The 57,407-nt window shown below is 65.5% G+C and carries 53 protein-coding genes (2 of these 53 only partly in view); 32 read left to right on the top strand and 21 right to left on the bottom strand.

Annotated elements, in window-relative coordinates:
• The 4 genes from ACNQR1_RS09390 to ACNQR1_RS09375 all read left to right on the top strand — a co-directional run.
• A protein-coding gene (locus tag ACNQR1_RS09390) for a hypothetical protein (protein WP_418045520.1) crosses the window boundary here: on the top strand, positions 1-174 show its 3' portion. It extends 108 nt beyond the left edge of the window; only the last 174 of its 282 coding nucleotides appear in the window; the start codon falls outside the window, past its left edge; it ends in the stop codon at positions 172-174.
• Complete coding sequence (locus ACNQR1_RS09385; RefSeq protein WP_418045519.1) at positions 174-356, top strand: hypothetical protein; 183 nt, start codon at positions 174-176, stop codon at positions 354-356. Before ACNQR1_RS09390 ends, ACNQR1_RS09385 begins: the two co-directional genes overlap by 1 nt.
• Complete coding sequence (locus ACNQR1_RS09380) at positions 357-743, top strand: hypothetical protein (protein ID WP_418045518.1); 387 nt, start codon at positions 357-359, stop codon at positions 741-743.
• Between the two features lie 140 nt (positions 744-883).
• On the top strand, positions 884-1,147 hold the full coding sequence (locus ACNQR1_RS09375) for a hypothetical protein (RefSeq protein WP_418045517.1): 264 nt from the start codon (positions 884-886) through the stop codon (positions 1,145-1,147).
• Between the two features lie 120 nt (positions 1,148-1,267).
• Here ACNQR1_RS09375 and ACNQR1_RS09370 read toward each other — a convergent pair whose 3' ends face one another.
• Positions 1,268-1,669: a hypothetical protein gene (locus ACNQR1_RS09370; RefSeq protein WP_418045516.1), complete on the bottom strand. Its 402-nt coding sequence runs from the start codon at positions 1,667-1,669 to the stop codon at positions 1,268-1,270.
• 128 nt (positions 1,670-1,797) lie between these two features.
• Between ACNQR1_RS09370 and ACNQR1_RS09365 the strand changes: the two genes are divergently transcribed.
• A complete protein-coding gene (locus ACNQR1_RS09365) occupies positions 1,798-1,980 on the top strand; it encodes a helix-turn-helix transcriptional regulator (protein ID WP_418045515.1) in 183 nt (60 codons plus the stop codon).
• On the opposite strand, the gene ACNQR1_RS09360 is transcribed toward ACNQR1_RS09365, so the two are convergent.
• The gene (locus ACNQR1_RS09360; RefSeq protein WP_418045514.1) at positions 1,977-2,771 is read right to left on the bottom strand and encodes a tyrosine-type recombinase/integrase; all 795 of its coding nucleotides are present in this window, start codon (positions 2,769-2,771) and stop codon (positions 1,977-1,979) included. The genes ACNQR1_RS09365 and ACNQR1_RS09360 overlap by 4 nt on opposite strands.
• A 234-nt stretch (positions 2,772-3,005) precedes the next feature.
• On the opposite strand from ACNQR1_RS09360, the gene ACNQR1_RS09355 reads away from it, so the two are divergent.
• The 11 genes from ACNQR1_RS09355 to ACNQR1_RS09305 all read left to right on the top strand — a co-directional run bounded on the left by ACNQR1_RS09355 (position 3,006) and on the right by ACNQR1_RS09305 (position 16,964).
• A complete protein-coding gene (locus ACNQR1_RS09355; RefSeq protein WP_418045513.1) occupies positions 3,006-4,703 on the top strand; it encodes an acyclic terpene utilization AtuA family protein in 1,698 nt (565 codons plus the stop codon).
• Positions 4,700-5,848, top strand: coding sequence for an acyl-CoA dehydrogenase family protein (locus ACNQR1_RS09350; RefSeq protein WP_418045512.1), 1,149 nt, complete (start codon positions 4,700-4,702; stop codon positions 5,846-5,848). The genes ACNQR1_RS09355 and ACNQR1_RS09350 overlap by 4 nt, the downstream gene beginning before the upstream one ends.
• Entirely contained in the window at positions 5,845-7,440 is a 1,596-nt protein-coding gene (locus ACNQR1_RS09345; protein WP_418045511.1) for an acyl-CoA carboxylase subunit beta, read from the top strand. Before ACNQR1_RS09350 ends, ACNQR1_RS09345 begins: the two co-directional genes overlap by 4 nt.
• Before the next feature lie 97 nt (positions 7,441-7,537).
• On the top strand, positions 7,538-9,472 hold the full coding sequence (locus ACNQR1_RS09340; protein ID WP_418045510.1) for a biotin carboxylase N-terminal domain-containing protein: 1,935 nt from the start codon (positions 7,538-7,540) through the stop codon (positions 9,470-9,472).
• The gene (locus tag ACNQR1_RS09335; protein ID WP_418045509.1) at positions 9,469-10,626 is read left to right on the top strand and encodes an acyl-CoA dehydrogenase family protein; all 1,158 of its coding nucleotides are present in this window, start codon (positions 9,469-9,471) and stop codon (positions 10,624-10,626) included. The genes ACNQR1_RS09340 and ACNQR1_RS09335 overlap by 4 nt, the downstream gene beginning before the upstream one ends.
• Complete coding sequence (locus ACNQR1_RS09330) at positions 10,626-11,393, top strand: enoyl-CoA hydratase family protein (protein ID WP_418045508.1); 768 nt, start codon at positions 10,626-10,628, stop codon at positions 11,391-11,393. The genes ACNQR1_RS09335 and ACNQR1_RS09330 overlap by 1 nt, the downstream gene beginning before the upstream one ends.
• Before the next feature lie 53 nt (positions 11,394-11,446).
• Positions 11,447-12,163 (top strand): sensor domain-containing protein, encoded by a 717-nt coding sequence (locus ACNQR1_RS09325; RefSeq protein ID WP_418045507.1) that lies wholly within the window; start codon positions 11,447-11,449, stop codon positions 12,161-12,163.
• Positions 12,164-12,361: 198 nt separating this feature from the next.
• On the top strand, positions 12,362-12,817 hold the full coding sequence (locus ACNQR1_RS09320; RefSeq protein ID WP_418045506.1) for an ester cyclase: 456 nt from the start codon (positions 12,362-12,364) through the stop codon (positions 12,815-12,817).
• A 626-nt stretch (positions 12,818-13,443) separates the two neighbouring features.
• Positions 13,444-15,483, top strand: a complete 2,040-nt coding sequence (locus ACNQR1_RS09315) for a PE-PPE domain-containing protein (protein WP_418045505.1) — start codon at positions 13,444-13,446, stop codon at positions 15,481-15,483.
• A gap of 40 nt (positions 15,484-15,523) precedes the next feature.
• On the top strand, positions 15,524-16,285 hold the full coding sequence (locus tag ACNQR1_RS09310; RefSeq protein WP_418045504.1) for an SDR family oxidoreductase: 762 nt from the start codon (positions 15,524-15,526) through the stop codon (positions 16,283-16,285).
• A 97-nt stretch (positions 16,286-16,382) separates the two neighbouring features.
• Positions 16,383-16,964: a DUF1707 SHOCT-like domain-containing protein gene (locus ACNQR1_RS09305; RefSeq protein ID WP_418045503.1), complete on the top strand. Its 582-nt coding sequence runs from the start codon at positions 16,383-16,385 to the stop codon at positions 16,962-16,964.
• Positions 16,965-17,011: 47 nt separating this feature from the next.
• On the opposite strand, the gene ACNQR1_RS09300 is transcribed toward ACNQR1_RS09305, so the two are convergent.
• From ACNQR1_RS09300 to ACNQR1_RS09270, 7 genes are all read right to left on the bottom strand, one after another.
• Positions 17,012-17,650 carry a hypothetical protein gene (locus tag ACNQR1_RS09300; protein ID WP_418045502.1) on the bottom strand — a complete coding sequence of 213 codons (639 nt, stop codon included), beginning with the start codon at positions 17,648-17,650 and terminating at the stop codon, positions 17,012-17,014.
• A 265-nt stretch (positions 17,651-17,915) separates the two neighbouring features.
• Positions 17,916-19,574: a hypothetical protein gene (locus ACNQR1_RS09295; protein WP_418045501.1), complete on the bottom strand. Its 1,659-nt coding sequence runs from the start codon at positions 19,572-19,574 to the stop codon at positions 17,916-17,918.
• A 785-nt stretch (positions 19,575-20,359) separates the two neighbouring features.
• The gene (locus tag ACNQR1_RS09290) at positions 20,360-21,883 is read right to left on the bottom strand and encodes a hypothetical protein (protein WP_418045500.1); all 1,524 of its coding nucleotides are present in this window, start codon (positions 21,881-21,883) and stop codon (positions 20,360-20,362) included.
• 714 nt (positions 21,884-22,597) lie between these two features.
• Positions 22,598-23,839: a PE-PPE domain-containing protein gene (locus ACNQR1_RS09285; RefSeq protein ID WP_418045499.1), complete on the bottom strand. Its 1,242-nt coding sequence runs from the start codon at positions 23,837-23,839 to the stop codon at positions 22,598-22,600.
• Positions 23,840-23,913: 74 nt separating this feature from the next.
• On the bottom strand, positions 23,914-24,582 hold the full coding sequence (locus ACNQR1_RS09280) for a hypothetical protein (RefSeq protein ID WP_418045498.1): 669 nt from the start codon (positions 24,580-24,582) through the stop codon (positions 23,914-23,916).
• Positions 24,583-24,639: 57 nt separating this feature from the next.
• Positions 24,640-26,628 (bottom strand): vWA domain-containing protein, encoded by a 1,989-nt coding sequence (locus tag ACNQR1_RS09275; RefSeq protein WP_418045497.1) that lies wholly within the window; start codon positions 26,626-26,628, stop codon positions 24,640-24,642.
• Positions 26,621-28,012 carry a sigma 54-interacting transcriptional regulator gene (locus tag ACNQR1_RS09270; protein ID WP_418045496.1) on the bottom strand — a complete coding sequence of 464 codons (1,392 nt, stop codon included), beginning with the start codon at positions 28,010-28,012 and terminating at the stop codon, positions 26,621-26,623. Before ACNQR1_RS09270 ends, ACNQR1_RS09275 begins: the two co-directional genes overlap by 8 nt.
• 159 nt (positions 28,013-28,171) lie before the next feature.
• Between ACNQR1_RS09270 and ACNQR1_RS09265 the strand changes: the two genes are divergently transcribed.
• From ACNQR1_RS09265 to ACNQR1_RS09255, 3 genes are all read left to right on the top strand, one after another.
• Positions 28,172-30,043, top strand: a complete 1,872-nt coding sequence (locus tag ACNQR1_RS09265; RefSeq protein ID WP_418045495.1) for an LpqN/LpqT family lipoprotein — start codon at positions 28,172-28,174, stop codon at positions 30,041-30,043.
• 58 nt (positions 30,044-30,101) lie between these two features.
• Positions 30,102-31,115, top strand: coding sequence for an alpha/beta hydrolase (locus tag ACNQR1_RS09260; protein WP_418045494.1), 1,014 nt, complete (start codon positions 30,102-30,104; stop codon positions 31,113-31,115).
• A gap of 310 nt (positions 31,116-31,425) precedes the next feature.
• Positions 31,426-32,292 carry a hypothetical protein gene (locus ACNQR1_RS09255; RefSeq protein WP_418045493.1) on the top strand — a complete coding sequence of 289 codons (867 nt, stop codon included), beginning with the start codon at positions 31,426-31,428 and terminating at the stop codon, positions 32,290-32,292.
• Between the two features lie 168 nt (positions 32,293-32,460).
• Here ACNQR1_RS09255 and purH read toward each other — a convergent pair whose 3' ends face one another.
• The 5 genes from purH to sfnG form a co-directional block, all read right to left on the bottom strand.
• Entirely contained in the window at positions 32,461-34,023 is a 1,563-nt protein-coding gene (purH, locus tag ACNQR1_RS09250) for a bifunctional phosphoribosylaminoimidazolecarboxamide formyltransferase/IMP cyclohydrolase (protein WP_418045492.1), read from the bottom strand.
• Positions 34,020-34,649 carry a phosphoribosylglycinamide formyltransferase gene (purN, locus tag ACNQR1_RS09245; protein WP_418045491.1) on the bottom strand — a complete coding sequence of 210 codons (630 nt, stop codon included), beginning with the start codon at positions 34,647-34,649 and terminating at the stop codon, positions 34,020-34,022. The genes purH and purN overlap by 4 nt, the downstream gene beginning before the upstream one ends.
• Positions 34,650-34,659: 10 nt before the next feature.
• Positions 34,660-36,195, bottom strand: coding sequence for a DUF6350 family protein (locus ACNQR1_RS09240; RefSeq protein ID WP_418045490.1), 1,536 nt, complete (start codon positions 36,193-36,195; stop codon positions 34,660-34,662).
• A gap of 60 nt (positions 36,196-36,255) precedes the next feature.
• Positions 36,256-37,098: a DUF5336 domain-containing protein gene (locus tag ACNQR1_RS09235; RefSeq protein WP_418045489.1), complete on the bottom strand. Its 843-nt coding sequence runs from the start codon at positions 37,096-37,098 to the stop codon at positions 36,256-36,258.
• Between the two features lie 134 nt (positions 37,099-37,232).
• Positions 37,233-38,363, bottom strand: a complete 1,131-nt coding sequence (gene sfnG / locus ACNQR1_RS09230; RefSeq protein WP_418045488.1) for a dimethylsulfone monooxygenase SfnG — start codon at positions 38,361-38,363, stop codon at positions 37,233-37,235.
• A gap of 130 nt (positions 38,364-38,493) precedes the next feature.
• Here sfnG and ACNQR1_RS09225 point away from each other — a divergent pair, with 130 nt between their 5' ends.
• Positions 38,494-39,342 carry an LLM class F420-dependent oxidoreductase gene (locus ACNQR1_RS09225; protein ID WP_418045487.1) on the top strand — a complete coding sequence of 283 codons (849 nt, stop codon included), beginning with the start codon at positions 38,494-38,496 and terminating at the stop codon, positions 39,340-39,342.
• A 62-nt stretch (positions 39,343-39,404) separates the two neighbouring features.
• Positions 39,405-39,830: a hypothetical protein gene (locus ACNQR1_RS09220; protein ID WP_418045486.1), complete on the top strand. Its 426-nt coding sequence runs from the start codon at positions 39,405-39,407 to the stop codon at positions 39,828-39,830.
• Between the two features lie 19 nt (positions 39,831-39,849).
• On the opposite strand, the gene ACNQR1_RS09215 is transcribed toward ACNQR1_RS09220, so the two are convergent.
• Together ACNQR1_RS09215 and ACNQR1_RS09210 are read right to left on the bottom strand one after the other, a co-directional pair.
• On the bottom strand, positions 39,850-41,376 hold the full coding sequence (locus ACNQR1_RS09215; RefSeq protein ID WP_418045485.1) for an acetyl-CoA acetyltransferase: 1,527 nt from the start codon (positions 41,374-41,376) through the stop codon (positions 39,850-39,852).
• Positions 41,377-41,475: 99 nt separating this feature from the next.
• Entirely contained in the window at positions 41,476-42,429 is a 954-nt protein-coding gene (locus ACNQR1_RS09210; RefSeq protein ID WP_418045484.1) for an oxygenase MpaB family protein, read from the bottom strand.
• 140 nt (positions 42,430-42,569) lie between these two features.
• Between ACNQR1_RS09210 and ACNQR1_RS09205 the strand changes: the two genes are divergently transcribed.
• The 3 genes from ACNQR1_RS09205 (at position 42,570) to ACNQR1_RS09195 (ending at position 45,836) form a co-directional block, all read left to right on the top strand.
• Positions 42,570-43,136: a TetR/AcrR family transcriptional regulator gene (locus ACNQR1_RS09205; protein WP_418045483.1), complete on the top strand. Its 567-nt coding sequence runs from the start codon at positions 42,570-42,572 to the stop codon at positions 43,134-43,136.
• Between the two features lie 174 nt (positions 43,137-43,310).
• Positions 43,311-43,925 carry a TetR/AcrR family transcriptional regulator gene (locus tag ACNQR1_RS09200; protein ID WP_418050324.1) on the top strand — a complete coding sequence of 205 codons (615 nt, stop codon included), beginning with the start codon at positions 43,311-43,313 and terminating at the stop codon, positions 43,923-43,925.
• Positions 43,926-43,967: 42 nt separating this feature from the next.
• The gene (locus tag ACNQR1_RS09195; protein WP_418045482.1) at positions 43,968-45,836 is read left to right on the top strand and encodes an alpha/beta fold hydrolase; all 1,869 of its coding nucleotides are present in this window, start codon (positions 43,968-43,970) and stop codon (positions 45,834-45,836) included.
• 54 nt (positions 45,837-45,890) lie between these two features.
• On the opposite strand, the gene sucD is transcribed toward ACNQR1_RS09195, so the two are convergent.
• A complete protein-coding gene (gene sucD, locus ACNQR1_RS09190) occupies positions 45,891-46,793 on the bottom strand; it encodes a succinate--CoA ligase subunit alpha (RefSeq protein WP_044520139.1) in 903 nt (300 codons plus the stop codon).
• Between the two features lie 12 nt (positions 46,794-46,805).
• A complete protein-coding gene (gene sucC / locus ACNQR1_RS09185; RefSeq protein WP_418045481.1) occupies positions 46,806-47,969 on the bottom strand; it encodes an ADP-forming succinate--CoA ligase subunit beta in 1,164 nt (387 codons plus the stop codon).
• Between the two features lie 308 nt (positions 47,970-48,277).
• Between sucC and ACNQR1_RS09180 the strand changes: the two genes are divergently transcribed.
• Positions 48,278-49,273 (top strand): hypothetical protein, encoded by a 996-nt coding sequence (locus ACNQR1_RS09180; RefSeq protein WP_418045480.1) that lies wholly within the window; start codon positions 48,278-48,280, stop codon positions 49,271-49,273.
• A 41-nt stretch (positions 49,274-49,314) separates the two neighbouring features.
• Here ACNQR1_RS09180 and ACNQR1_RS09175 read toward each other — a convergent pair whose 3' ends face one another.
• The gene (locus ACNQR1_RS09175; RefSeq protein WP_418045479.1) at positions 49,315-49,461 is read right to left on the bottom strand and encodes a hypothetical protein; all 147 of its coding nucleotides are present in this window, start codon (positions 49,459-49,461) and stop codon (positions 49,315-49,317) included.
• 123 nt (positions 49,462-49,584) lie between these two features.
• Positions 49,585-49,878, bottom strand: coding sequence for a hypothetical protein (locus ACNQR1_RS09170; protein WP_418045478.1), 294 nt, complete (start codon positions 49,876-49,878; stop codon positions 49,585-49,587).
• Between the two features lie 431 nt (positions 49,879-50,309).
• Here ACNQR1_RS09170 and ACNQR1_RS09165 point away from each other — a divergent pair, with 431 nt between their 5' ends.
• Positions 50,310-51,032, top strand: a complete 723-nt coding sequence (locus tag ACNQR1_RS09165) for a hypothetical protein (protein WP_418045477.1) — start codon at positions 50,310-50,312, stop codon at positions 51,030-51,032.
• On the opposite strand, the gene ACNQR1_RS09160 is transcribed toward ACNQR1_RS09165, so the two are convergent.
• Complete coding sequence (locus tag ACNQR1_RS09160; RefSeq protein WP_418045476.1) at positions 51,022-52,230, bottom strand: cytochrome P450; 1,209 nt, start codon at positions 52,228-52,230, stop codon at positions 51,022-51,024. The genes ACNQR1_RS09165 and ACNQR1_RS09160 overlap by 11 nt on opposite strands.
• A gap of 178 nt (positions 52,231-52,408) precedes the next feature.
• On the opposite strand from ACNQR1_RS09160, the gene ACNQR1_RS09155 reads away from it, so the two are divergent.
• From ACNQR1_RS09155 to ACNQR1_RS09130, 6 genes are all read left to right on the top strand, one after another.
• Positions 52,409-53,368: an ABC transporter substrate-binding protein gene (locus ACNQR1_RS09155; protein WP_418045475.1), complete on the top strand. Its 960-nt coding sequence runs from the start codon at positions 52,409-52,411 to the stop codon at positions 53,366-53,368.
• Between the two features lie 26 nt (positions 53,369-53,394).
• Positions 53,395-54,243: an ABC transporter permease gene (locus ACNQR1_RS09150; protein ID WP_418050323.1), complete on the top strand. Its 849-nt coding sequence runs from the start codon at positions 53,395-53,397 to the stop codon at positions 54,241-54,243.
• Complete coding sequence (locus ACNQR1_RS09145) at positions 54,240-54,977, top strand: ABC transporter ATP-binding protein (RefSeq protein ID WP_418045474.1); 738 nt, start codon at positions 54,240-54,242, stop codon at positions 54,975-54,977. Before ACNQR1_RS09150 ends, ACNQR1_RS09145 begins: the two co-directional genes overlap by 4 nt.
• Positions 54,961-56,553: an FAD-dependent oxidoreductase gene (locus ACNQR1_RS09140; RefSeq protein WP_418045473.1), complete on the top strand. Its 1,593-nt coding sequence runs from the start codon at positions 54,961-54,963 to the stop codon at positions 56,551-56,553. The genes ACNQR1_RS09145 and ACNQR1_RS09140 overlap by 17 nt, the downstream gene beginning before the upstream one ends.
• Positions 56,550-56,987, top strand: a complete 438-nt coding sequence (locus ACNQR1_RS09135) for a 4Fe-4S dicluster domain-containing protein (RefSeq protein WP_418045472.1) — start codon at positions 56,550-56,552, stop codon at positions 56,985-56,987. Before ACNQR1_RS09140 ends, ACNQR1_RS09135 begins: the two co-directional genes overlap by 4 nt.
• A gap of 75 nt (positions 56,988-57,062) precedes the next feature.
• Positions 57,063-57,407: the 5' portion of a hypothetical protein gene (locus ACNQR1_RS09130; protein WP_418045471.1), read on the top strand. The gene runs 141 nt beyond the window's last position; the window shows 345 of its 486 coding nt (coding positions 1-345); the start codon lies at positions 57,063-57,065; its stop codon lies beyond the right edge, outside the window.

The raw sequence follows: 57,407 nt of genomic DNA, 5'->3' as shown, positions 1-57,407 counted from the left end.
CTGGGCCCTACCCACCGCGCCGTCGTGGCCCGCATGGACGACCGCGCCGCCAACGACGCGAGGACCATCGCGTTCCTACTCCGCGAGAAAGACCCCAGCCCCGCAGAGGAACTCATTCCCATCGTGACCTCGTTGCGTGACGCGGCCACCATCGCGGCAGCGGGTGACGGCTGATGTGGCACTGGAAGCGGCAGATCGCCGATGCCGATCGCAAAGTCGCCGAGTCCGAGGCCCGCAGCCAAGCTGCCGAAGAGATCGTCGCGCGATCCCGCCAGGCCCGGCAGGTGCTTCATCGGAAGGTCGGCGAAAACGGCTGGACCGAACTGTTCCTCGCGTCGATGCAAAGGGGTCACTGAATGCGCTGGGTGTACCTGGCCGGACTCCTCACCATCGTCGGCATCTTCGTCTCCGACATGTGGTTCACCATCGACTACCGACTCGGCGCCAACATCTCCCTGATCTGCGCCGCAGCTTTCGTCACCGCGTTCACCGTGCTGTACGGGATGCGGTCGCTGTGGCGGTCGAACCGGATCGGGAAGATCTTCTTCACCAAGAGCGTGGTGCTGGCCGCGGTGCTGTGGCAGATCGTGCTCGCCTCGTGGTGGGATACCGACTATCCGTGGCGCCAGCAGATCCGGTACGTCATCTACACGCTGGGCGCGATCGTGTACATCCCAATGCTGTGGTCGCTGTGGTGTGAGCAGAAGCGTGACCGGCGGCGCCGTGACCGACCCTCAGCTTGAGTGCCGCCGCGCGATCTGGCTCGCGGTCATCTGCTGCATGTGCGTCGCGCTGCTGGTCTACGTCGTCACCATGTAGCGATATACTGATCGGGTGCCTGGATGGGGCGCGGAACATCCCCTCATCAACGAAAGGCGCTCTCATGCAGAACATCACCATCGGCCGCTACAAGCCCACGCCCGGCGGTCCTTTCTCTGACCTTCCTGTCCCCGTAAAAGACGACGAGGGCACGGTTGTCTCCACTACCGACGTCTCGGCGCACTTCGACGGCTGGATCGAAGGCGTCCGGGATGACGGGTCCACGTGGATCATGTGGCTCGACGCGTCCGGCAATCCAACCGTGTTCTATCCGAATCGCGACGCCGACGGCGGTGTGATCGGCGATCCGGTCGACCTCAGCACATAGACTGGACCTCGGCTGGCGGTAGGGACGAGCAGGCCCGGCCCGCTGCTCCGGGAATCCGCCAGCCATCGACTACCCCGCCCCCGACTTCGGTCGGGGGCGGCTTTGTCGTTGCTGGCCCCGCTATTCGATGTGTCCCGGTTCTCCATCGGGGATCGCGTCGGCATAGACGATGTAGCGTTCCCTCTGCGAAACCACAGCCGGGTCCGAGTATGGGGCGGACAGCTCGCAACCATCGGCGTGGTAGCGGCCGTAGTCATCGAATCGGCCCTGGCAGTCGGTCCTATTTCCGCCGATGTGCGTGAAGGTGCGGTACCTGACCCATCCGGCAACGCCGTCGACCACCTCTATCGGACTGTCACACAACAGCCGGACAGTGGGGTTGAGGCCCAGTATGGGGTCGCGCTGACAGTGGAACTCGTCCGATAGCCCCATATCGGACGGATCGCCAGGCCCCGCATGGGCGGGCGCGGCACCGAACAGCACGGTCACAGCGAGCGCGGATGCCATGGCGATTCGCATCATGCGCGGATCGTACTGCCACTACGCGCTGGCGGGAACGGGAAGTCGCCGAACTCGGCGCATACCTTCGTGGACGCCCGTCCGGGTGTGCACCGAAGTGCATGCCCGAAAGTGTTCTTACGGTCAGGTGAGTGGTCAGGTACCTGAGCGTTTCCGACGTTGCCGAGCGCACCGGACTGTCGTTGAACACCATCAAGGCCTACAGCCAGGTACCAGGCAAGTTGCCACAGCCTGACGCGCTGATCGGCAACCGGGTGAAGGGGTGGCTACCGAGCACCATCGACGTGTGGAATGAGCGCCGCACGAAGGATTAGGCCGCAGCGCCGAGCATCGCCGCGCGGACCTCGTCGTCGTCGACCGCGAGATACCGCTGCGTGGTGGCAACCGATGCGTGACCGAGCAGCATCTGCACGGCCCGCAGGTTCCGCGTGGCCCGGTACGCCCGGGTCGCGAACCGGTGACGCAGGGTATGCATCGTCCAGCCCTCGGGCAGCACGTCGGTGATCAGCAGACCGACGGTGATCGGGGCGAGGTGCCCACCGGTGCCGTTGGGGAACAGGTAGCCGCTGGTGTCACGCTCATCCGGGGTGTGCCCGCGGGGGCCACGTTCGATCTGTTCGGCCAGCTCGTCACTGACCGGGATGATCCGGTCGCGTGCGCCCTTGCCATGCACGAGTAGCCGCGGCCCGACGGCATCGAGGTCCAGGTCGCGATCGTGCACCTGGGCCACCTCGGCGCGACGGAGGCCCGCCTCGGCGGCCAGTCGCAGCATGAGTTGCACCCGTGGGCGAGCGTGTTCAAGCGCCCATTCCCAGGCCGCGTCAGGCGCCGGCCGGGGTAGCGGGGACTCTTGGGAGATGGTGGGCAGGTTTGCTGACGGGTCGTGTTCGATGTGGCCGCACTCGTGGAGGTGGGCGAAGAACCCGCGAACGGCGCTGCGATAGCTACGCCGGGTTTCGCGTGCCCATTTCTGTTGCCCGAACCAAGTGGTGATGTGCTCTTTTGTGACGGCGTCGGGAGGATGCTGCAATGATTTGGCCATGTGCCAGAGCTGGTTTCGGCGAAGCGTGATGGTGGTTTCGGGGCGGCCGATGGATGTCAGCATGAGCAGATATGACTCGATGTGAGTGGTCCAAAGGTGCGGTACAGGTATTGGAGATAGCAACATGTTTCGGGATGCTAGGGACGTGATCTTGACGCTGTTGCTGATTTCGCTGTGACTGGTCATCTCAGGCCGGAATCTTGCTCGTATCGAGTCCGCGCAGATGCATAGGCGTGACCTTCGGTCTGATGTAACCTACCGGTTGGTTGGTCCCTTTCAGCATTGACGGGAGTACGTGTGCCACCAGTAGTACGGATCGGCAACTGTTCGGGGTTTTACGGCGACCGGCTGTCCGCGATGCACGACATGCTCGCCGGCGATGAGCTGGACTATCTGACCGGCGATTACCTGGCCGAGCTCACCATGCTGATCCTGGCCCGTGACCGGGCCAAGAATCCGGATCGCGGCTACGCCAAGACCTTCCTGACCCAGCTTGAGCAGTCACTAGGGCAGGCGCTGGAGCAGGGCGTGAAGATCGTGGCCAACGCCGGTGGCCTGAACCCGGCGGGGCTTGCCGCCGCGGTGCGCGCCCTGGCCGAGCGCCTGGGGCTCGACGTCAACGTCGCCCATGTCGAGGGCGACGACCTGGTGGGGCGCGCGTCCGAACTCGGCCTGGGCACGCCCCTTGCCGCCAATGCCTATCTGGGCGCGTGGGGCATCGTCGACTGCCTGAAGTCCGGCGCCGACGTCGTGGTCACCGGCCGGGTGACCGACGCCTCGGTGATCGTCGGGCCCGCGGCTGCACACTTCGACTGGTCGCCCACCGATTACGACGCCCTGGCCGGGGCGGTGGCTGCCGGCCACGTGATCGAGTGCGGCACCCAGGCCACCGGCGGCAACTACTCCTTCTTCGCTGAGATACCGGATCTGGCCCGGCCCGGGTTCCCCATCGCCGAGATTGCCGCCGACGGCTCCTCGGTGATCACCAAACATGCGAACACCGGCGGGCAGGTCAGCGTCGGTACGGTCACCGCACAGTTGCTCTACGAGATCACCGGCGCTCGCTATGCCAATCCCGATGTGACGCTGCGAGTGGACTCTCTGCAGCTGGCCCAGGACGGCGAAGACCGCGTGCGGATTTCCGGGGTGACGGGCGAGGCCCCGCCGCCGACGCTCAAGGTGTCGTGCAACAGCATCGGCGGGTTCCGCAACGCCGCCACGTTCGTGCTGACCGGTCTGGACATCGAGGCCAAGGCCGCGCTCATCCGCAGCCAGTTGGAGGCCGGCATCAAAGTCCGACCGGCCGAGCTGGATTGGACGCTGGCGCGCACCGATCATCCCGACGCCGATACCGAGGAAGCCGCCAGCGCCCTGCTGCACTGCGTGGTCCGTGACCCGGACCCCAACATCGTCGGGCGCCAATTCTCCTCGGCGGGTGTGGAACTCGCACTGGCGAGCTATCCGGGCTTCACCACCACCGCGCCCCCCGGCGACGGTCAGGTCTACGGCGTGTTCGTACCCGGCTATGTCGACGCCACCGAGGTACCGCACATCGCCGTGCATGCCGATGGCACCAGGATCGGCATCGCACCGGCGAGCGAAACCGTGGATCTGGCAGTCGTGCCCGATCCGGCCCTGCCCGAGCCGCTCCCGTCCGGTCCCACGCGACGGGCGGCCCTCGGCACCATCGCCGGCGCCCGCAGCGGAGACAAGGGCGGGTCGGCCAATGTCGGGGTGTGGGTGCGTACCGACGAGGCATGGCGCTGGCTGGCCCACACGCTGACAGTCGACAAGCTGCGTGAATTGCTGCCCGAGACAGCCGATCTGCCGGTCACCCGGCATCTGCTGCCGAATCTTCGGGCCGTGAACTTTGTGATCGAAGGCATTCTCGGCCAGGGCGTCGCGTACCAAGCCCGATTCGATCCACAGGCCAAGGGGCTGGGCGAATGGTTGCGCAGCCGTCATCTCGACATCCCGGAGGAACTCGTCAAGTGAGCATCTGGACTTCGCCCGAGCGTGAGGCACTACGCAAAACGGTGCGCAGTTTCGCCGAGCGTGAGGTGCTGCCCCACGCCGCCGAATGGGAGCGCACCGGCGAGTTGCCGCGCGAACTGCACCGCAAGGCCGGCGACGCCGGACTGCTCGGGGCCAACTTCCCCGAGTCCGTCGGCGGTGGTGGCGGCGACGGGGCCGACGCCGTGATCATCTGCGAGGAAATGCACTACGCGGGCTCGCCCGGCGGCGTCTTCGCCTCGCTGTTCACCTGCGGCATCGCGGTGCCGCACATGATCGCCTCGGGCGATGAGCGGCTGATCGAGACGTACGTGAAACCGACGTTGCGTGGGGATCTCATCGGATCGTTGGCCATCACCGAACCGGGCGGCGGCTCCGACGTCGGGCACCTCACCACCCGCGCCGTTCGAGATGGCGATGACTACATCCTCAACGGCGCCAAGACCTACATCACCTCCGGCGTGCGCGCCGACTACGTCGTCACCGCGTCGCGCACCGGAGGTCCCGGCGCTGCGGGCGTCTCGCTGATCGTGGTCGACAAGCCCACCCCGGGCTTCGAGGTCAGCCGCAAGCTCGACAAGATGGGTTGGCGCTCAAGCGATACCGCCGAGCTGTCGTACACCGACGTGCGGGTGCCGGTGGCCAATCTGATCGGCGCGGAGAACTCCGGCTTCTTCCAGATCGCCGCTGCCTTCGTGTCCGAGCGGGTGGGCCTGGCGGTGCAGGCCTACGCCAGTGCGCAGCGCTGCCTGGACCTGACCGTCGAGTGGTGCCGCAACCGCGAAACCTTCGGCAAGCCGCTGATTGCCCGGCAGTCGGTGCAGAACACGCTGGCCGAGATGGCCCGCCGCATCGACGTGGCCCGCGTGTACACGCGCCATGTGGTGGAGCGGCAGCTCGCGGGTGAAGAGAATCTGATCACCGAGGTGTGTTTCGCCAAGAACACCGCCGTGGAGACCGGCGAATGGGTGGCCAACCAGGCCGTCCAGTTGTTCGGCGGCATGGGTTACATGGCCGAATCCGAGGTCGAGCGTCAGTACCGCGACATGCGCATCCTGGGTATCGGCGGTGGCACCACCGAGATCCTGACCTCGTTGGCCGCAAAGACATTGGGGTTCCAGTCATGACCACTCTGAAGTCCACCATCGACCCCGCCTCACCGGGGTTCACCGAAGCCGCCGAGGTGATGGCCACCAAGCTGGCCGAACTCGACGCCGAGCACGCCAAGGCCCTGGGCGGTGGCGGGCCCAAATACGTGGACCGCCATCACGGCCGCGGCAAGCTCACCGCCCGCGAGCGGATCGAGCTGCTGCTGGATCCGGATGCCCCGTTCCTGGAGCTGAGCCCGTTGGCGGCCTGGGGCAGTGATTTCACCGTGGGCGCCAGCGTCGTGTGCGGTATCGGCGCCGTCGAAGGTGTCGAGTGCCTGATCGTGGCGAACGATCCGACGGTCAAGGGCGGAACCAGCAACCCGTGGACGCTGAAGAAGATCCTGCGCGCCAACCAGATCGCGATGGAGAACCGGCTTCCGGTGGTCTCCCTCGTGGAGTCCGGTGGCGCTGACCTGCCGACGCAGAAGGAGATCTTCATCCCGGGCGGGCAGATGTTCCGCGATCTGACCCGGCTGTCGGCGGCAGGCATCCCGACCGTCGCGCTGGTGTTCGGCAACTCGACGGCCGGCGGCGCATACGTTCCGGGCATGTCCGATCACGTCGTGATGATCAAGGAACGTTCCAAGGTGTTCCTGGCCGGGCCGCCGCTGGTCAAGATGGCCACCGGCGAGGAGTCCGACGACGAGTCACTGGGCGGTGCCGAGATGCACGCCCGCACTTCAGGTCTGGGTGACTACCTGGCCAACGACGAACTCGACGCGATCCGGATCGGCCGGCGCATCGTGGCCCGGCTGAACTGGCGCAAGAAGGGCCCCGTTCCCGCGCCGGTGATCGAGCCCAAGTTCGACCCCGAGGAGCTCATCGGCATCGTGCCCGCCGATCTGCGGATCCCGTTCGACCCGCGCGACGTGATCGCGCGCATCGTCGACGGCTCGGACTTCGACGAGTTCAAGCCGCTGTACGGATCATCACTGGTGACGGGATGGGCCACGCTGTACGGCTACCCGGTCGGCATCCTGGCCAACGCCCGCGGTGTGCTGTTCAGTGAGGAATCGCAGAAGGCCACCCAGTTCATCCAGCTGGCGAACCGGTCCGACACGCCACTTCTGTTCCTGCACAACACCACCGGCTACATGGTGGGTAAGCAGTACGAAGAGGGCGGCATGATCAAGCACGGCTCGATGATGATCAACGCGGTGTCGAATTCCACCGTTCCGCACATCTCGCTGCTGCTCGGCGCTTCCTACGGCGCAGGTCATTACGGCATGTGCGGACGCGCCTACGACCCGCGGTTCCTGTTCGCCTGGCCCTCATCCAAGTCCGCCGTGATGGGTGGTACCCAGTTGGCCGGGGTGCTCTCGATCGTCAGCCGCGCCGCCGCCGAGGCCCGCGGTCAGGCGGTCGACGAAGCTGCCGACGCCGCACTGCGGGCTGCGGTCGAGGCCCAGATCGAGGCCGAATCGCTGCCGATGTTCCTGTCCGGCCGGTTGTACGACGACGGGGTGATCGATCCCCGGGATACCCGAACCGTGCTGGGAATGTGCTTGTCCGCCATCGCGAGTGGCCCGATCGAGGGGACGTCGAACTTCGGCGTCTTCAGGATGTGAGGCCTGTCATGACCACCTTGCGCGCCGAGACTACGCATTCTGACGAAAATCGGCCGAAATCCATCACAAACCGTAGTGCCGGCGAAAAGAGCTCAAAATGAAGACAGTCCTCGTCGCGAACCGCGGCGAGATAGCCCGCCGGGTGTTCGAGACCTGCCGTCGCCTCGGCATCGGCACGGTCGCCGTGTACACCGATCCCGACGCAGGGTCCCCGCACGTCGCCGAGGCTGACGCCCGGGTGCGCCTGGAAGGCAACAACGGCTACCTCGACTCCGCGCAGATCATCGCCGCGGCCAAGGCCTCCGGCGCCGACGCCGTCCACCCCGGTTACGGGTTCCTCTCCGAGAACCCCGATTTCGCCGCTGCGGTGATCGATGCCGGACTGACCTGGATAGGTCCGCCCGTGAACGCCGTACAGGCCATGGGCTCCAAGATCGAGGCCAAGAAGATGATGGCCGCAGCCGGCGTTCCGGTGCTGAGCGAGCTCGACCCGTCGACCGTGACGGCTGATCAGCTGCCGGTGCTGGTCAAAGCGTCGGCTGGTGGCGGCGGTCGCGGTATGCGCGTCGTGCGCGAACTGTCCGATCTGCCAAGCGAAGTGGCCGCGGCACAGCGCGAGGCGCAGTCGGCATTCGGCGATCCGACGGTGTTCTGCGAGCGCTACCTGGCGGCCGGCCATCACGTCGAGGTGCAGGTGCTGGCCGATCAGCACGGCACGGTGTGGGCAGTCGGCGAGCGCGAGTGCTCGATCCAGCGTCGCCATCAGAAGGTGATCGAGGAAGCCCCCTCGCCCCTGGTGGAACGCACTCCCGGGATGCGGGAGAAGCTGTTCGACGCGGCCAGGCTCGCCGCCGAGGCGATCGGCTACGCCGGCGCGGGCACGGTCGAGTTCATGGCGGACGAGGCAGGTGCTTTCTTCTTCCTGGAGATGAACACCCGCCTGCAGGTGGAGCATCCGGTCACCGAGGCCACCACCGGGCTCGACCTGGTGGAGCTGCAGATCGCGGTGGCCGATGGCGGCAGGCTCGATGCCCAGCCACCGGCCTCCCGCGGTTCGTCGATCGAGGCCCGCCTGTACGCCGAGGATCCGGCCAAGGGCTGGCAGCCGCAGGCCGGCGCGGTGCACCGGTTCGAGGTGCCCGGTCAGGTCCGTGTCGACACGGGCATCGAGGACGGCTCGGTGGTGTCGATCTTCTACGACCCCATGCTCGCCAAGGTCATCTCCTATGCGCCGACGCGCCGTCAGGCCGCGACGGTGCTGGCCGATGCGTTGGCCCGCACCCGGATTCACGGACTGCGCACCAACCGCGATCTGCTGGTGAACGTGCTGCGGCATCCGGCCTTCGTCGACGGAGCCACCGACACGGCGTTCTTCGACACCCACGGTCTCGACTCCCTGGCCGCTCCGCTGGCCGACGCCGGCGTGGTGACGCTCTCGGCGATCGCCGCGACTCTGGCCGACGCCGCGTACAACCGCAGCAGCGCACGGGTTTTCGGTGCCGCACCCAGCGGCTGGCGCAATCTGGCCTCGGGTTACCAATCCCGGGCCTACCGCGACACCGCGGGCGACGACGTGCCGGTGCGCTACCGGTTCACCCGCACCGGGGTCGAGTTGCCCGACGACGACGGAGTTTCCCTGGTGTCGGCGACACCGGAACGGGTGGTGCTCACGGTCAACGGTGTGGACCGCGCCTTCGACGTGGCGCGCTACGGCGATCAGGTGTTCGTCGACTCGCCACTCGGCCCCGTGCAGCTCACCGCCCTGCCCCGCTTCCCTGATCCGGACGATGCGGTGGCGCACGGCTCGCTGCTGGCCCCGATGCCCGGTTCGGTGGTCCGCGTCGGCGCTGCCGTCGGCGATGCCGTCACCGCCGGACAACCGCTGATCTGGCTGGAAGCCATGAAGATGGAACACACCATCGCCGCCCCCGAAGACGGGGTGCTGGCCGAACTCAATGTCGCCGCAGGCCAGCAGGTCGAGGTCGGCGCCGTACTTGCCCGCGTGGAAACCCCCGAAGGAGAACAGTCATGAGCTTCATCGAAACCGAGGAACAGAAGGCCCTGCGCCAGGCGGTGGCCGCGATGGCCGCCAACTACGGCCAGGACTACTACCTGGAGAAGGCGCGCTCCGGCCAGCACACCACCGAATTGTGGAACGAGGCAGGCAAACTCGGCTTCATCGGCGTGAACCTGCCCGAGGAGTACGGTGGCGGCGGCGCCGGCATGTACGAGCTGTCCATGGTGATGGAAGAGATGTCGGCAGCCGGGTCCGCGCTGCTGATGATGGTGGTCTCCCCCGCGATCAACGGCACCATCATCTCCAAGTTCGGCACCGACGAACAGAAGAAGCGCTGGATCCCCGGCATCGCCGACGGGTCGATCACCATGGCCTTCGCGATCACCGAGCCCGACGCCGGCTCCAACAGCCACCGCATCACCACCACCGCACGCCGCGACGGCAGCGACTGGATCCTCAAGGGCCAGAAGACGTTCATCTCCGGTATCGACCAGGCTCAGGCCGTGCTGGTCGTCGGCCGCACCGAGGACCACAAGACCGGGAACCTCAAGCCCGCGCTGTTCGTCATCCCCACCGACACCCCGGGGCTGAACTGGACCAAGATCGAGATGGAGATCGTCAGCCCGGAAAGCCAGTTCCAGGTGTTCCTCGACGACGTCCGGCTGCCCGCCGATGCGTTGGTCGGTTCGGAGGATGCCGCGATCGCCCAGCTGTTCGCGGGTCTGAACCCCGAACGCATCATGGGTGCCGCCAGCGCGGTGGGTGTGGGCCGGTTCGCCATCAACAAGGCCGTCGATTACGTGAAGACCCGCCAGGTCTGGAAAGTGCCGATCGGCTCGCACCAGGGTCTGTCACATCCGCTGGCGCAGAACCATATCGAGGTGGAGCTGGCCAAGCTGATGATGCGGAAGGCCGCGACGCTGTACGACGCCGGAGACGACTTCGGCGCGGCCGAGGCGGCCAACATGGCCAAGTACGCGGCAGGTGAAGCGTCGGTGCGAGCGGTCGATCAGGCCGTGCAGTCACTGGGCGGCAACGGCCTCACCAAGGAGTACGGCATCGCCGCGGCGGTGACGGCGTCGAAGCTGGCCCGGATCGCGCCGGTGAGCCGGGAGATGATCCTGAACTTCGTCGCACAGACCTCACTGGGTCTGCCCCGGTCCTACTGATGAGCGCGCTCGTCCACTACCGGGTCGACGGCGCCGTTGCGCGCCTGACGCTGGACTCCCCGCACAACCGCAACGCGCTGTCCACGGCCCTGGTGGAGCAGTTGCACCAGGGTCTGGCCGACGCTGCCGAGGAACCCGGCGTCCGGGTGGTGGTGCTCGATCACACGGGTGGAACCTTCTGCGCGGGAGCCGATCTGAGCGAGGCCGCCGGTCAGGATCCCGGTGACATCGCGGTGGACCGGGCCCGCGAGATGACCAGGACGCTGCGGGCGATCCTGGAGCTTCCGGTTCCGGTGATCGGCGCGATCGACGGGCATGTGCGGGCCGGCGGCATGGGTCTGATCGGTGCGTGCGATCTGGTCGTGGCCGGTCCGCAGAGCACGTTCGCGTTGACCGAAGCGCGCATCGGCGTTGCGCCGTCGATCATTTCGCTGACCCTGTTGCCGAAGATGTCCCCCCGGGCAGCGGGCCGCTACTTCGTCACCGGTGAGAAGTTCGGCGCCGCCGAGGCGGCAGAGATCGGGCTGATCACCATGGCCGCCGACGATGTCGCCGGCGCGGTCGACGCGCTGGCGGGTGAGATCGCGAAGGGCTCACCGCAAGGCCTGGCGACGTCGAAGGCGCTGACGACTGCGTCGATCCTGCGTGGGTTCGACGAGCTCGCCGAGGACCTGACCCGGCAGTCCGCGCGGCTCTTCGTCTCGGACGAAGCCCGCGAGGGCATGATGGCGTTCCTGCAGAAGCGCCCGCCGAACTGGGTGGGCTAGGCACCTCCCGTCAACCGCTCCAGAACGGGCAACCCCGCACTATTGTCAGTTCAATGACGCGGGCCCTGCTGGTCACGGTGGTGGCACTGTTCGCCCTGCAGCTGACGGGGTGTTCGACCGCCATCGCGGGCAAGGCGATGAAGGCCCAGACCAGCCCGATTGAGCGGGCGATGCCCACCCTCCCCGAGCTGGGGCAGGCCGTGGGTGGGTCTATGCAGGTGACCTCGCCGATCGAGGTCGGTGGCGTCCAGGTGCTCAGGGGCGACCCGGAGAACATCTCACCCGCCGAATGTGCTGCACTCACCCACGCCGGAATCCGCTATGTGTATCAGCATGTTCCGGCAGACGCCGTCGCCACCGGAATCTGGGAATCGCCAAAGAATGCCCGCGGTCATCGGTCCGTCTCGGTGTCGATCGCCGTCATCGACGCGGACACACCGGACGATGCAAGTGCCTGGTATCGCGACACCGCTCCACGGTGGCAATCGTGTCAGGGCAGGACGGTGACCCAGCCGATGGACGCTATGACCTTCAGCGACAAAGTCATCCAGGCAGAAAGCGCGGACGGGTTCTTGACGGCCAACCTGGTGGTGTCGACGACAGACGGCATCATCACGCCGGTGCCCTTACAGCGCGCCGTCACCACTGCGTCCCATTACGTCGTGGATGTAGATGTCCTCGGCAACGTCGCAGCCAACACCGCATCGACTGCTGACACTGCAGTCGCTGTCGCTCGCCTCGTGGCCAGAAAGCTCACGTCAGCTGGGTAGCGGCGATCCGGCAGCCCAATCACTGGGCAAAATCCGCGGCCTCGTTCCACACCCTCACTACAGACGCAGCAGCTCAGACATTGTGCGCGAACTTGACGGTAGTTGCCTGTGACAGCAAACGCTGTTACATCTCTGTCGCATCGTTGATCGCAGTTCTACCGTTTTTTGTGCGGACGTCCTCTGCCGTGCGGTTTCCCCATGAAAGGCCGGATCATGGCCAGTGACAACAAGGCGATTTCCCGACGCGTATGGGAGGTATTTGCCTCCGGTGATCTCAACGAGCTGGACGACCTCGTCGCTCCCAGCGCCGCCTTCCACGACACCCAGGATCCGTTCGGCGACCAGCGCGGCCCCGAACACATGAGAAGCCTCATGGGGATGTACCGGAAGTCGTTTTCCAACATGCGTTTTGACATCAAGAATCAGATCGCCGAGGGCGACTACGTGTGCACGATGATCGAGGCGCAGGGCGACAACACCGGCGAGATCATGGGTCAGCCGGCCACCGGCAAGCACAGCCGGATCAATCTGACCGATGTCGACCGGATCGAAGACGGCAAGATCGCCGAGAGTTGGGTTACCTGGGACACCCTCGGAATGCTTCAGCAACTCGGCCTGATCCCCGCAGGGTCGGAACACAAGGCGCCCGCCTGAGCTAGTTCCCCGCAGGGTCCAGGGTCGGCCGCGGCCCTGGACCCGCACCCCTGCCCACTCATCGACGCATCGCTCGATGAGTGGGCAGCCCTAGCCTGCTCGCACTCGCTGATGTACGACTCCGAGTGGCGGCAGCCATTGACGATCTTGACGATCTTGGGCGCACGCGCCGCACAGGCCTCGTGGTCCGCCAGTAGTTGCTGACCGACCAACGCCATACCTTCCACACTTGAGCATTGGCCCAATACGTGCCGAGCCGAGCAGTCTGAGCTCCCACATCTGGGACGTACGAGGCGGTTGCACCCAGCCGTGGCCAAAGCGTCCAAAGATACTAGTTAGCCACGCAGATGCAGCGACCGCAACCAGGCGGGCCAACCGGCGACGGATCGCACAGCCGCGGCACCCCATGCACGACCACGGCGAATCACCCTGCCGCATAGACCATGCCCCTTGATCGACGACGGATTCCGCGGCGGGAAGCTTGGCTGAATACACCCAAGATCGCTATCTCGGCAAATTTGCCCCAGAGGAAATAACTGTTGTTACATTGTGCAAGCACTTGTAGGCCACATCACACTCCAAAGGCGGCGCGCTTGATGTCACAGCCCACTCCTCCCCGTCTGTCCATGGCCAAGACCGCTGCCACCACGGCAGCGGTCATTGCTACTACGGCAGCGTTGACCGCAGGCGTCGCATCCTCCGCGCCCGAGGCGCTGGCGGCCCACAACCGCGCCGTGCAGGCGGATGTCGAGCTCGTCGTCGATGCCGGACAGATTCCCGACATCGTCGGGATCTACGGGGTTGGGCCGGTCTTCTGGACCGCGCAGGCTCTCGGGATCACACCCGAGAACGTGATCAAGGCCGCCGGCGGACTGACCGGCAATACCGCACTGGCCGAAACCGTCATCGGGCTGCTGAACCTGCTCGACGCCATCTCACCGATTGAGGCCGGCGTGAAGGGCCCGCTGCCCGGCGATGTGTATGACGCGGTCAATGGGCTGGACTACACCACTACTGGTTTGGCCCAGATGCTCGGCCTCGGTAATGACCGGATTACCAAGGCATTTCTCGATTGGATCGTGAATCAGGCACCCATCCTGAATCAGCGCCGGTCCGTCATTCTGTCCGAGAGCCTGGGCGGTCTCACCACGTCGCTCGCCTACCGCGACATGATCAATGCGGTGCAGTCCGATGATCCGGACTGGGGTGTGGGAGTCACCGGGCAGTGGCTGATCTTCGTCAACAACGTCAGCCGGCCCGGTGGTGGATTGTTCGCGCTGGCCACGCCTTTCACCAACCTGTTCGGGGTCAACCTCACCACGCCGGAGGCGGGCAGCTACACCAACGCCGGTCAAACCAAGGTCCTCAACACCTCGATCCTCGACATCACCTGGGCCTACAACCCGTTGTCGGACGTGCCCACCACGCTGAATCCGCTGGCGTGGGCCAACTCGCTCGCCGCCGGGGTGTTCCTGACTTACCTGCTGCCCGACGAGGACAACAACATCGGCAGCCACGTGCTGCCGAAGTTGATCGCCGGAATCGCCGACGGTGTGAAGGTAATGGTCGATCCGACCGGCGGCCAGGGCCTGGAAATGCTTCCCGGGTGGAATGGATTCGTCAAGAGCGTCGATTGGATCCCAGGCGTCGGCAGTTGGCTCGACGACATCGCAGACTCCACAAAGTTCCCCGGGAACGCCACGTACATCACCTACGACTCCGGCAATCTCCCGCTGCTCGAGCCTTTCCGGATGGTTCCCCATCTGCTCAATCTCGCTCCGGGCGTTGATATCCCGACTCCATTGACCGACAGCGTCGAGGACGCGCTGCGGATGATGGTGAACATGGGCTACCAGGACGTCGACCCGACCACCCTGGAACGCACGTTCGCCGAGGCCGGTGATCAGGCCTACTTGTGGCACTCCCCGCTCACGCCGACACAGCAGCTGGCAGCGGTTCAGACGGTATTCAACGCGCTGGTCGACGGCATTCAGGAGAATGCCCTGAATCCTGAAGCCTGGACCCCTGAGCTTCCGGGAGCAGACTTCAAGCCGATCGTGCAGAACGCCGTGGCCTTGGCGGTCTCCAAGGCCGTCAATGACGCCTTGGACTCCATCCAGAAGAACGCCACCGACCCGATGTTCGACGCCGTCGAGAAGGGCCTGGCTCCGGTCACCCACGCTCTCGACGACTTCAACGCTCAGGTCGAGGCCGCCATCGACGGCGTGATGAAGGTCAACGGATCCACGGCCACCAAGCAGTCCGGCAAGCAGGCCATCACCTCGGTTCCCTCGGGCGACAATGTGCTCAAGACGCTGAGCGTCGAATCCCCCGCCGTCGATACCGAAGGGACCGACACCGAAGACACCGATGCCAAGCCCGCAGTCGGCAAGGACGTTCTCAAAGCGCTTGGTGTGGACAAGGACTCGCTGCAGACCAAGGCGAAGGTCAAGACCAAGAGCCGCCACGCCGCCGACGCGAGCGATCCCATCAAGAAGTCGGTCAAGGAGACCGTCGCCAAGGTGCGCGGTGCGGTCGACGACGCCGCAAAGGACGTCAAAGACGCCACTGACGGCATGAAGAAGGACTTGAAGAAGGCGAAGCAGTCCGAGACCAAGAAGGCCAAGACGGAGAAGAAAGAGAAGTCGTCCGACAAGGCCGCCTAATCGCTGACAGCCCCGGGGACGCGTCGGTAGCGTGGCCACCATGCCACGCACTGTGCTCGTCACCGGGGCGACCGGCACTCTGGGCCACCACGTGGTGCCTGAGGCGACTGAGGCCGGCCACCATGTCCGCGCGCTGAGCCGTCGGGACCGAGTCGGCTACACAGGAGTTCATTGGCACCAGGCCGACTTGCTCAAGCCCGACGGTTTGGATGCCGCACTCGACGGCGTGGACGTCATCGTCCATTGCGCCACTCAAGCCACCGGCAGTAAGGACATCCGGGCGGCCAGGAACCTGATCGAGGCTGCGCGGCGCAAGGGCATCGGGCACCTCATCTATATCTCCATCGTCGGGATCGAGGACATCCCGCTTCCTTATTACAAGACGAAGTTGCGGGTCGAGCAGGCGCTCGAATCGTCCGGTGTCGGGCACACGATCCTGCGCGCCACACAGTTCCACGAGCTAATCGAAAAGACGTTCTCGGCGCAGCGATTCTCACCCTTCTTGTGGACCCTGCGCGACGTCCGATTCCAGCCGATCGACACCCGCGATGTGGCCACCAGATTGGTCGCATTGATCGATTCCGAACCGGCCGGGAGGGTGTCTGACATCGGCGGTCCCAGCATCCACAGTCACCCAGAATTGGGACAAATGTATCTCTCAGCACACAACAGCGTGCGTCGCGTGGCCAGATTCACCATCCCCGGTCGCATCGTCGCCGGTTACAGGTCGGGAGCCAATCTGACCCCGGAAAACGCGATCGACGGCGTATCGTTCCAGGACTATTTGGGCACGGACGGATAGATCGGCTACGCCGAGCGCGCGTCACCGTCGCAACCATGGCGACACAGTTTCGCCATCGCTCTTGCATGTGACAGCGATCGTCGTAGGCTCGACACCGATGAGCACTTCAGCGCCGCAGGGCCGGTCGATGCGGGCTGCCGACACCGACCGCATTCAGGTGGCGCAGCTGCTCACTGATGCTGCCGCCGCGGGCCGGCTGCCGATGACCGAGTACGAGGACCGGCTAGCAAAGGCCTACGCGGCTGAGACCTATGACGATCTGGCCCGGCTGAGCCGCGACCTTCCCGGCGCGGTGAACTGTTCGGCCGGCCACTGTCGCCCTGCCCCCTCGACGCTGCTGTTGGCGATCATGAGTGGGTTCGAACGCCGGGGCCGGTGGAACGTGCCGAAGAAGCTGACGACGTTCGCGCTCTTCGGTGGCGGAGTGGTCGACCTTCGCTATGCCGATTTCACCGCACCCGACGTCGAGGTCCGCACCTATTCGATCTTCGGTGGGCAGACCATCTTGGTGCCGCCCGAGGTGAATGTGGATCTCGATGGCATGGGCGTGATGGGGAACTTCGATCACAGCGTCGACGGGGACGGCACGGCCGGGGCGCCGCGGGTCCACATCCGTGGTTTCTCCCTGTGGGGCAGTGTCAGCGTGAAGCGCAAGAAGCGCCGCAACCAGACCGATTGAAAGAAAAACGGGCGGGCCCAGGGGCCCGCCCGTTTGATTTCGACTCGTCAGTGCTTGCAGGCGGTGGCGGCGACGCAAGTCGCCGCTTTGTTCGAGTTGGAGGGCTTGGCGGTCGACACCTTGGCGGTGGGTCCGTCCCCTGCGATTGCCTTCGGCAGGGTGCCCGGCAGGTCCTTCTCGTCTGGCAGCAGCTTGTTACCCAGGTACTGATCTGCGTACTTCTGCGTCTGGTCGTAGTAGTACTTTCCGGCGTTCACGTTCAACTCGCCCTTGACCACACCGTTGGTGCCCTTGGTCGGGTCGTCGTAGTTTCCCGTACCGAAGTTCAGGTGGTACGCCTCACCCAGCGGGCTGTCGTCAAGGGTCTTGTTGATACCCGGATTCTGGTTGAACACCTTGTCGCCGATGGCCTGGGCTGCGCGGACGCCGGGGGCGGGGTTGCCCAGGTCAGGACGGCCCACTGCATCGGCTGACTTGTTGCCGGTGGTGGGCTTGGTCGGTCCTTCCGCGGCAGTCTTGTTGCCGGTGGTGGGCTTCGTCGACCCTTCCGAGGCTGACTTGTTGCCGGTGGTGGACTTCGTCGGCCCTTCCGCGTGAGCCAACCCGGTCGGCAGGGTCACCGCCAACGCACCGCCCGCGATCAGGCCCCCAACCAACGTGCGTACCCGCACGGACCGCTCAGACATCTTCCGATGTTTTGACATGCCTGCTACCTCTCGTGATTGGCGTTGCGCCAGAGCCAGATTCGGGCCAGGCGGCTGACATTGCCGCTGGCCCGCCAGCGAACTTAAGGCACTCCGAACAGCGGCGATAGGTAGTGGCGACGTTGTTCATTTGCTGTTCGGCGCAACATCACGAGAATTCATAGCTCGTACACAGAGATCTCCAAGATTGCGCGAAAACGCAACGGCCCCCTCCGATTTGGAGGGGGCCGTTGCGTCGGATCAGGTGTTACTTGTCCTTGTTGTCCTTGGTGCCCTTGTTGTCTTTGGTGTCGGAATGGGCGTTGCCGGCCTTGGCTCCGGAGGTGCTGTCGGTGTCACCCTTGGCGCCCTCACCCTTGGCGGTCTCTTGCTTGTCCGCACCGGCCTTGGTGGTGGGCTTGAACGCCTTCTCGAGATTCTTCGTGGCGTTCTCGACGAACTTCTCGCCGGCCGACTTCTTGCGCTCGGTGGTGCGCGATTTCGGGGCGAACTTGTTCGGGGTCTTGCTGGTGGCACCGGAATCAGCCGACTCGGCAGGCTTCTCCGCGCCCGACGTCTCCTCAGCCGACTTCTCTTCGGCTGCAGGCTCTTTGACGTCCTTGACGGCTTCCTTGGCCTCTTTCTCCTCAACCTTGGGAGTCAGGTCCAGGTTCAGCTTCGGCAACTTCGGCAGCTCGAACTTCGGAGCCGCGGGCGTCGAGACCTCGACGGCCGGGGTGACCGTGCCGGAGCCAGCCTCTTCGGCGGGCTCTTCGGTCGTGGCTTCCTCGGCCTTGACCTCGAGGGCGCTGACGAGCTTGGCGCTGTCCGCGGTTGCCGCATCTTCGCCCTTGAGATCAAGGCTGATGAGCTTCTTCAGCGCCGGCAACGCTTTGTCAGCCGACGCGAGTACCGCGGTCGAGCTCTTGGCACTCGCGACATCCGACTCAGTCTCAGTCTCAGGGGGTTCGGTCTCAGAACCGGGCGCAGGCGCGCCCAGCACCCGATCAACAACGTAGTTGATGATGCCGTCGATCCCCTGGTTGTACTCTTTGCCGCCGTCTTCGACTGGACCGCCAAAGAAGAAGATGTTTGTTGCGGCAGCCAAATCGGGGCCGGCCAACGGGACACCACTGGCGACCAGAGTGAGCACCGCCCCGGTGTAGGTCAGCCAGTTGTGCGACAGATCCTCCGCGACCGCCAGGGCCTGACCGACCGGGCCACTGATCCCTCCGGTCAGCTCAGAGGCCACCGCCCGGAAGGTCTCCTCGATACCCGCCTCGAAGAAGTACGGGTTGACGTTGTTGTACAAGAACGACGCGGCGTCCGAGATGAACGGCACTCCCGACTGCACGACCTCGTCCAGGACCTGGTCGCTCAGGTAGTAGGCAAGGCCGACCAGCCCGTCGCGGTAGATATCACCCGAGATGGGATCTGCAGGTTCAAATACGGGGTCTTCGACAACCACGTAGGTGGGGTTACCGTTTTCGTCTTTATCTGCGATGTAGACAGGAGTGTCGCCAACAACGGGGTTCCCGTCGGCATCTACTGCCGGTATGGCAAGGGGCTTTCCGTCTTTGTCCACTGCTTGGGCATATACCGGATTACCGGCCGCATCGACTCCTGTTTGGACCTTGAGGGGTCCCCCCTGGAACGAACCGCCGTAGTACGGGTCATACGAGCTGCCAACAATGCCGCCCCAGCCGTCGACACGGAAGAAGATGTCGGAAATCGTCTGGAGGTCGATGTCGCTCAGCGCAAGCAGATTCAGCTGATTGACGGTGACCGACTTCTTCGGCGCAACCGCCGCCGCGTCGCTGGCGGCGATCGCGATGTTCGGCGGAGTCATCAACCCCGGCGTCGCTGCGACAATGGCAGCCGCACTCGCGAGCACAACGCCAGTGGTGACGAGCGGACGAACTGCCATATGGGTGTGGCCCCTTAATCTCGAGCGTGGGCGGGATTCCTGAGAATCCGTGCAGGTACCTGCGTAGAACCTTAAAAGTCCTTGAGAAGGGTAATTCCCGGTACCCCTGCCCGCAACCTCTATCCAGGCACAACAGCACCCTCCGCCGCGCCGCTGCAGCGCTGCTTTTGCGGGCTGAGTCCCGCCAATTTTTCGATGCAGAACGAGACGTTCCCGATCGGTACAGGGCCAGCTAATAACGAATACCGTCGCCGCGGAACCCGCCGAACACAAAGGTGCGGGTTGGCGCCGGCGGAAACCGTTGCGTGACGACCCGACGCGCGGCTTCGGCACACTCGGCCGGGCATCTGGGGCATTCGGTGCAACCCGCTCGTATCCCTAGGTCAGGCGGCAGGATGCCGGCACCGGAGGGCACCGATCCGCGGGCACTCGGCGCAACCCCGCTCCGAAGTTCGGGCCCTGTGTCGGGCCGCTGCGGATCCGGCCGGTCGGGCCCACCGGCACCAATCCAACCCCGCCGGCAAGAAGGGGCCGCGGCCGCCATTTATTCAATTCGGCATTTCCCGGAAAAGAACGGCACCGAGTTCCGCGAGACACTCCCCCTTACGGCGAGGTAAATAAGCCCAGGTCACCGGCCTGCAGCGAACATCGGGGATGCCTCAGCGCCTGAGAAAAGCCTGAGATTGAGGTCAGTCGCCACCCACGAGATGTCCAGTCTGGGCACATCGCCGAAAACGCGATGGCCCCTGCCGAACGGGCAGGGGCCATGACGTGGACGGGGTTGACTACTTGTCTCCGCCTTCTCCTGAGTCCTTTTCGCCGCCGGTGGCCTTGTCGACCGCGTCCTTGAGCTTGTTCAGGAACTTCTTGCCGTTGTAGTCGCCCTTCGGCCTGCCGTTGTCGAAGAGGATGGGGGGCGTGACCTTGTTGCCGGTCTTGGTCTCGGTGCCCGTCTTCGCCTCGTCTTCCGCGGCAGCCTCTTTGTCCTTGATCGTGATCTTGGATGTGACGTCGGGCTTCACCTCCGGCGCCTTCGGCTCGGGCGCCTTGAACTCAGGGACCTTCACCTCGGGCACCTTGAACTCAGGCGCCTTGAACTCGGGCAGTTTCAATACCGGCGGCTTGAACTCAGGCGCCTTGGGCGCTTCGAAGGTCGGGGCCTCCGGCTTTGGAAGCTCGACGTCCAGCGGGGTGGTGGTGCCACCCTCGACCGGGGTCCCGGTCTCCTCGACGTCCTTGAGCTCGACGGGCTTCTGCAAGGTCTCCGTGAGCTTCTTCCACGGCGACTCGGTGTCCAGCTTCGGTGTCGGCAGGCTGAACAGCTTGCCGAAGTTCGGAAGGCCGGTCGAGGTCGGCGTGGTCTCCGTCTCGGCCGTCGTCTTCGCGAGCAGCATGGTGTCCTCGGAGCTCGAGTCGAAAGTCTGAACCGGATTTCCGTCGAGCGGATTGAGAAAGTTCGGGTCGGGCGTCGGCGTGCCTTGAGCGAGGGCATCCACCACGTAGGTGATCGCAGCGGTGATGCCGGTGTTGACGCCGTAACCGAAGAAGAACGAGTTGGTCAGTCCGTAGGCGTAGCCATCCTGCGGCAGGTTGTCGAGCAGCAGATTGCCGACGAGTTGCGTTGCGCCACCGTCGAAGAAGTCGTTGACGCGCTTGGCCAGATCCAGCCGACCGGTCGGATCAACGTCATCGATTGCGGTAGCGACGACCAGGATCGCCTGACGCGCGAGCTCGGTGAAGCCGCCCTCGAAGAAGATGTTGTCGATCGGCCCGAGCGGCAGGATGTTGTCACTGAGGTAGTACGCGAGCCCCGTGAAGCCGTCCTTGCAGACCGCCCCGGTGGCCGTGCAGTCGCCCGGTGCATCCTCCAACACCGGTTCACCTTCAGCGTCGACAAACGGGGGATGACTGCCGTCGGCGCCGATATTGGCGGCAGTCGCCGGAACCGGATTTCCCGTTGGGTCGAAGACGTAGAGCTGGTTCCCTTCCGAGTCGACAAGCGGCGTAGTGGGATTGGTGCCCGGGGGAACGGGGATCGGGCCATCTGGACCATTGATGTAGGGCGAGGTGGGGACCTGCCCCGGGATGTACAGACCGCCATAGCCCTGGGTGAACGACTGCCACGCGCCCTGCACCGACAGCGCGAGCAGATGGATCTGCTCTTGGGTCAACGTCTTGTGTGCTTCGACCGCAGCCGGCGAAGCAACAGTGACCGCGCTGTGCGGGACGAACAGCGCAGGGGTCCCGGCAACGATCGCGCCAGCGCTGACGAGTGCGACACCGGTGGTGACGAGCGGACGGACTGCCATACGCGTGGCCCCTTTTTCTGAGCGTGAGCCGGGCTCTAACGACCCGTGCTGGTACCGGAGTACAACTTAGAAACTCCTGAGAATGCTAAAACCCGGCATCTACTCCCGCAACCTCTATAGAGGCAGGACAGTAACCACTTAGCCACCGCCATGCACTCACTTGAGCACGGCGGCGTCGACCAATTTTCCAATGCAAATTCAATCGCCACATTTCACCGGTATCCAGCTATGTCCGACACGTCGCTGACCGCCGGTTTCGCGAGGACAAATATGCGGCCCACCGGCCGTGCAGCTCGCGGAGGAATCACCACATTGGTTGCCGCAGCACACCTGACACCAGCGCGCCGGCACGCGCTCCCGGCCTCAGGCCAATCGCACAGTGCCCACACATAATCCGAGTTCACCTCGGCGTGGCGCCCGCCTCGTATTTCGCCAACCGGACGAGACTCCGCCCGGGAGGCCACGACGGCACGGCGCACGGCGCAAGTTTGTCCCGGGTTGCCAGCACTGCGCGACGACGGCCCTTTATTGACCCACCCGTTGTTTGCACGGAACGGAACAAAAGCAATTAATTGCGTACGCAACAACAACCCCGTCTCGACCACCATCGGGCGAGCCCATTGTGTTAACTGACGATGAACAACTCGTGTCGAATGACTCCGGCGTGGATTCCCGCCAGCAAAGCATTCAACCTGAGATACCGCTGAGATCGGCTCAGTTGTCGGCCGGCGAACCTTCGTCGGCGGCCGGCGGATCTGACGCCGGCGAGGTCGCCGCGCCGGTGCCGCGCAGCTTCTTGGCCCAAGCCCGCACCCCGTCGATCACGGGTCCGCCCGCCCGGCGTGGATTCGGGGCGTGGTCGCGGCCCAGTGCTTTCGGGGAGAAGTCCAGGCTCTTGCGCAACAACGGGCGGGTGGCCGGCTCCTCCGCACGCGACGACGGCGACGTGGAACCACCGCGCAGGATGTTCGCACCTTCCTCGACTCCAGCGGTGAAGTCACGGACGAAGCGCTGGGTCTCCTCGCGTCGCGGGATCAGCCGGGCCGGCGTGTACTTCTGGGGGTTGGCGAGCGGGTCGTTGTCCGGGTAGCCGTAATCGACCACGGCCCTCAACGCCGGCGTGGCCGCATCGGCCAACAGATTGCCCGGCTCCCCTAATGTGCGCAGCGGCGAGACCAGCGGCAGGTTCGTGGACTCGTAACCCACGTAGGTGGTGTCGTCGACCCTGCTGATCCGTACCGTTCCGTCGCTCGTCTGGCGCACCACGGTCCCGCCGCCGTCCAACGTTTCCTGGCACTCCGAATCGCAGTCGCGGACCTTGCCCTCGGCGTCGATCGGGAAATCCAGGCTGTCCTGCTGGAGTCGACGGTCGAGGTAGGCCATCAACGAATTGGCCATCGCGGGGGCGTTCCACAGATACGCCGGGATGTTGGAGTTGATGTCGTACTCGTAGACGACGTTGACCACCGGAACCCCCGGGTCCGTCGGCGTCGGGATCGGGTTCACGCCGATCACGGCGAAGACCGGCAGCCTCGTGCCGAATCCCCCGTTGGGGCTCGCCACGTTGTTGTCGAGGACGTACAACTTCGGTTGGGTGACGACGGGATCGTGCGTCAGCTTCCCGTAGCTCAGCAACAGGCTCACATTGGCCGCGCCCCAACCCGAGGACAGCACCACATTGTCTGCGGCGGTGTTGTCCTGGATCGCACGGTAGACCCCGAACGGTCCGGTGAAGAAGTTCGCGACGACCGGCTCGTCGTAGCCCTGCCGGTACAGCCCGCCGTAGAAATCCGCGACGCCGTCACCGGACGGGTTGGTCGAACTCGCTCCGATGATGAGCGCCGACAGCTGCACCGCGGTCATCGGCTGGGCGGCCCCCAGCGCAGCCACCGTCGCCAACGCCGCCCCGCCCAGAACAGATGCCGGCAGTACGCGCCCGCCCAAGCGTTGTGCCATGCCGCCGCCTCCCCGCCCCGGTTCGAATGAGCAGAAGCTACCCGACGGCAAACCGCAACGTCAGCAAATGTGGGCTAGCGCGGCATCGCGATCCGCAGCCCGGCCAGCATCACCTGGGCGTCGGCCATGTAGGTCTCGTTGTTGGGCGCGGTGCTCTGCGTCATCGCCACCAGGTTCCACACCTTCGACCCGAGTGGCACCATCACCGTCACCGCGGTCACGTAGATGGTCTTGGGGGCGTCGCCGGGCGGGATCGTGTAGTTGGCCATCAGCGCCGCGAACCCGCAGATCTCGGTCGGCACCTGGGTGATGTTCTGTCCGCCACCGGCTTCGAAGCCCTTGATGCTGTCGTTCAGCAGGTCCCTGGGCGGCCGGTCACCGTCGGTCGCGTCTGCGGTGGCCACCGACAGGGCCGGGTTGGTCACGCCATCGCTGAGCGACACATTGCGCATCACCAACTTGACTGCGCCCGTGGCCAACTCCGGAACCGGTTCCCAGCCCGGCGGCTGCGCGATGCGCACCCTGGGCTCGTCCGCGGCCGTGCCGGACAGTTCGATCCACCGGTCCGAATGCAATTGCTCGCACTGCTGGGCCTTGTAGGGAGGCGACGACGCACCAGAAGAACTCTGCGAACCCGGTTCGAACCCGGCCGTCGCGGTGCCGTCCGTCAACTGCGTACAGCCGGTGAGGGTCAGCCCAGCGGTCAACACGACCACGCCGGCGACTAGCTTCAGGACCCCCATCGCTGACAGAGACTACGCGAGCCCCGATCCCGCGCCACCGCGGCTCACAGCGAACGGCTAGCGTCGCCGCGAGTGCAGGTAATCGCCCACCACGGCGGCGCCCAGGCCGTCGAGATCGGGCACCACCACGCGTCCCTGCACCCGGCGGGCCACCTGATCGATGAACCGGGCCAGACCGGGGTCGGAGCCCAACCGGAAGATCGTCACCTGCGCGCCGAGGCGGGCCACCTCGTCGAAGCCACGCACGGTGTGGGCGATGGTCCGTGGGTGTGGCGGGTAGTCGAAGAAGACGGACGACCCTTCACCGTCGCCGAAATCCTCGAGGTGCGCGGTCGGTTCGCCGTCGGTCACCACGAGCACGACCGGCTGGGCATTGGGGTGACGACGCAGATGCCGGGTCGCCAGTGCCAGCGCATGGTGCAGATTGGTGCCCTGCTCGTACACGCCCTCCAGGCCGGTCAGCTCACCCGCGGTCACGGTGCGGGCGTAGCGGCCAAAAGCGATGATCTGCAACTCATCTGACCGGAACCGGGTGCTCACCAGGTGGTTGAGGGCCAGCGCGGTGCGCTTCATCGGCAGCCAGCGGTTCTCCATCACCATCGAAAACGAGGTGTCGACCAGCAGCGCCACGCACGCCTGGGTGCGGGTCTCGGTCTCGGAGATCTCGACGTCCTCGACGGCGAACCGGATGGGCCGTTCCACGGTGCCGGTCCCGGCCTGGCGCAGTACGGCATTGGTCACCGTGCGGGTGACGTTCCACGGCTCGGTGTCGCCGAACTCCCAGGGCCGGGTGGCCCCCGTCAGCTCCCCGGCCGCTCCGGCCCGGCGCGTGTCGCGTTCACCGTGCCGGCCCGACAGTCGTTGCGCCACATCACGCAACGCGGTCTGCCCGAGCTGGCGCATGGCCTTGGGCGACAGTCGCCACTGCCCGTCCGAGCCGCGGTCGATGAAACCCTGGTTCACCAGGGCCTTCTCCAGTTCAGACAGGGTGCGGGCGTCGATCGCGGCGTCCTCGCCGAGCTGACGGGCGAGCGCGTCGAGATCGACGTCGTCCATCGAAGCCCCGGCGTAGCTCTGCGACAACGCGTCGGCCAGCTGCTCGAGCTCGGCGATATCGGACAGCGCCTGGGCACCCTCCCCCATGCCCAGCGGATCGCCCCCGGAGAACCGCTCCGACCCGGTCCAATCCTCACCGGGCCGGGCCGCCTGCAGGTGTGCGTCGAGCCGGTCCAGTGCGTTCATCAATGACGGCGAACCAAAAGCCTGCTGCGCCAAGGCATCCAGCTCCGCGCGTTGTTCGGCCGACAGGCTGTTGCGGAACCGCTGCGCGGCGGCGGCCCGCTTGGCCAGCGAGTCCAGCAGCTCGTCGATGTTCTGCGGGCCCTCCGGGAAGAACTCGCCGTGCTTGTCCATGAAGTCTTGAAAATCCTGCGGGGTGTCCTCGCCGCGCGAGTGCTTGTCCAGCAGATCGTTCAGATCGTCGAGCATGTCGTTGACGCGCTGCCGGTCCTCGTCGGTGGCGTTCTCCAACGCATCCTTCATGCCCGCGAACCGCTGATCCAGCATCTCGCGGCCCAGTAGATCCTTGATCTGCTCGTACTTCTGCCGGGCTTCGGGGCTACGCCAGTCGTAATCCGCGAGCTCCTGAACGGCCTTGGCCGGTGACGGCGAGAGTGCCTCCATCTGCAGTTCGCCGAACCGCGCGTCGTCGTCGAGTGCGCGGGCCAGCTCCTTGCGCTCGGCCAGCACGGCCTCGTCGAGCAGCTTCTTGATCTCCTGCAGCGTGCCGTCAAGGTTGTGCCGCTGCAACAGCTCCCGGCGCTTCCGGTTGGCCTCGGCGGCCAGCCGGTCGGTGCCACGCATGCCCTCGGTACCGCGACGCATCAGCTCGGAGAGCGCACGGCGCGGTGAGCTGCCCTCCATGACGTTCTGACCGATCTGCTCGAGGGCGTCGCGCAGATCGATCGGTGGTGCCAGCGGGTCGGGGCCACCGGTGTACCGCGAATACCGCGAGGTGTGCCCGTGCCCCCGGCGGGGATCAGCCATAGACCGTCTCGCCCTCCCCCGTCACCTTGTCCACGCGCTTGGCCAGATACAGCGCCTCCAAAGCCAATTCGACCGCCGCGGCCCGCTGACCGACCGAAACCGCACCCAGCCGGGAGGCGATGGTGTCGATGACGGGCAGATCCGGCAGCGCGGCCAGCACGTCCTTGGCCGATACCCGCTCGCCGGTGGTCACCGGGGAGCCTTCCTCGACCGCGGCCACCAGCGGGGCGACGTCGATGCCACCGAGCAGCCGTTGTGCGGTGTCTGCGGTAGCGCGCCGCAGCAGGTGCTCCAGCACCGCCTGCTCGCGTCCCTCCTCGCCCGTTTCGAACTCCAATTTGCCGCGCAGCACGTCGATCACGGTGGCCAGATCGACCACCCGGGCCACCGGATCGTCCTCGCCCAGGATTGCCGAGCGGTGCCGCGCCGAGGCGGCGACCGTCTCGGCCGCGGCGATCGCGAACCGCGCCGACACACCGGAACGCTGATCGACAGAGTTCGATTCACGCAGATTGCGGGCGAACCGGGCCAGCACACCGAGCAGGTAATCCGGCACCTCGGCCGCCAACTGGGCCTCCTGCCGGATCACCCCCACCTCGTCGTCGATCTCCAGCGGGTAGTGCGTACGGATCTCGGCGCCGAACCGGTCCTTCAGCGGTGTGATGATCCGGCCACGGTTCGTGTAGTCCTCCGGGTTGGCGCTGGCCACCACGAGCACGTCCAGCGGCAGCCGCAAGGTGTAGCCGCGGACCTGAATGTCGCGCTCCTCCATCACGTTGAGCATCGACACCTGAATGCGCTCGGCCAGGTCGGGTAGCTCGTTGACGGCCACGATGCCGCGGTGTGCCCGCGGGATCAGCCCGTAGGCGATCGTTTCCGGATCGCCCAGGCTGCGACCCTCGGCCACCTTGATCGGATCGATGTCGCCGACGAGATCGGCCACGCTGGTATCCGGCGTGGCCAGCTTCTCGGTGTACCGCTCGCTGCGGTGACGCCACTCGATCGGCAGATCGTCGCCGGAATCCGCCGCCCGGCGGATCGACTCCGGGGTGATCGGGCTGTAGGGGTGCTCACCCAACTCGGATCCGGCGATTACCGGCGTCCACTCGTCGAGCAGCCCCGTCAGCGCGCGCAGCAGCCGGGTCTTGCCCTGGCCGCGCTCACCGAGCAGCACCACGTCGTGTCCGGCGATCAAGGCCCGCTCCAGCTGCGGGATCACCGTGTCGTCAAATCCCAGGATTCCCGGCCACACGTGTTCTCTTGCGGCGGCTGAGCCCAAAGCGGCCAGCAGGTTCTCCCGAATTTCGGCTTTGACACCACGCTCACGATGGCCGGAGGCACGCAGCTCACCGACGGTGCGAGGCAGATCCTTGGGTTGGCTCACCACTCCACGCTACGACTGAACCCGCCCGCGCACATCGCCACCCGTCAGACTGGAGTCTCTCGGCCGCCCGCAGCCGCGACCCGATTAGCACCCGGCACGCGCGAGTCAGTCCCCCGGCATAGTCGTTGCCCGGGCGTTGCGACCGGTAGTCTGCGCTCCATGCCGTTGGCTAGCGGTCAGGAATTCGCAGGGTTCACCATCGTGCGGTTGGTGGGCACTGGTGGCATGGGCGAGGTCTATCTGGCGTCCCACCCGCGGTTGCCCCGCGAGGACGCTCTCAAAGTGCTGCCCATCAGTGTCAGCTCGGACAACGAGTTCCGCCAGCGGTTCATCCGCGAGGCCGACATGGCGGCCACCCTGTGGCATCCGCACATCGTCGGTGTGCACGACCGCGGCGAGTTCGAGGGCCGGTTGTGGATCTCGATGGACTTCGTCGACGGGCACGACGCCGCCAAGCTGCTGCATGACCAGTACCCCAAGGGCATGCCGGCCGAAGACGTCGTCGAGGTCGTCACCGCCGTCGGCGACGCGCTGGACTACGCGCATCAGCGCAAGCTGCTCCACCGCGACGTCAAGCCCGCCAACATCCTGCTCACCAGCAAGCAGAATTCCAAGCGTCGCATCATGCTGACCGACTTCGGGATCGCGCGACGCGCCGACGAGGTCAACGGGCTCACCTCGACCAACATCACCGTGGGCTCGATGTCCTACACCGCGCCCGAACAGTTGATGGGCCAGCCACTGGACGGCCGGGCCGATCAGTACTCACTGGCCGCCACCGCCTACCGGCTCTTCACCGGCGCACCGCCGTTCGCGCACAGCAACCCGGCCGTGGTGATCAGCCACCACCTGAACTCACCGCCACCCAAGCTCGCCGACACGAAACCCGAACTGGCCGTGTTCGATTCGGTGATGGCCAAGGCACTGTCCAAGGATTCCAAGGACCGTTACGCCACCTGCCACGACTTCGCCGTCGCGCTGGCCGAGGCGGCCACCGGTACCACCCCCGAGGTGCGCACCCCGGCACCCGCCCACGAGCCGGCGCCGCCCACCACCCCGCTGATCATCCCGAAGCCGGTGAACCCACCGCCGACGCCACTCTCACCATCGAACCCGCGCCCGGCGACCCCGTCGGAGCCGCCGGTGTTCACCTCGTCGTGGACGGGCAACGAAACCTCCTCCCACAAACAACCGGTCGCGGGCGGCGCTCCGACCGGCATGCCGGGCCTCGGCGGGCCCGCGGCGCCGGTCGGGCCGGTTGGGCCGCCGCAGACCAACTTCGGACCACCTCCCCTGCCGCACACCCCGATCCCCAAGAAGTCGGGCAGCCGGCGCAACCTGATCCTGACCGCAGGCGTGATCGGCGCGGTCGTCCTGCTGGTCGGCGGCATCACCCTCGCGGTCAGCTCGGGAGGCGACGACGGCAACGGCGGCGGAGGCGAGACCACCTCCGCCGTCGCCACGGATACGTCCGTCGCGGACACCACGACCTCAGCCAAACCGGCCGCGCACGCCTTCACGATCGCCGACTACATCAAGCAGACCGGCATCGTCGAAACACCGGTCCACCGCGGCGATCCGGGCGCACCGAACTTCACCATGCCGACCCCGCCCGGATGGATCGACGCCGGTCCCCGCACGCCGGCATGGGCCTATTCGGCGATCGTGAACGACCCGGTGAACCCGACCGAGCCGCCGTCGGTGGTCTCGTTGATCTCCAAGCTGGCCGGCGACGTCGACCCCAACAAGCTGCTCGAGTACGCCCCCAACGAGCTGCAGAACCTCGCCGACTACAAGCCGGACGGCGACGTGACCCGCGGCAACATCAGCGGGTTCCCCACCGTCCACCTGGCAGGCACCTACGCCAAGGGCGGCCAGCGTCGCGCGATCACCCAGACCACCGTGGTGATCCAGGCGCCCGGCAGTGTCTACGTGCTGCAGATCAACGCCGACGCCAGCGAACGCGACAAGACGGCGTTGACCGACATCAACAAGGCGATCGAGGCCCAGTCCACCATCACCATGCCCTGAGAGGCTCCTTGGGTCGCCCCGCGTCGGGCAGTTTCAGGTACCCGGTACCCTGAGTATCGTGAATTCGCTCGATTGGCGTAGCCGGCCGTCCACCGTGCACTTCGGCCCCGCATCTCTGCAGTCCAGGGCACTCGGCTGGACCACCGCGATCTTCGTTCGCCCATTGCTGGGTCTGCTGACCCTGATCGGAATGGGCATCAACCGCGTCGCTCCCGCTCTGCTGCAGCGCGCCCACCTCGATGTCATCGACCGGCCCCTGAAGGTCATCAAGCCCCTTCCCGGCACCGAGGTGACGCCCGTGGCGCTGCCGAACTGCCCGGCCGAATGGGTGATCGCCCCCGAGGCCCGCGACTCCGATCTGGTGATCGTCTACCTGCACGGCTCGGCCTTGGTCACACTCGGCCTGAACTCGCACCGGCGCTTCGTGTCGAAGCTGTCTGCCAGCACCGGCGCGCGCGTGCTCAACGTCGGTTACCGACTGGCCCCCCAAGCCGGCATCGAGGAGGCCGTCGCTGACGGGCTCGACGGCTACCGCCTGGCGCTGTCGCTCGGGTACGCGCCCAATCGGATTGTGCTGGCCGGTGATTCAGCCGGCGGGCTGATGGCCGCCGACACCGCTCTGGCGGCTCGCGACGCCGGGCTGCCGGTTCCCGCCGCACAGGTGCTGCTCTCACCGTTGACCTCATCCGACATGGACCTGAAATACCGTGCGCTGCAAGAGCATCGCGACGTGATGTTCCCGTTCATGACGGTGAAGTTCATCTACGACGTGTTCGCGACGGTCAATGGCACGCGGCCCACGCCGGTGATGCCACCCGAGGCAGACCTGCACGGGCTCGGGCCGTTCCTGCTGCAGGTCGGCACCCACGAGATGCTGCTCAACGACACGTTCGCCCTCGCCGACAAGCTGCAGGCCGCAGGGGTGCCTGCGTGGGTTCAGGTGTGGCACAGGGCAATGCACATGTTCCAGCTGAGCTTCGACATCAACCCCGACGCGCGGCATGCGGTCGAGGAGATCACGTCGTTCATCTCGTACGCGACCGCCGAGGTCGAGGACGAGGCGAGCGCGTAGGGGTGCGCTTGGGTGCGCCTCGGCGCTCTTGCGCCGTTGCGGGCTTGCGCCGTTGCGGGCTTGCGGCGTCGCGCCGTTTTCTACACCACGGCTGCGGCAGCCGGGGCGTCACGACCCTGGTGCAGAAAACGGTGGGCTACCCCGCCAGACGTTCGCACCGTTTTCTACGCCAGGGTTGTAGATGGCATGGTTTAGCGACCCTGGTGCAGAAAACGGTGCATATCCACAGCGCGCGGTTCATCCCCAGTCTCCGCAGACGCGTGTGTGAGCGCCGCCAATACGTCGGTCGATCTGCCGATCGTCGGAGTCCATGGACATCCCATTCATCGGACCCGAAGTGCTCGCGGCGGGCGGCCTCACCCGGGGCCAACTGCGTTGGCGATACGCCTCCGCCCATCCACGCGTCTACCTGCCGAAAGAGCCTGTCAGGAACCTGAAGGTCAACACCATGGCCGCATGGCTGTGGACTGGCCGGCGTGGGGTCATCGCCGGCCGGGCCGCCGCGGCATTGCACGGCGCGCTGTGGGTCGACGAGAACGCCCCGGTGGAACTGATCACCGAGCACGGGCGTCCCCGGCCCGGCATCATCGTGCGCGAGGAGCGGGTCAGGCCCGACGAGATCTGCCGGATCGGCGATTTCAGCGTCACCACACCGCTACGCACGGCACTGGATCTCGCGCGCTTCCTTCCCCGTGACGAGGCAGTCGCCCACCTCGACGCGCTGGCCATCGCGACCGGCGTCGAGGCCGGGCCGGTGCTCGAACTGGCAGCCCGATATCGCGGGCTGCGTGGAATACGAAGCGCCCGAACAGCGCTCGATTTGATGGATGCCGGTGGTCAATCGCCGCGAGAGACCTGGCTGCGGCTGCTTCTCGTCGACGCAGGCTACCGGCGACCGCGTACGCAGATCCGCGTGACCGACGGCTTCAACGACGTGTTCATCGACATGGGCTACGACGACGTCAAGGTCGGCTTGGATTACGAAGGCAAACACCACGCCACCGACCGGATGCGTGTGGTGCACGACATCGGCCGCAGTGAGCTCATCGAGCGCGAAGGGTGGATCAACATTCGCGTCGTGGTCGAACACAGCAGGGCATTCATCCTGCACCGGGTCCGAGAAGCGTTCGCCCAGCGTGGTGGTTCACCGTTTTCCACCGCGGGGTCGCGATCGTGAACCCTGCACAGCCCAGGCGTAGAAAACGGCGCGAGCACCCGCAGCAGGAGTGCACCGTTTTCCACCCCAGGGCCGCTAAACCAGGCGATCTACAGCCCAGGGGTAGAAAACGGCGTCCGACTCGTCCGAGGCGCCCGACTCGTCCGACTGGGCCGAGTCGCCGAACGTCTAGTGCGCGAAATGCCTTGCGCCGGTGAGGTACAGCGTGATGCCCGCAGCCTCGGCCGCTGCCGTCACCTCGGCGTCACGGACGGATCCACCCGGGTGCACGATCGCCTTGACCCCCGCGTTGGTCAGCGTCTCCAAGCCGTCCGGGAACGGGAAGAACGCATCGGAGGCGCCAACGGAACCCGGCACGCGATCGCCCGCGCGCTGCACGGCCAGTCCGGCCGCGTCGACGCGGTTCACCTGTCCCATGCCGACACCCACGGTCGCGCCGTCCTTGGCGATCACGATCGCGTTGGACTTCACCGCGCGGCAGGCCCGCCAGGCGAACACCAGATCGCTCAGTGTCTGCGGGTCGGCCGGCTCGCCGGTGGCCAGGGTCCAGTTCGCCGGATCGTCGCCCTCGGCGTCGAGCGCGTCGCGCTGTTGCAGCAGCACACCGCCGCTGATCTGGCGCAGCTCGATGCCACCGACCAACGGTTCCGAAGCCACCAGGATGCGGATGTTCTTCTTGCGTGCCAGGATTTCGACCGCGCCGGCCTCATACGCCGGGGCGATGATGACCTCGGTGAAGATGTCGGCGACCGTCTCGGCCATCTCGACACTGACCTCGGTGTTGGAGGCGATGACGCCCCCGAACGCGCTCAGCGGATCGCACTCGTGCGCCTTCCGGTGCGCGTCGGCCACCGACTCCGAGGAGATCGCGATGCCACACGGGTTGGCGTGCTTGATGATCGCCACGCAGATCTCTTCGTGGTCGAACGCCGCCCGCCATGCCGCATCGGCATCGGTGTAGTTGTTGTAGGACATCTCCTTGCCGTGCAACTGCTCGGCCTGCGCCAGTCCGGGCCACGAGGAGTCGTCGCGGTACACCGCGGCCTGCTGATGCGGGTTCTCGCCGTAGCGCAGCACCGCGCTGCGATGCCAGGTGCCGGCGAACCAGGCGGGCAGCGGTTGCGCGGGCTCTTCCGGCGCCAGCGTCGACCCCATCCAGCCGGCGACGGCCACGTCGTACTCCGCGGTGTGCCGGAATGCCAACGACGCCAGCTTCTTCCGCTCGGCCAAGGTGAAGCCGCCGGCCCGCACCGCGGCCAGTACGCCGTCATAACCCAGCGGGTCGACGACAACGGCCACACTCGGATGATTCTTGGCGGCCGCGCGGACCATCGACGGCCCGCCGATGTCGATCTGCTCGACACACTCGTCCACCGAAGCCCCGGACTCGACGGTCTCGGAGAACGGGTACAGGTTCACCACCACGAGCTCGAACGCCTCGACCTCGAGCTCGGCCAGCGCCGCGACGTGTTCGGGCTTGCGGGTATCGGCCAGCAGACCGGCGTGCACGCGCGGGTGCAGAGTCTTGACGCGACCGTCGAGCACCTCGGGGAAACCCGTCACCTCTTCCACCGGGGTGACCGGAACGCCCGCGGCAGCAATGGTTTTGGCGGTCGACCCAGTCGAGACGATGGCCACGCCCGCCTCGTGCAGGCCGCGGGCCAGATCGGCCAGGCCGGTCTTGTCATAGACACTGATCAGCGCTCGCCGGATCGGTTTCTTCTCGCTCACCCTATGGTCGCCTTTCGTCCAGTCCAGGTCACGCCGCGGGTTGCCAGCGCGGCCAGCACATCCACCAGCAGTCGACGTTCGACCACCTTGATGCGCTCATGCAATGTCTCTTCGGTGTCATCATCGAGCACCTCGATGGCCTGCTGGGCCAGAATCGGCCCGGTGTCCATCCCGGAGTCCACGAGGTGCACCGTGCAGCCCGTCACCCGCACGCCGTACGCCAGCGCCTCCGGCACGGCATGCGCCCCCGGGAACGCCGGAAGCAATGCCGGATGGGTGTTGACCACCCGGCCCGGGAAGCGGGAAAGGAATTGGCCACCCAGAATTTTCATGAACCCGGCCGAGACCACCAGGTCCGGCGCGTGTTCAGCGGTGGCCTCGGTGAGTGCGGCATCCCACGCGGCGCGGTCCGGGTAGTCGCCCAGTCGCACGGTGTAGGACGGCACCCCCGCCGCTGCCGCGATGTCCACTGCGGCACATTTGCGGTCGGTTCCGACCGCGACCACGCGCGCCGGATAGTCGTCTGCGGCGGCGGCCAGTAGCGAGGCGAGCAACGACCCTGTCCCCGAAGCCAGCACTACCAGCCGTGCCGGTGCACTCGGAGGCACTTGTAACGGTTGCTGCACGCGCAGCAGCCTAGTCGCCCGCACGGCGCGGCTGATCGCCGGTCGCTGGGTCGTCGGGGATGTCGTCGACGATGAAGTGATCCTCGGGATCGTCATCGAGGTCTTCGTAGCGCCGGGGGCGGGGCTCGGGGACGGTTTCCTGCACGTCGTCGTACTCGACGTACCTGTCGACGTACTCGACCGGCTCGGCTTCGACGGTCTCCACCTCGTCCGCTGCGGGTTCTTCGGCCGACCACGAGACCAGCGGCTGGTCGGGTTCGGGTTCGGGCTCCGGGTCCGCCTCGACGTACCCGAGGTCGTCCTGATCCTCGCCCACGTACTCGTCGTCCTCGTCGTCCTCGTCGACGTCGTCCTCGTCGAACTCGGGTTCGGGCGACGGCTCGACCGGCGCAGGCTGGGGCGGGGTCACGGGTCGGGGCTTGCGGGTCAGGCCACCGGACATCGCCACGGTCAGCCCGCCGATCCCGGCGAACCACAGGAACACCGCAGGCGCGAACGTCGACTGATCCACCCCGACATCGCCGAAATTGCCCAGCCGCCCGCCACCGGCGTAGCCGAGCAGGGCCATCGTCAGCGCCGCCAGCACCGAGGCCACCAGCAACTTGCCCGTGGCAGCCCCGATCGGCAACGGGCGCCGCGCGCACTGCTGGCCCAACGCCACCGCCGAGGCCGCCCCCACGATCAGGAGCGCCACCCAGACCGGGCCCAACGGCGGCGTGGGCACCGCGGCCAGCACCGGCACCGCGGGAATGTCACCGCCGAACACGGTGAACGAACTGAAGGCCGCCAGCCCCACATGGGCGCTGGACCCGACCGCGATGGCCGACGCGCCGACAATCACGTTGGGGATGTACAGGATGGACAACAGGGTCAGGCTGAGCTGGCCGAACAAACTGTCGGTGATCGCGAACAAGTCGTGCATCGTGCCCCAGTGCACAACCAGCGACATCGCCGTCACCACACCGGAAAGCCCGAACAGAGCCAGGACGCCGGCCGTCGCGGCACGGAATGCCTCCGGCAACCAGGCCGGCAACGGCGAGGCGGCCAGCGTCCGCCGACCGACCTTCGAGCCCACGCCGATCAGCGCGCCGATCACGTGCACGATCAGGACGCTGCAGAACGCGCGCAGGGCACTGGGAGTCTGAAGTTCGCTGATCACCGAGGCGGCGTCGTGGATGACGGCCAACAGCATGGCCGCGATCAGAATCGGTCCGCCCAGCGCTGAGGCCACGACCCAGCGGGTGACGAACCAGGAAGAATTCGGGGCGGTGGCCGCGGCCGTCGTGCGGGCGGTGCCCCAGATCATCGCGAGCACCGGCAACAGGGGCATCACCCCCAGCTCACGGCCGCCGATCGACACCGGCACCTGATGGACGCCCAGCCACATGCTGGCGATCGCACCGAGCGCGCCCGTCATGTCGCTGTTGGCGATCAGCAGCTGCAACAACACAACCGCTGCGATGATGACCAGCGCGACAACGGACGGCCCGAACGCGACCCGGAGCAACTCACGTGCCTGGCGGGTGCCGACTGGCCGGTTACTCACTTGGTGGGCTGCTCCTCGCGATGATCGGCGCGTGCGCGGGAAGCGCACGCGCCGATCAGCTTACGACGATGCAGGACCAGATTGCTGTGAAGGCGACTGCTGTGCCTGCTGCTCCGCCGGGAATGCAGTGGTCGGCGCCGACGCGCCCGACTGTTGCTGCGGCTGGCCGTAGGTGGGGTAACCGGTCGGAGGGGTCGGCGGGCCGCTCGGCTGCTGCCCCTGCGGGGACTGCACGGGGAAACCACCGGTGTTCGGAGCACCGGAGTAGCCGCCGTACTGCGACGGGTATCCGGGGCGCTGCGGCTGAGCCTGCTGGTAGGGCTGGCCACCGTGCTGCGGCTGCTGCTGCTGACCGTAGTACTGCGACGGGCCACCGTACTGGCCGTACTGCGGCTGGGGGTCGAACTGCGGCTTGGGCGCCGGAGGAGTGAGGATGCCGGCCTCGAACAGCAGAGCGGCGATCGCGGCGCCGGCCTGGACCAGGGTCAGGACGAGCAGCGCGTACAGCGTCCAGTCGGCGTCGCTGCCGGCGGCGACCAGGAGCGTGATCGAGAGCAGGAACGCCACGGTGGCCAGCACGGCCGCCACGGCGCCGCGGTTCTTCTGCTTGGGCAGCAAGCTCACCCCGGCAAGGAGGCCGGCCACCAATGCCAGCGGCACGATGAAGGTGCCGAGCACGACCTGGAGCTCCAGGGCGAAACCGACGAAGTAGGTCAGCAGGCCGGTGACGGCAACAACCGCCAGCAGGATCTCGGGCAACTTGTTCTCACCGGGCGCCGCGTTGGCCGGCGCGGCCGAGGCGGCGGGCACAGGAGCGGGCGCCGCCTTGGCGAACTGCTGAGTGGCATCGAACTGCGAACCCGGCTGCGGCGGGTATCCGGGGTTGGTTGGCGGGTAGGTCATGACCTCTCCTGTGCTATCGAGCTTCGCGACGTGTGTTCACGCAGGCATGAATACCGACCACGTGAGCGATTCGAGCTTCCACGCTAGCGCACCCAGCTGGGTGCCGGGCGCGCGTGCTTGGTGTCAGAGAGGTTTCAAGCTGATACCAGAACGGGTGCGTCGACGGAATCCGTTTCAGCGTCCTCGATTTCGCGGACGAGCGGCAACACCTTGGCGCCGAAGTACTCGATTTCCTCTTGGAAATGCAGGAATCCGCCCAGGATCAAGTCGACGCCACGTTTGCGGTACGCGGCAATGCGTTCGGCGATCTGCTCGGGCGTACCGATCAGTTGCGTACGGAAGCCGTCGTTGTACTGCACCAGATCCTCGAAGCTCGAATCCGCCCACATTCCCTTCTTGTCGCCGGTGGAGTTCCCGGCCTGTTGTACGGCGTTGCGGAACCCTTCGACGGCGGGCTTGTTGGCCTTGGCGACGATCTCTTTGAGCGTCTCCTTTGCTTCTTTCTCCGTGTCCCTGGCGATGATGAACCCGTTGAGTCCGAACTTCACCTCCCGGCCTGCGTCACGCGCATGGTCACGCACCTCGACGACCTGTTCGGTGATTCCGTCGAAGTCTTTGCCATTCGAGAAATACCAATCGGCGTAGTGACCGCCGTTACGACGGGCGGCCGTCGAGTTGCCGCCCTGGAACAGCTCGGGGTTGGGGCGCTCGGGCGTGTTGAGCGGCTTGGGCTTGAGGGTGAAGTCGTGGATGCGGTAGAAGTCGCCGCGGAAATCGACGTCGTCCTCGGTCCAGATCTTGCGCAGAACCTGGAGGAACTCCGCGCTGCGGCGGTAGCGCTCGTCATGCTCGAGCCACGGCTCGCCCAGGTGGGTGAACTCGTCCTTGAACCAGCCGGAGACGACGTTGACGGCAAAGCGGCCATTGCTGAGGTGGTCCGCGGTGGCACCGAGCTTGGCCAGCACCGCAGGCTGCCACAGGCCCGGATGCACCGCGGCGATGACTTTGAGCCGCTCGGTGGCCAGCAACAGCGCAAGGCTGAAGCTGGTCGATTCGTGCTGGTACTCGGCCCCGTAGCTGGCCTCGTAGCGAACCTGGCTCAGGGCGTACTCGAAGCCGTTGTTCTCCGCCGTCTGCGCCAGTTTCTTGTTGTATTCGTAGTTCCAGTCGGTGCGCTGCTCGATATCGCTGGTGACCAGGCCGCCACTGACATTGGGCACCCAGTAGGCGAACTTGACGTGGTCGACGATGCGTTCGGTGGTCATGCGGGAGATCCCAGCAAACGCATCGGCCCACGTCGCGGGTATCGCTCGCGGTGAAGTTTTCTCCGCCCCGGAAGCCTCAACGAGACGCACCGTCTTGCTACTGAGACTGAAACACGTTCTAATTCTGGTCATGGACTATGGGCTTGTTCTCTTCACCAGTGACCGCGGCATCGCCCCGGCCAAGGCCGCCAAACTCGCCGACGATCACGGCTTCACGACGTTCTACGTGCCCGAGCACACCCATATCCCGATCAAACGCGAGGCCGCTCACCCCACCACGGGTGACGAGTCCCTGCCCGACGATCGCTATATGCGCACCCTGGATCCGTGGGTGTCGCTGGGTACCGCGTGCGCGGTGACCTCGCGGGTGCGGCTGTCGACGGCCGTCGCGCTGCCCGTCGAGCACGATCCGATCACCCTGGCCAAGTCCATCGCCACGCTCGACCACCTGTCCGGTGGGCGCGTGTCGCTGGGCGTCGGATTCGGTTGGAACACCGACGAACTCGCCGACCACAAGGTTCCCCCGGGCCGCCGCCGCACCATGCTGCGCGAGTACCTCGAAGCCATGCGGGCACTGTGGACCGAGGAAGAAGCCTCGTACGAGGGCGAATTCGTGAACTTCGGTCCGTCGTGGGCCTGGCCCAAGCCCGTGCAGTCGCACATCCCGGTGCTCGTCGGCGCGGCCGGCAACGAGAAGAACTTCAAGTGGATCGCGAAGTCGGCCGACGGCTGGATCACCACGCCGCGCGACTTCAACATCGACGAGCCGGTGAAGCTGCTGCAGGACACCTGGGCCGCCGCCGGGCGTGACGGCGCCCCGCAGATCGTCGCACTGGACTTCAAGCCGGACCCAGAGAAGCTGGCGCACTGGCGCGAACTCGGCGTGACCGAAGTGCTCTTCGGGCTGCCGGACAAGTCCGAGGCCGAGGTGTCGGCGTACGTCGAGCGCCTCTCGGGCAAGCTCGCCTCGCTGGTCTAGCTCCACCGCGCTTCATGCGCCGAAATCAACGCTATGGTCGTGAAAGTTCTAGGAGACCGACCATGGCGTTGATTTCGCGGTATGACGGGTGCGTTTTCGCTGCCGTCGCACTCCTTGCGGCCGTTACCGCCTGTTCTGACGGGACAGCCACACCCGCACCCACCGAGCCCGCCACGCCTGCCGCGTCGGCGACTGTCTCGGCGCTGCCCTCGACCACACCGCCGCCGCGGTACCTGGAGGACTGCGGCGTCGTCCACAAATACGGCCCGCACGAAGAACATGCCGTGCGCGGCAGCACCAACATCGACTGCGCCGAGGCGCGTCGGGTCGGCGAACTCTGGTATGCCACGCCCAAAGGGCGAGGCGCCGGCTACTACGTGACGTTCGAGAACTGGGAGTGCATTGCCGGCAGTGCCAACGAGTACCTGACCCGTTGCACCCGACCGGATTCGGCCATCGTGTACCTGCGAATACACAACGCCGGCTGAGGCCGGCTCCGATAGCCCGCTACGCCGGTGTCGCGGTGTTTCGCTTCTCCCCGGACTTCACGACGATCGATGCACCCAGCGGCTCGCCATCGGTGAGCAACTCCAGCAGCGCCTCGTCCGTGGTCGTCGCCAGGAAGCGGCTGCCGTCGGAATCCAAGCGCCCGATGATGATGCCGGTGCGCGGCGTCCAGTCGTAGCGGACCGTGTAGGTCTCGACAGTGGCCTGCCCATCGGCCTTTTCGGTGATGGCGACGCGCTCCTGCGTGTTGAACTCGTCCTGCAGAGCGGCGCTGCCGTCGGCCACCCAATCGGCCGGTTCCGTCGAGTAGATGCCGACCGAGTACTTGCTCGCGATACCGCCGTTTCCTCCGACAAGCGCGAATTGACCCGGCTTGTCGCGCATTTCATTGACAGCCTCGGCGATGCCGTGCATCGAGTAGTTGTTGCCCGGGCCACCGAAGAAGGGCAGTCCGCCCGTGAGGGTCAGCCCGCGCTCGTCGTCGGGCGCCAGACCGGTGCCGTCGCAGATGTTGAAGACCGGGAACGGGAAGCAGCTGTAGAGATCGAATGCGGCGACGTCGTCGAGCGTGATGCCGGCGACCCGCAGCGCCTCGTTCACCGCGATCACGGCGGCGTCGCTGTAGCCGAGTTCGGCGCGCTCGAGGAGCTTGATCTCCTTCATGTCGGCGTGCCCGCGCAGATATACCCACTTCTCCTCGGGCACATCGAGTTTCCGGGCGGTCTCGACCGACATCAGCAGCACTGCCGCACCCTGGTTGACCTGATCTCGCGCCACCATCATGCGTGGGTACGGGTCGCAGATCATCCGGTTGCTCTCGGTGACGGTGGCTAGCTCCTCGGCCGAACGCTCCACCGGGGCAGACGAATACGGGTTCTTCGCAGCGACCTTGGAGAATGGCGCGAACAGCTCGGCCATCGCCTGCCGGTACTCCGCGACCGACTGCCCCTGCCGGGCCCGGCGGGCGTTCTCCAGCAGGCCGTACTGCACCGGGGCGCCGATCAGACCGTGCTTGATCGTGTACTCGTCGAAGATGCCGTCGTAGCCGAAGCCCCGGTCCTCCAACTGGCCCTCGACGGTCTCGGAGTGATCGGGCTTGTCGTCGCGCTTGGAGAAGTGACGCAGCGTCGAGGTGTTCTCCGAACCGAACAGCAGCACCGCATCAGCCTCGCCCGCTGCAATGGCCGCCGAGAACTCGGTGACGAGGTGCTGGGGGCTCTGGCCGCCGATCACCTCGAGGATGGCGCGGGCGGGCTCGGCGCCGACGTTGCGCGCCACCGAGCGTGGGTAGTTGTCGGACACGCCCAGGGTGGGCGTCTGCGGGCCGGAGATCTCGAACTGCCGCGTGCCCGCCACGGTGTCGATGGCCTGCGCCACGGCGGCGGCGTCGGCTCCGCAGTCGTGCAGGGCTGCCTTGGCCGCCTCGGTGGCCAGCTCGACCGAGGACATCCCGCGATAGCCGTCGAGATCGATGCGTTCCGTGAACTGTCCGACGCCGACGATGACGGGGGTGCGCGGATCGACCATGACAATCTCCTTGACGGGTGTTAATTCGTGAGGCTAACCGATCGGAGATTCGCGAGCGAAATCGGTGCCTACGGACCCAGGAGGTGTGAGGGCGCGACGTCAGCGAGTTCTGTCGACCGCCGACAGGTTGTACGCGAAGGACTTCTGCTGACGCTGCTTCATCTTCTCAAGGCACTCATGGTGCTTTCGCGCGTGATAGGCCAGCGGGAAGTAGGTGAGCCGGTCGGGCAGGATGCGGTAGGCACCCCGGATGACGGTGTAGATGCGCTGGAGTTGACGCTCCTCGTCATCGCTCCACGTGACACCGAGCTTGTCCCGCAACCGCGGCTCGAGCAGCCCGACCACCGACAGATAGTTGAACCGCAGCGCCGGGCGGAGTGCGCGACGGATCAACGGATGCAACAGCCTCGGCACAGACGGCGGAAGCTCGACGTTGCCGGTCTGCATGTCCTCGATCAACTGCAGCGCCTGCGGCGTGCCCTCCAGCTTGTCGATCATCGCCTCGTAGTAGTCGGCCATCTCGGCACGCGTCGTCGGATAGCCGCCCATCGGCACGTGCAGAAGGCGGGCCAGCCGGCGATTGTCCCGCAGCAGCTCGTCCTTTTCGTCGTCGGTGAAGTCGCGTCCGATCAGCAGCTTGCCGCCGCCTTCGGCGTTGACGATGTAGCCGGTCGCGATCACCCATTGATATGCCTCTGGGTTGAGCGCACTGATCTGCTTACCGGTCTCGGCGCTCTTCATCGTGATCGGCTGATGCAGCGCGCGCACCCGGTTCCCTTCGGCGACAGCCTCGGTGCCGCCGTAGGTCCACCGCAACACCGAGTCGACGCTACGAATGGCGCGTCCACCCGGATCACCGTGGAACGCAGCGGAATAGCGGCCGGTGATCTCTGCGATGACGGGGTGCATCGCCTGCATCATGAACGCCGCCCCGTCGACGATGAGGAACGTCCACCGGCCGGTGTGCTCCCCCGTCAGCGAGTCGAGCGGAACGAGTTCGATTTCGGCGGATTCGTCGACGGCCGGGCTGGACAGGTCCGTTGTAGCGGTCATTGCAGCGCACCTCCTTGAGCGTGACGCGACGGTAATCTGACCGAAAGGTCGCATTCAAGTCGCGTTTGAGCTCGAGGACAGACATGGAAAGCCGCACTTCAGCGCAGCGCAAGCTCCCCCAGCAGGAGCGTTCTCGTGAGATGGTCGCAAAAATTGTTTCGACGGCGGTGAAGATGCTGAGGAAGATCGACCCCGAGCAGATCACCACCAACGCCATTGCGGCGCGGGCCGGGGTCAGCAAGGGATCCATCTACCAGTACTTCGCCAACAAGGAAGAACTTCTCCATGCCGCGATCGAGCAGCTCGCCGCCGATCAAGCGCCGGTGATCGAGGAGATGCTCCGCTCCGTCACCCTGGAGCAACCGCAGGCGGCGATGCAGGCATCGATCGACATCCTGATCGACTTCACGATCGCCAACCGCAGGTTGATCCGCTATGTCGCCGACCGGCCCGACTACGCTCGCACGCTGGAAAACGCCTCAGGACTGAACGCAACACTCCTGGCGATGACCACACTGCACATGGCGCACTACCGGGACCAGTACCGCCACGAACTGAGCCCACGCGCATTGGCGTGGCTGTTCTTCAACATGGCCGTGGCCACCACGACGCGCTACATCGAAAGTGACGACCCGATCCAGTTGGACGAACTGCGCAGCGGGCTGAAGTTCGCCTCAGCGGGCCTGCTGGCGGCCGGGCGGCAATAGCTCGGGCAACAGCGTCGTCGATCTCCCCGTCCTGGCTGTTCTCCGCGGGCGCGCACGACCCTGGCGCAGAAAACGGCGAGAAGAAACCGGCGCCCACCAGCCATTCTTGACGACTCTGTCACTTAGTGACACACTGGAGCTGTCACTAAGTGACAAGTTCTGGAGGTGAGGGCGATCGGCGAGAAGCAGGACCAGGCGCGTCTGGCAGTGTCACGGCACGCCTGCAAGCTGTTCTGGGAACACGGCGTCGCCGGCACCAGCGGTGACGACATCGCCGCGGCCGCAGGCCTTTCCACCCGCACCATCTGGCGCTACTTCCGCGCCAAGGAAAGCTGCGTCGAGCCGGTGCTGGCCAAATCCGCAGACCGGTTCATCGACATTCTGAACCGCTGGCCACATGACCTGTCATTGGCGGAACACCTTGCCGCCGATGGCGTTTCACACCCGTTGACGCCGCAGGACGTCGAAGACGAGATCAGTGCGATGCGTATCGCCACCATGACCCCGTCCGAGCCCGCCCTGCGCACGGCCTACCTGATGGTGCACGACCGGATGGAGCAGGGCTTCATCCCGGTGATCGCCGACCGCCTGCATCTGCCGGTCGACGACCTCACCGTCCGGCTGTGCGCGGCCGCCGTCACCGGGGCGTTCCGCGTCGTCGACGAAGACGTCAGCGTGGCGGTGATCGTCGAACGGAAGAAGGTCACCGAGGAGCAGGCGCTCGCGCTGATCGACCGGGCCATCCGTGACGCCACCAACGGACGCCTCGGCGGACCCGTCGCGCCCTGACCCACCCCCGAAAGAGCTTGTCCGCCCCGCGAAAGGAGCGTCATGGCGTTACCCGAACTAATCTCGGTAGAGGACTTCTTCAGCCCGCCCGAACGCACAGCCGCCAAGATCTCGCCGGACGGAACCAGGATCGCCTATCTGGCGCCATGGAAGAACCGGCTCAACGTCTGGGTTCAGGACCTCGATGGCGATACACCGCCCCGTTGTGTCACCACGGACGAGATCCGCAGCGTCTACATCTACGAGTGGACCGACGATCCGCGATGGCTTCTCTACATGCAGGACAACGGCGGCGACGAGAATTTCCACGTCTACCGGATCGACCTGGACAACCCCGATACCGGCGCAGTGGATCTCACGCCATTTCCGGGCGCCAGGGCCAGTTTCGACCTCGCCAAGGGGCGGCCGGGAAAAGCGATCGTGCAGATCAACAACCGCAATCCCGAGCTCATCGACGCGTACGAACTCGACATCGCCACCGGAGAACTCACGCTGCTGGCGGAGAATCCGGGGAACGTCGTCACCTGGTTGTGTGCCCCCAACGGTGATCTGTTCACCAATACGCTGACCGCCGACGGAGACGTCGAGATATCGCAATGGGATTCGGCCACAGCATCATTGCGTCCCATCAAGGTCTACGACGGCACCGACTACCCGCTGGGCATCTTCCCGGTCGTCATCTCTCCGGACGGTACCGGCATCTGGCTCGGATCGAACGAGGGCAGCGACCGGACCCGACTGGTCCGCCTCGACGTCGCCACCGGCGAGGAGACCGAGGTGGACAGCCACCCGACGTTCGACCTCGGCAATCAGATGGTGTTGCCCTCGCCTTTCATCCTCAGCGCGAGCACGGGTGAGTTGCTCGGTGCCCGTTATTACGGGGAACGACAGGTGATCCATGCCCTCGACCCGAATTTCGGTGCGGTACTGGAGAATTTGACCAGATTGTCCGACGGTGACCTCGGCGGCATCTCGTCCGACGACAGTGGGCAACGATGGGTGGTCAACTTCACCCACGACCGCAACCCATGGGCCACCTACTACTACGACCACTCGACCGGGGAGAACCGTCTGCTTTTCCGGCCGTACCCGAATCTGAATTCAGATTCACTCGCACCGATGGCCCCGGTGACCATCACCGCGCGCGACGGGTTGCAGCTGCACTCGTATCTGACCCTGCCCGTCGGCGTCGAGCCGGTCGACCTGCCGCTGGTGCTCCTGGTGCACGGCGGCCCTTGGTCGCGGGACTGCTGGGGCTTCCAGCCCGACGTGCAGATGCTGGCCAACCGCGGATATGCGGTGCTACAGGTCAACTTTCGGGGCTCGACCGGCTACGGCAAGGCCTTCACCAAAGCAGCGATCGGCGAGTTCGCAGGCAAGATGCACGACGACCTGATCGACGCGGTCGACTGGGCCGTCAAGCAGGGGTACGCCGACCGCGACAAGGTGGCGATCTTCGGCGGCTCCTACGGTGGTTACGCCTCACTCGTCGGCGTCACGTTCACACCGGACGTCTTCGCCGCGGCCATCGACTACGTCGGTATCTCCAGCCTGGCCAACTTCATGCGGACGCTGCCGAACGTGGGCCGGCGGTTCCTGGCCACCAACTGGCACCTGTATGTAGGGGACCACAACGATCCGGCGCAGGAAGCCGACATGCTGGCCCGCTCCCCCATCACCAAAGTCGATCAGATCCGCACGCCACTACTGGTGGTCCAGGGCGCCAACGATTCTCGCGTGGTCCAGGCCGAATCCGACAACCTCGTCGAAGCGCTGCGCAAGCGCGGTGTCGAGGTCGAATACATGGTCAAGGCCGACGAGGGACATGGATTCCTCAACCCGGACAACCAGATCGACATGTACCACGCCGTCGAACGGTTCCTGGCCGAGCACCTCGGCGGTCGCGTCTAGCTCGCCCGACAAGAAAGGCCCCCGCCGTAGCGGGGGCCTTTCCGTTGCACAGACTTACAGGTTGGCGAGCAGCTCGCGCGCCTTGGCGGCGGTCTCGGACGGCGTCTTGCCGACCTTCACGCCCGCGGCCTCCAGGGCCTCCTGCTTGCCGGCGGCGGTGCCCGCGCCGTCGGACACGATGGCGCCGGCGTGGCCCATCGTCTTGCCCTCGGGAGCGGTGAAGCCCGCGACGTAGCCGACGACCGGCTTGGTCACGTTGGCCTTGATGTAGGCCGCAGCCTTCTCTTCTGCGTCGCCACCGATCTCACCGATCATCACGATCAGCTTGGTCTCGGGATCCTTCTCGAACGCCTCGATGGCATCGATGTGCGTGGTCCCGATGACCGGGTCGCCGCCGATGCCGATGGCGGTGGAGAAGCCGAGGTCGCGCAGCTCGTACATCATCTGGTAGGTCAGCGTGCCCGACTTCGACACCAGGCCGATCGGGCCCTTACCGGTGATGTTGTTGGGCGTGATGCCGACCAGCGACTCGCCGGGGGTGATGATGCCGGGGCAGTTCGGACCGATGATGCGGGTCTTCTCGCCCTTGTCGACGTTGTAGGCCCATGCATAGGCGCTGTCCTGCACCGGGATTCCCTCGGTGATGACAACCAGCAGCGGGATCTCGGCGTCGATGGCCTCGATGATGGCGTCCTTGGAGAAAGCCGGCGGCACGAAGGCGATCGACACGTCAGCGCCGGTCTCCTTCATGGCCTCGGCGACCGAGGCGAACACGGGCAGCTCGACGTCGTTGCCGTCTTTGTCCTTGTGCGACACGGTGGTTCCGGCCTTGCGGGCGTTCACACCGCCGACGACCTGGGTGCCGGCCTTGAGCATCAGAGCGGTGTGCTTGGTGCCCTCACCGCCGGTGATGCCCTGGACGATGACCTTGGAGTCCTTGTTCAAAAAGATCGACATTGCAGCAGTCCCTTACTTGTTCGCCAGCTCGGCGGCCTTGTCGGCACCGGCGTCCATGGTCTCGGCCTGGACAACCAGGGGATGGTTGGCCTCGGCGAGAATCCTCCGGCCCTCTTCGACGTTGTTGCCATCCAGGCGGACGACCAGCGGCTTGTTGGCCTCGTCGCCGAGGATCTGCAGCGCCTGCACGATGCCGTTGGCCACCGCGTCACAGGCGGTGATGCCGCCGAACACGTTGACGAACACGCTCTTGACCTGGCTGTCGTTCAGGATGACGTCGAGGCCGTTGGCCATGACCTCGGCCGAGGCGCCGCCGCCGATGTCGAGGAAGTTGGCCGGCTTCACGCCGCCGTGCTTCTCGCCCGCGTAGGCAACCACGTCCAGCGTCGACATGACCAGGCCTGCACCGTTTCCGATGATGCCCACCTCACCGTCGAGCTTGACGTAGTTGAGGTCGTTCTCCTTGGCCTTGAGCTCGAGGGGATCGGTGGCGTCCTTGTCCTCGAACTCAGCGTGGCCGGGCTGCCGGAAGTCGGCGTTGGCGTCCAGGGTCACCTTGCCGTCCAGGGCCAGGATCTGATCGTCGGGCGTGCGCACCAGCGGGTTGACCTCAACCAGGGTGGCGTCCTCACCGATGAACACCTCCCACAGCTTCTGGATGGTCACGGCCGCAGCGTCGAGCACCTCGGCGGGCAGGTGACCCTGCTCGGCGATCGAGCGCGCGAAGGCCAGATCGACACCCTTGACGGCGTCGACGGGAACCTTGGCCAGCCGCTCGGGCTTGGTGGCGGCGACTTCCTCGATCTCCATGCCGCCCTCGACCGAGCACATGGCCAGGTACGTGCGGTTGGAGCGGTCGAGCAGGAAGGAGATGTAGTACTCCTCGGCGATGTCGCTCGCCTCGGCCACCAGCAACTTTTTGACGACGTGACCCTTGATGTCGAGACCGAGGATGTTGGTCGCGTGCTCGAGGGCGTCTTCAGGGGTGGCCGCGTACTTCACGCCGCCGGCCTTGCCACGGCCGCCGACCTTCACCTGCGCCTTGATCATCACGGGCTTGCCGATTTCGGTGGCGATCGCCTTGGCGTCCTCGGCCGAGTCGGTCACGCGGCCCGGGGTCGTGGGGACGTTGTGCTTGGCGAACAGCTCTTTTGCCTGATATTCGAAGAGATCCATGTGCTTCCTAGATAGGCGTTGTCTGTCTGCGTTGACTTAGAAACTGCCCGGCCTGTACTTGCCGGACGGGCCCGCTGGCACTTTATCCACGACTGAGTGATGGATTAGCATCGCCTCCGGCTCATGTGGTAGATCTCACCGCCCATGGGAGGTGATACGGATCACATTCCGGCGCGGAATAGACCCATAAGTTGCCACCATCATTGGGATTTGGTTAACGTGCCTCTGGTCCAGATAACGTTCAGGTCACGACGAAGAAGGATTCTCGAGTCTTGCCGCAGCATCGTTCGTCCGCAGCTCCGCGAGGGGTGCCGACGGACGCGCGCCAGCGCAGACGCCGTGTTTCTCCTGAAGAGCTGGACGCCGCCGAGGTCACCGACGTCATCCCTTTCAGCGCTTTCGAAGCCTTCGACGACAGCTCTGAGGATCACGAATCCAACGTCATCTATGCCCCGGAACTCGACGATCTAAACGACACCGACGACCTGGTGCCCGTCCGCCTCGCCGTCCCCTCACGCTTCCGCCCCGACTCGGGCGGCGAGCGCAGCTCTCGGTACGCCTACCGCGACAGCCACACCGATGTGAGTGACGGCATCGCCGCGACCGACGTGATCAACATGGCCGGCCGCCGCGGCGCGCACCGCAAGGAGCACGCAGGCGCCGTCAAGAGCCGCCTGATGATCGCCGCCATGGCCGCCGGCGCCACCGCTGCAGGCGCCTACTCGTTGGGCAATCCCACCGAGACCCAGGCGGACGACACGATCCTGGCCTCCGAGGGCACCCACATCGAAGGCGCCTCCGTCACCGGCTCGGTGGACGGCATGCAGATCGTCTCGGTCTCCTCGACCGCCGACACCTCGGTGCACGCCGAGGAGATCACCAAGGCCGCCGCATTCGCCCAGGAGCGCGCCGAACGCGAGGCCCGCCTGTCACGCCCGCTGTTCGTACGTTCCTGGTGGCTATATATATATATATACATATATATATATATATATATATATATATATATATACAGCCTGGTGCCATGCCAAGTGAACCTCCAACTACAAAAAAAAAAAAAAAAAAAAAAAAAAAAAAAAAAAAAAAAAAAAAAAAAAAAAAAAAAAAATTTTTTTTTCCTTCTCTCTCCAGTGTGGTGTGTGTGCCAGCCTGCCATGCCATGCCACTGCCACTGCCATTTCTCTGCCATGCCATTTTTTTTTTTTTTTTTTTTTTTTTTTTTTTTTTTTTTTTTTTTTTTTTTTTTTTTTTTTTTTTTTTTTTTTTTTTTTTTTTTTTTTTTTTTTTTTTTTTTTTTTCTGTGATTGTTGTGTTTGTTTCTGTTTCTCTTTTTTTTTTTTTTTTCTCATTGTAGCCTCCTCCTCTGCCATGCCATTTCTTCTCTCTCCTGCCATGCCATGCCACTGCCATGCCATTTTTTCTTCTCCATTCTCTCTTCTCCTCCTGTTTTTTTTCTCTCTCTGCCATGCCATGCCATGCCTGTTTCTGCCATGCCATGCCATCATTGTACAACAGACAAAAAAAGGCTGGGGCCAGCAGCAGCAGCCAGAGACAGCAACAGAAAAAAAAAAAAAAAAAAAAAAAAAAACACACAATCTCTCTTTTTTTTTTTCTCTCAACGGCGGCAACAAAAAAAAAAAAAAAAAAAGAGAGAGAGAGAGGGGCGGCGGCGGCGGGGCGGCAGAGAGAGAGAGAGAGAGAGAGAGAGAGAGAGAGAGAGAAGCCAGCAGAGCCTGGCCAGGGGCCAACAGAGGGTGGCCAGGCCAGCACTGGCCAGGGCCACCCCCCCAGCCTGGCCAGCCTGAGCCGCCTGGGCCACCACCAAAAAAAGGGGGGAAAAAAAAAAAAAAAAAAAAAAAAAAAAAAAAAAAAAAAAAAAATGCCTGCCTGGACTGAACAAAATGAACATGGTGGCCATGGTGGTGGTGCCTGCCATGCCACGGCGGCGGCGGTGCTGGGTGCCGGTGGCCTGGTCCGGCCAATTTGGCGGTGCCGCCCGCTCCGGCCTGCCAAAAAAAATTTTTTCAGTAGGTGGAACAATTTCAATGCGTAGTTCGTCGCCCATCATCTTCCATTGTTGCGCTGATAAGCCGACATGAAATTGCAAATTGATCCGCAGATGAGTCTCCTCGGTCGGTTGGCGCATGTTCAGCCCCTGTGCGACCAACGTGCGATGCGGCGATTGTCCTCCCACCTTAGCGCCTCCTGCTCGGAATCGTCGCCACGCTCCGGGGGCTGTTCGTCGCCTGGTTCACCATCGGCTACGGCTTCAGTACCAATCCGCTGCGGTTCAGTCATTCGATCCTCAACGTTGTCGCCCTTGCTGCCATAACGGTCGCGTTGTTCGGCGGCGCCCTGTTGCTCGGCCGTGGCGACTCCCGGGGACGCCGGGTGGTGCTCACGGCCAGCACGGCGGTGATCGTGCTGTCGCTCATCGAATTCGCGGTATGGATCGGTGCACGTTTGTCGGTATGGGCGGATCAAGGGGTGCTCGGCGTGACCCGCTGGACCTGGTTCGCCCTGTCGATCATCACGCTGATCGTCGTGCTGCTCGCAGGCAACGAATCACTCAGCACTGCAGCAGATCCAGAGGCTCGGGCGCCCCGTCCGCAGCGGGATACGAGGCTCCTCGTCGCGGTACTGGCTCTGGCGATGGCCGGCTACCAATTGTGGCTGGCCAAGAACCAGTTCGATTACAGCTTGCGCTACATCGCCGACTTGACGGACCTGCTGCCGACAACGCCGAGCGCGACCTGGCCGTTGGCCATGCTTGAGCCGCTGTTCGTCTCGGTCGTTGCGGCGGTGGTGTTGATTCTCGGCGCGGGGCTCATGGCCGCGGGAGCCGCCGCCGGCCGCTTTGTCGTGATCGCAGGATGCATCATCACGGTGGCGCAGGGCATCTTTGGCTGGACCGACCTGGATCGGCTCTTCCACGAGATCGGAGGCACCGATTTGCTCACGATCTTCGCGCCCCGGACAGCATCGGTGGTGGTCCTCACCCTCACGGTGCCCGTGGTCACCGCGGTGCTCGCCGCGGCAGCACCGACCGCGCCTAGAACTTGACGGGCAACCGCGCCCAGCCGCGAACACTGGACGTGTGGGCGCGGAAAGCGTTCGGGTAGTCGACTTCCCAGTCTGTCCACCGCTTGAGCACTTCTTCGAACGCCACCCGGGCCTCCAGCCGGGCCAGCGCCGAACCGAGACAGAAATGCAGGCCCTGGCCAAAGCTCAGGTGGCCGCCGGTGCGGTGGATGTCGAACCGATCGGGATCGGTGAACTTCGACTCGTCACGATTGGCCGATCCGTTGAGCAACAACATGTACGAGCCCTCGGGGATGGGCCGGCCGTAGTGCTCGACATCCTGGGCGACGTACCGGGCCTGCACCGGTGACGGCGGTTCGAAGCGCAACGTCTCCTCCACCGCACCCGGGATGAGGCTCGGGTCGGCCACGAGCTCGCGCCGTTGGTCGGGATGTTCACCGAGCAGCTGCCCCATGAAACCGATGAGCCGAGCGGTGGTTTCGCCGCCCGCACCGGCGATCATCGCGGTGTAGGCCAGTACCTCGGTGCGTTCCAGCTTGCGCCGGGTGCCGTCGGGTTCGTCGATCTCGGCGTTGAGCAGCTCGGTCATCAGGTCGTCGGAAGGATGGGTGGCCCGCCAGTCGATGTACTCCGAAAACATTGCCAGGGACTCCACGAACACCGTCGCGCTGACATCGGTGGTCGCGTCGGAGAGTGCGATGTTCTTGTCGGTGCCGGCGCGGATCCGCTCCTGACCTTCCTCCGGGATACCCAGCAGATAGCCGATGGTCCGCATGGGCATGAACGCCCCGAGGTCGGCGACGAAGTCCAGACCGTCCTGCCCGCGAAGGGGATCGAGCGCCTTCGCGCAGAAGTCGCGTACCAGGTCCTCGACCGCCAGCATGCGGCGTGGCGTGAAGACCCGGGACAGCAGTCGACGGTGCAGATCGTGCAGCGGCGGGTCCTCGAACAGCAGGATGCCCGGCGGAACCTCGATACCGCTGAACAGGATGTCGGCCGTGGTGCCCCGGCCCGATCGGTAGGCCTGCCAATTGGGCAGTTCCCGGGACACATCGTCCCAACGGCTCAGCGCATAGAAGTTGTACTTCTCGTTGTAGTACAGCGGCGCCTCGCTGCGCATCCGCTTCCAGATCGGATACGGGTCGTCGTCGATGTCGTTGTCGAACGGGTCGTAGTAGAGCTCCACGGTCTGTTGCGTCGTCACCGATCGCTTCCCCATCTTCCGTACCAAATAGTTGTTCCACCGTACTGTGGGGTGCCTCCGCCGGTCAATCACCGGCTCACAGCCTCTTAACAGTCAGCATGAGCCAAACCGTCGACCCGAAATCGGCGCCGGGAGTCTACTGGGGCGGATTCGCGTGTGTGCTCACGCATTGACCCCTCGGAGGCCCGCTCCCATGTTCAACCGCTTGTTGCGCACCGCCTTTGCGCTCACCCTCATCACCACGGCCATCTCTTGCAGCAGCAACGACGACAACGCGGAGGGCTACACGCTGCGTGTCGGCGCGACGTCGGTGACCGGGACCCCCGCGGGTTCCCTGGGCTGGGGCGACAAACAGGGCATCCTCACCGAGCAGCTGAAATCCGCCGGAGTCGGCAAGATCGAGTACTCGTTCTTCCAGTCCGGCAGCGACGTCGCCTCCGCTCTGTTCGCCGGCGCCATCGACGTCGCCGCCATCGGCGACAACCCGGCCCTGCGCGCCCGCAGCCGAGACCCGAAAGTGGTTCTACTGTCGCTCGATTCGATCAACGGTGACGCCTGGCTGGTTGGCGCCAAGGGCGGGCCGACCGACATCAAGGGTTTGGTCGGCAAGGACATCACGGCCCCGCAGGGCACCATCCGCGACCGCGCCGCCCGCCAGCTCATCGACACCGCGGGCCTCAACGGCCAGATCCACGTCCGCGACGTCCCGACGCCCGAGTCCATCGCCGGTCTGAGCTCCGGCAAGATCGACGCGGCCATCCTGACCGGTGCCAGCGCGGCCGAGCTGGAGTCCAAGGGCTTCCCGATCATCGACAGCCTGTCGCGTCACGGCTTCGGCAGCACCGGCACCAACATCGCCCTCACCACGTTCACCGACGCCCATCCGGAGTTCGTCGGCGCCTGGCAGCAGGCGGTCACCGCCGTCAACCGCGACATCACCGAGAACTTCGACGACTACCTGGCCTGGGTGGCGAAAACCGATGACACCGACCTCAAGTTCGTGCAGAAGTCCACGCAGGCCGACGAGTTCAATACCGAACCGTTCCCGGCGGCCGGTGTCGACCAGCTCGAAGCCGCGTACAAATTCCTCAACGCCGACGGATCCTTCGACAACGAATATTCGGTCCGGGAATGGGCCGGAGCCAAGTCGTGACCGCCGCCGTAACCGGTACCGCGGCAATCCGGACGACGGACACCCGCCCGGAACTCGTCGAGGTTGTCGGCGGCCACGGCCGGCGAAAAGGCCTGTGGGCGAGTGTCCCCCGGCCCGTGCGCCGGCTGGTCAGCCCGGCCCTGATCCTGGCCGCCTGGACCATCGGCTCGACGACGGGGCTGCTCAACACCGACCTGTTCCCACCTCCGACCGAGGTGGCCGCCACCGCCTGGCGACTGCTCGGTGACGGCCAGCTCGCCACCCACGTCGGCGCCTCGGCTGTGCGCGTCTTGACCGGCACGGTGCTGGGCATCCTCATCGGCGTCCTGCTCGCCGTCGTCGCCGGGCTCACGCGCACCGGCGAGGATCTGCTCGACTGGACCATGCAGATCCTCAAGGCGGTACCGAATTTCGCGCTGACCCCGCTGCTGATCATCTGGATGGGCATCGGCGAAGGCCCCAAGATCGTGTTGATCACCACCGGCGTGGCGATAGCGATATACATCAACACCTATTCGGGTATCCGCGGCGTGGACCGGCAGCTCGTCGAGATGGCCCAAACCTTGGAAGCGTCGCGGCGGACCCTCATCACGCAGGTGATCCTGCCCGGGGCGATGCCGAATTTCCTTGTCGGCCTTCGCCTCGGGCTGTCCAGCGCGTGGCTGAGCCTGATCTTCGCCGAGATGATCAACACCACCCAGGGCATCGGCTACCTGATGTCACGGGCCCAGACCAATTTGCAGTTCGATGTCTCACTGCTGGTGATCGTCATCTACGCGGTGGCGGGTCTGCTGTCCTACACGTTGGTGCGGGTCCTGGAACGGCTCCTGTTGTCGTGGCGCAACGGGTTCGAGGGTCTGGGCGCCCCGGCATGAGTTCGTCGGTGGTCGACGTGCACGGCCTCACCCGAGCCTTCGGGGATCAACAGGTCCTCACGGATCTCGAACTGCAGATCCAGGAAGGCGAATTCGTCGCGATGCTGGGACGGTCCGGCTCCGGCAAGAGCACCCTGCTGCGCGTGCTGGCCGGCCTCGACAGTCAGGTCACCGGATCGGTGCGAGTCCCCCGCTCCCGGGCGGTGGTGTTCCAGAACCCGCGGCTGCTGCCGTGGCGGCGCGCCCTGGCCAACGTCACGTTCGCGCTGCCCGACGCCGGACCCGACGCCCCCAGCCGGACCGCGCGAGGGCGGTCCGCACTCGAAGAGGTGGGCCTGGCGGAGAAGACCAAGGCGTGGCCGCTGTCGTTGTCCGGCGGTGAAGCGCAACGTGTTTCACTGGCCCGGGCCCTGGTCCGCGAACCCGACCTGTTGCTGCTGGACGAGCCGTTCGGCGCGCTGGACGCATTGACCCGGCTCAAGATGTACGGGCTGCTGCACGAATTGTGGTCACGCAGACACATGGCGGTCCTGCACGTCACCCATGACGTCGACGAGGCGATCCTGCTGGCCGACCGGGTGGTGGTGCTCTCGGGCGGACGGGTCTCGCTGGACCGCCGCGTCGCGTTGCCCTTCCCCCGCACCCGCAGCGATGACGGCTTCGACGACCTGCGCCGTGCACTGCTGGCCGAACTCGGCGTCCGAGAGGAAGTTGGTCATGACCGTTCCCGCTGAGCCCGATGCACTGAGCACCGATGTGCTGGTGATCGGCGGCGGCCCCGCAGCGACCTGGGCCGCCATCTCGGCCACGGAATCCGGTGCCCGGGTCGTCCTGGTGGACAAGGGCTACTGCGGTACCAGTGGAGCGACCGCCGCCGGAGGCAACAACCTGTGGGCGATCGGGCCCGGGCCGCGGCGTGAGGATTCGGTGCGTGAGCGCGAACTGGCCGCCGGCCGGATCACGGACTCCGAGTGGATGTTCCGGGTGCTGGCCACCTCGTGGGACCGGCTCGAACATCTCTCCCAGTGGGGCTACCCGTTCCCGGTCGGCGCCGACGGCCGCGAGATGCGCAGCAGCCTGCAGGGCCCCGAGTACATGCGGCGCATGCGCCGCAAGGCCCATCGCAGCGGTGTTCACATCCTCGATCACCACCCGGCGCTGGACCTGACAGCCGACCGCGACGGCGTCGTCACGGGCGCCGCCGGCATCGCACGCCAGGACGGCGGCCGGCCATGGCGGATCACCGCGGGCGCCGTCGTGCTCGCCACCGGCGGAACCGCCTTCCTGTCCGGAACGTTCGGCACCAACGTGGACACCGGCGAAGGCCTCCTGATGGCTGCCGAACACGGCGCACAGCTGTCCGGCATGGAGTTCTGCACCGCCTACGCGCTGGCCCCCGAATGGGGCGTGCACACCAAGGGCCGGATGCTGCAGTGGGGCAGCTTCTACGACGAGCACGGTCGCCCGTTCACCACCCAGCGTGGGCTCAGCGGACGCCAGGACGCGCAGCGAGCGCTGACCCGCGGCGAGCGGGTGTTCGCCCGCCTCGACCGGGCCCCCGAACACATCCGTCAGACCATGCGCGACGCCCAGCCGAACTACTTCCTGCCCCTGGACAAGGCCGGCATCGACCCCTTCACCACCGCCTACCCGGTCCGGATGGTCTACGAGGGATCGGTGCGAGGCACCGGCGGTCTGCGACTGGTCGGGCCCGACTGTGCGACAACGGTTCCCGGACTGTATGCGGCGGGCGATGCCGCGACGCGTGAGCTCATCACCGGTTCGCTGTCCGGTGGCGGCAGCCGCAACGGCTCGTGGGCGATCGCGTCGGGCACCTTCGCCGGCCGCGGGGCTGCCGAGTTCAGCCGCACCCGGCGGGCGCATACCGGTGAGTCGGCCACGATCGCGGCACGATCCCGCGCGGGCGCGCCCACCGTCGAGGAGGTGGTGGCGGCCGTGCAGTCGCATGTCCTGCCACCGCAGCGCAGCTACCTGAAATCCGAAGAACGGCTTCGAGAGTCCACCGAAGCCCTGGAAGCCGTGTGGCGCGACATCGCCGACGGCCTGGCTCCGGTGGCCGCCCGCGACGTCTACAAGCAGCGCCAGGCGGTGGCCATGGTGGCCGCAGCCCGCTGGATCACCGCGGCATCTTTGGCCCGGCCCGAAACCCGCGGCCTGCACCGCCGTGAGGATCTTCCCGGTTCCGACCATCGCTACGACCACCGCATCCTGGTCGGCGGTCTGGACCAGGTGTGGACGGCACCTGATCCCGTTGTCCCGCAGCTCATCTCCTCAGAGGCCGTGGCGTGATCGAAATCGTGAGCACGGTCGCCTGCATCACATGCGACCTCTGCATCAAGGTGTGCCCCACCGATGTCTTCGACCGGGGCGAGGACGGGGTGCCCGTCATCGCGCGCCAGTCCGACTGCCAGACCTGCTTCATGTGCGAGGCCTACTGCCCCACCGACGCGCTCTACGTCTCGCCTGTCTCGACACCCGTGGCCGCCGAAAGCCCGCATGCTTCCGAATCCGCGGTCAGCGGCGCGGGACTGCTCGGCGGTTACCGGGAGATGGTCGGCTGGGGGCGGGGCCGCTCCCCCGGCTCCCGCCTGGACCAGAACCCCGTGTTGACCTCGATTCCTCCCCTGTCCGAGCCACGCCTGGGCGCCCCTGCGGTACTGGCGGACGGGCCATGGCACCATCCCGATCACGACGTGGCGCCGAGATCTACGCCAGGGTCGTAAACCGTCACGATTCACGACCCTGATGTCGATCTCGGGATGTTGCGGCACAATCACCCGACAGCCATCCTGTTACCCATGTCTGACGACGCGTCCGCTGACGAGAAGACCCCGACCGAGAACAGACGATTGCTCTACGGAGCAACTCTTTTCGCCCGGGTGGCGCTGGCCGCCGGATTCCTGTCCGCCGTCGCCGACCGGTTCGGCCTGTGGGGACCACCGGGCACACCGAATGTCGGGTGGGGAAACTTCGAATCCTTCACCGCCTACGTCGGGGTGCTGGCGCCTTACCTCTCCGGCGCGTTGCTCGACGTCGCCGCGTGGGGAGCGACGATCATCGAGATCCTCCTCGGCGTAGCGCTGCTGTTAGGCGTTGCCCTGCGGTGGGTGTCGTTTGCCGGCGCGGCGACGCTGACGGTCTTC

Origin of the sequence: Mycobacterium sp. 48b (genome assembly GCF_048282725.1) — a bacterium.
Taxonomy (GTDB): Bacteria; Actinomycetota; Actinomycetes; order Mycobacteriales; family Mycobacteriaceae; genus Mycobacterium.
This window is presented reverse-complemented; position numbering and strand designations above follow the sequence as displayed.

Coding starts and splice junctions, on each gene's coding strand:
- ACNQR1_RS09255 (WP_418045493.1), top strand. CDS start 31,426: ATGGACATCCCATTCATCGGACCCGAAGTGCTCGCGGCGGGCGGCCTC.
- ACNQR1_RS09170 (WP_418045478.1), bottom strand. CDS start 49,878: ATGTTCATTTTGTTCAGTCCAGGCAGGCATTTTTTTTTTTTTTTTTTT.
- ACNQR1_RS09275 (WP_418045497.1), bottom strand. CDS start 26,628: ATGGCTGATCCCCGCCGGGGGCACGGGCACACCTCGCGGTATTCGCGG.
- ACNQR1_RS09280 (WP_418045498.1), bottom strand. CDS start 24,582: ATGGGGGTCCTGAAGCTAGTCGCCGGCGTGGTCGTGTTGACCGCTGGG.
- sucD (WP_044520139.1), bottom strand. CDS start 46,793: ATGTCGATCTTTTTGAACAAGGACTCCAAGGTCATCGTCCAGGGCATC.
- ACNQR1_RS09315 (WP_418045505.1), top strand. CDS start 13,444: ATGGCCAAGACCGCTGCCACCACGGCAGCGGTCATTGCTACTACGGCA.
- ACNQR1_RS09195 (WP_418045482.1), top strand. CDS start 43,968: ATGGCGTTACCCGAACTAATCTCGGTAGAGGACTTCTTCAGCCCGCCC.
- ACNQR1_RS09210 (WP_418045484.1), bottom strand. CDS start 42,429: ATGACCGCTACAACGGACCTGTCCAGCCCGGCCGTCGACGAATCCGCC.
- ACNQR1_RS09175 (WP_418045479.1), bottom strand. CDS start 49,461: ATGGCAGAAACAGGCATGGCATGGCATGGCAGAGAGAGAAAAAAAACA.
- ACNQR1_RS09325 (WP_418045507.1), top strand. CDS start 11,447: ATGACGCGGGCCCTGCTGGTCACGGTGGTGGCACTGTTCGCCCTGCAG.
- ACNQR1_RS09370 (WP_418045516.1), bottom strand. CDS start 1,669: ATGATGCGAATCGCCATGGCATCCGCGCTCGCTGTGACCGTGCTGTTC.
- ACNQR1_RS09140 (WP_418045473.1), top strand. CDS start 54,961: ATGACCGTTCCCGCTGAGCCCGATGCACTGAGCACCGATGTGCTGGTG.
- ACNQR1_RS09380 (WP_418045518.1), top strand. CDS start 357: ATGCGCTGGGTGTACCTGGCCGGACTCCTCACCATCGTCGGCATCTTC.
- ACNQR1_RS09375 (WP_418045517.1), top strand. CDS start 884: ATGCAGAACATCACCATCGGCCGCTACAAGCCCACGCCCGGCGGTCCT.
- ACNQR1_RS09160 (WP_418045476.1), bottom strand. CDS start 52,230: ATGGGGAAGCGATCGGTGACGACGCAACAGACCGTGGAGCTCTACTAC.
- ACNQR1_RS09320 (WP_418045506.1), top strand. CDS start 12,362: ATGAAAGGCCGGATCATGGCCAGTGACAACAAGGCGATTTCCCGACGC.
- ACNQR1_RS09220 (WP_418045486.1), top strand. CDS start 39,405: ATGGCGTTGATTTCGCGGTATGACGGGTGCGTTTTCGCTGCCGTCGCA.
- ACNQR1_RS09385 (WP_418045519.1), top strand. CDS start 174: ATGTGGCACTGGAAGCGGCAGATCGCCGATGCCGATCGCAAAGTCGCC.
- ACNQR1_RS09305 (WP_418045503.1), top strand. CDS start 16,383: ATGAGCACTTCAGCGCCGCAGGGCCGGTCGATGCGGGCTGCCGACACC.
- ACNQR1_RS09290 (WP_418045500.1), bottom strand. CDS start 21,883: ATGGCAGTCCGTCCGCTCGTCACCACCGGTGTCGCACTCGTCAGCGCT.
- ACNQR1_RS09145 (WP_418045474.1), top strand. CDS start 54,240: ATGAGTTCGTCGGTGGTCGACGTGCACGGCCTCACCCGAGCCTTCGGG.
- ACNQR1_RS09235 (WP_418045489.1), bottom strand. CDS start 37,098: ATGACCTACCCGCCAACCAACCCCGGATACCCGCCGCAGCCGGGTTCG.
- ACNQR1_RS09330 (WP_418045508.1), top strand. CDS start 10,626: ATGAGCGCGCTCGTCCACTACCGGGTCGACGGCGCCGTTGCGCGCCTG.
- ACNQR1_RS09335 (WP_418045509.1), top strand. CDS start 9,469: ATGAGCTTCATCGAAACCGAGGAACAGAAGGCCCTGCGCCAGGCGGTG.
- ACNQR1_RS09215 (WP_418045485.1), bottom strand. CDS start 41,376: ATGGTCGATCCGCGCACCCCCGTCATCGTCGGCGTCGGACAGTTCACG.
- ACNQR1_RS09285 (WP_418045499.1), bottom strand. CDS start 23,839: ATGGCACAACGCTTGGGCGGGCGCGTACTGCCGGCATCTGTTCTGGGC.
- ACNQR1_RS09265 (WP_418045495.1), top strand. CDS start 28,172: ATGCCGTTGGCTAGCGGTCAGGAATTCGCAGGGTTCACCATCGTGCGG.
- ACNQR1_RS09155 (WP_418045475.1), top strand. CDS start 52,409: ATGTTCAACCGCTTGTTGCGCACCGCCTTTGCGCTCACCCTCATCACC.
- ACNQR1_RS09205 (WP_418045483.1), top strand. CDS start 42,570: ATGGTCGCAAAAATTGTTTCGACGGCGGTGAAGATGCTGAGGAAGATC.
- ACNQR1_RS09310 (WP_418045504.1), top strand. CDS start 15,524: ATGCCACGCACTGTGCTCGTCACCGGGGCGACCGGCACTCTGGGCCAC.
- ACNQR1_RS09345 (WP_418045511.1), top strand. CDS start 5,845: ATGACCACTCTGAAGTCCACCATCGACCCCGCCTCACCGGGGTTCACC.
- ACNQR1_RS09225 (WP_418045487.1), top strand. CDS start 38,494: ATGGACTATGGGCTTGTTCTCTTCACCAGTGACCGCGGCATCGCCCCG.
- ACNQR1_RS09295 (WP_418045501.1), bottom strand. CDS start 19,574: ATGGCAGTTCGTCCGCTCGTCACCACTGGCGTTGTGCTCGCGAGTGCG.
- ACNQR1_RS09360 (WP_418045514.1), bottom strand. CDS start 2,771: ATGCTGACATCCATCGGCCGCCCCGAAACCACCATCACGCTTCGCCGA.
- ACNQR1_RS09340 (WP_418045510.1), top strand. CDS start 7,538: ATGAAGACAGTCCTCGTCGCGAACCGCGGCGAGATAGCCCGCCGGGTG.
- ACNQR1_RS09300 (WP_418045502.1), bottom strand. CDS start 17,650: ATGTCTGAGCGGTCCGTGCGGGTACGCACGTTGGTTGGGGGCCTGATC.
- sucC (WP_418045481.1), bottom strand. CDS start 47,969: ATGGATCTCTTCGAATATCAGGCAAAAGAGCTGTTCGCCAAGCACAAC.
- sfnG (WP_418045488.1), bottom strand. CDS start 38,363: ATGACCACCGAACGCATCGTCGACCACGTCAAGTTCGCCTACTGGGTG.